Annotated in this window: 52 protein-coding genes, 9 tRNA genes and 6 rRNA genes (2 of these 67 cut by a window edge); 1 reads left to right on the top strand and 66 read right to left on the bottom strand. The window is 42.1% G+C overall.

All coding sequences use genetic code 11. The features are described 5' to 3' along the window. The 54 genes from ACZ5XR_RS27650 to metG all read right to left on the bottom strand — a co-directional run. Positions 1-1,239: ribosomal RNA gene (locus tag ACZ5XR_RS27650) — 16S ribosomal RNA — on the bottom strand (it extends 311 nt beyond the left edge of the window). Between the two features lie 177 nt (positions 1,240-1,416). After that, positions 1,417-1,492: transfer RNA gene (locus ACZ5XR_RS27645), tRNA-Ala, on the bottom strand. Positions 1,493-1,510: 18 nt separating this feature from the next. Continuing rightward, positions 1,511-1,587: transfer RNA gene (locus ACZ5XR_RS27640), tRNA-Pro, on the bottom strand. Between the two features lie 9 nt (positions 1,588-1,596). Next, positions 1,597-1,673 (bottom strand) — tRNA-Arg (locus ACZ5XR_RS27635). 35 nt (positions 1,674-1,708) lie between these two features. After that, positions 1,709-1,797: transfer RNA gene (locus ACZ5XR_RS27630), tRNA-Leu, on the bottom strand. A 5-nt stretch (positions 1,798-1,802) separates the two neighbouring features. After that, positions 1,803-1,877: transfer RNA gene (locus tag ACZ5XR_RS27625), tRNA-Gly, on the bottom strand. Between the two features lie 14 nt (positions 1,878-1,891). Further along, a tRNA-Leu gene (locus ACZ5XR_RS27620) sits at positions 1,892-1,976 on the bottom strand. A gap of 13 nt (positions 1,977-1,989) precedes the next feature. Further along, positions 1,990-2,065 (bottom strand) — tRNA-Lys (locus ACZ5XR_RS27615). A 99-nt stretch (positions 2,066-2,164) separates the two neighbouring features. Then, positions 2,165-2,240, bottom strand: a tRNA-Thr gene (locus ACZ5XR_RS27610). Between the two features lie 38 nt (positions 2,241-2,278). Further along, positions 2,279-2,354: transfer RNA gene (locus tag ACZ5XR_RS27605), tRNA-Val, on the bottom strand. Between the two features lie 9 nt (positions 2,355-2,363). Then, a 5S ribosomal RNA gene (gene rrf, locus ACZ5XR_RS27600) occupies positions 2,364-2,480 on the bottom strand. Positions 2,481-2,557: 77 nt separating this feature from the next. After that, positions 2,558-5,494, bottom strand: a 23S ribosomal RNA gene (locus tag ACZ5XR_RS27595). Between the two features lie 197 nt (positions 5,495-5,691). Next, positions 5,692-7,241 (bottom strand): 16S ribosomal RNA (locus tag ACZ5XR_RS27590). The 16S, 23S and 5S rRNA genes sit together here with 9 tRNA genes alongside, the layout of an rRNA operon. A gap of 354 nt (positions 7,242-7,595) precedes the next feature. Next, positions 7,596-9,080 (bottom strand): lysine--tRNA ligase, encoded by a 1,485-nt coding sequence (gene lysS, locus ACZ5XR_RS27585; protein WP_464499605.1) that lies wholly within the window; start codon positions 9,078-9,080, stop codon positions 7,596-7,598. Positions 9,081-9,247: 167 nt separating this feature from the next. Further along, on the bottom strand, positions 9,248-10,249 hold the full coding sequence (gene dusB, locus ACZ5XR_RS27580; protein ID WP_464499604.1) for a tRNA dihydrouridine synthase DusB: 1,002 nt from the start codon (positions 10,247-10,249) through the stop codon (positions 9,248-9,250). A gap of 22 nt (positions 10,250-10,271) precedes the next feature. Next, positions 10,272-10,481, bottom strand: a complete 210-nt coding sequence (locus tag ACZ5XR_RS27575; protein WP_464499603.1) for a helix-turn-helix domain-containing protein — start codon at positions 10,479-10,481, stop codon at positions 10,272-10,274. Beyond that, positions 10,433-10,960, bottom strand: a complete 528-nt coding sequence (gene folK, locus ACZ5XR_RS27570) for a 2-amino-4-hydroxy-6-hydroxymethyldihydropteridine diphosphokinase (RefSeq protein WP_464499602.1) — start codon at positions 10,958-10,960, stop codon at positions 10,433-10,435. Before folK ends, ACZ5XR_RS27575 begins: the two co-directional genes overlap by 49 nt. 2 nt (positions 10,961-10,962) lie before the next feature. Beyond that, on the bottom strand, positions 10,963-11,322 hold the full coding sequence (folB, locus tag ACZ5XR_RS27565) for a dihydroneopterin aldolase (RefSeq protein ID WP_464499601.1): 360 nt from the start codon (positions 11,320-11,322) through the stop codon (positions 10,963-10,965). Between the two features lies 1 nt (position 11,323). Further along, on the bottom strand, positions 11,324-12,160 hold the full coding sequence (gene folP, locus ACZ5XR_RS27560; protein ID WP_464499600.1) for a dihydropteroate synthase: 837 nt from the start codon (positions 12,158-12,160) through the stop codon (positions 11,324-11,326). A gap of 107 nt (positions 12,161-12,267) precedes the next feature. After that, positions 12,268-13,191, bottom strand: coding sequence for a cysteine synthase A (gene cysK / locus ACZ5XR_RS27555; protein ID WP_464499599.1), 924 nt, complete (start codon positions 13,189-13,191; stop codon positions 12,268-12,270). Between the two features lie 186 nt (positions 13,192-13,377). Next, positions 13,378-14,250, bottom strand: a complete 873-nt coding sequence (gene hslO, locus ACZ5XR_RS27550) for an Hsp33 family molecular chaperone HslO (protein WP_464499598.1) — start codon at positions 14,248-14,250, stop codon at positions 13,378-13,380. 14 nt (positions 14,251-14,264) lie between these two features. Next, positions 14,265-15,050: a type III pantothenate kinase gene (locus ACZ5XR_RS27545; RefSeq protein WP_464499597.1), complete on the bottom strand. Its 786-nt coding sequence runs from the start codon at positions 15,048-15,050 to the stop codon at positions 14,265-14,267. A 108-nt stretch (positions 15,051-15,158) separates the two neighbouring features. After that, positions 15,159-17,111: an ATP-dependent zinc metalloprotease FtsH gene (gene ftsH, locus ACZ5XR_RS27540; RefSeq protein ID WP_464499596.1), complete on the bottom strand. Its 1,953-nt coding sequence runs from the start codon at positions 17,109-17,111 to the stop codon at positions 15,159-15,161. 129 nt (positions 17,112-17,240) lie between these two features. Then, positions 17,241-17,786, bottom strand: coding sequence for a hypoxanthine phosphoribosyltransferase (gene hpt, locus ACZ5XR_RS27535; protein ID WP_464499595.1), 546 nt, complete (start codon positions 17,784-17,786; stop codon positions 17,241-17,243). 25 nt (positions 17,787-17,811) lie between these two features. Next, positions 17,812-19,197, bottom strand: coding sequence for a tRNA lysidine(34) synthetase TilS (gene tilS, locus ACZ5XR_RS27530; protein ID WP_464499594.1), 1,386 nt, complete (start codon positions 19,195-19,197; stop codon positions 17,812-17,814). A gap of 106 nt (positions 19,198-19,303) precedes the next feature. Beyond that, positions 19,304-20,296 carry a protein kinase domain-containing protein gene (locus ACZ5XR_RS27525; RefSeq protein WP_464502458.1) on the bottom strand — a complete coding sequence of 331 codons (993 nt, stop codon included), beginning with the start codon at positions 20,294-20,296 and terminating at the stop codon, positions 19,304-19,306. After that, the gene (locus ACZ5XR_RS27520; RefSeq protein WP_464499593.1) at positions 20,265-21,002 is read right to left on the bottom strand and encodes a vWA domain-containing protein; all 738 of its coding nucleotides are present in this window, start codon (positions 21,000-21,002) and stop codon (positions 20,265-20,267) included. Before ACZ5XR_RS27520 ends, ACZ5XR_RS27525 begins: the two co-directional genes overlap by 32 nt. Positions 21,003-21,097: 95 nt before the next feature. Further along, positions 21,098-23,572, bottom strand: coding sequence for a stage II sporulation protein E (gene spoIIE, locus ACZ5XR_RS27515; protein WP_464499592.1), 2,475 nt, complete (start codon positions 23,570-23,572; stop codon positions 21,098-21,100). Positions 23,573-23,847: 275 nt separating this feature from the next. Continuing rightward, complete coding sequence (locus tag ACZ5XR_RS27510; RefSeq protein WP_464499591.1) at positions 23,848-24,285, bottom strand: S1 domain-containing RNA-binding protein; 438 nt, start codon at positions 24,283-24,285, stop codon at positions 23,848-23,850. Positions 24,286-24,368: 83 nt separating this feature from the next. Beyond that, the gene (locus tag ACZ5XR_RS27505) at positions 24,369-24,764 is read right to left on the bottom strand and encodes an FtsB family cell division protein (RefSeq protein ID WP_464499590.1); all 396 of its coding nucleotides are present in this window, start codon (positions 24,762-24,764) and stop codon (positions 24,369-24,371) included. Positions 24,765-24,776: 12 nt separating this feature from the next. Continuing rightward, complete coding sequence (yabQ, locus tag ACZ5XR_RS27500) at positions 24,777-25,409, bottom strand: spore cortex biosynthesis protein YabQ (protein ID WP_464499589.1); 633 nt, start codon at positions 25,407-25,409, stop codon at positions 24,777-24,779. Beyond that, positions 25,406-25,708, bottom strand: a complete 303-nt coding sequence (gene yabP / locus ACZ5XR_RS27495; RefSeq protein ID WP_464499588.1) for a sporulation protein YabP — start codon at positions 25,706-25,708, stop codon at positions 25,406-25,408. The genes yabQ and yabP overlap by 4 nt, the downstream gene beginning before the upstream one ends. Before the next feature lie 74 nt (positions 25,709-25,782). Then, positions 25,783-26,049 carry an RNA-binding S4 domain-containing protein gene (locus ACZ5XR_RS27490; protein ID WP_464499587.1) on the bottom strand — a complete coding sequence of 89 codons (267 nt, stop codon included), beginning with the start codon at positions 26,047-26,049 and terminating at the stop codon, positions 25,783-25,785. Positions 26,050-26,064: 15 nt separating this feature from the next. Then, complete coding sequence (gene yabN, locus ACZ5XR_RS27485) at positions 26,065-27,531, bottom strand: bifunctional methyltransferase/pyrophosphohydrolase YabN (protein ID WP_464499586.1); 1,467 nt, start codon at positions 27,529-27,531, stop codon at positions 26,065-26,067. 5 nt (positions 27,532-27,536) lie between these two features. After that, entirely contained in the window at positions 27,537-29,138 is a 1,602-nt protein-coding gene (locus tag ACZ5XR_RS27480; protein WP_464499585.1) for a putative polysaccharide biosynthesis protein, read from the bottom strand. A gap of 87 nt (positions 29,139-29,225) precedes the next feature. Next, positions 29,226-29,762 (bottom strand): stage V sporulation protein T, encoded by a 537-nt coding sequence (gene spoVT, locus ACZ5XR_RS27475; protein ID WP_464499584.1) that lies wholly within the window; start codon positions 29,760-29,762, stop codon positions 29,226-29,228. A 177-nt stretch (positions 29,763-29,939) separates the two neighbouring features. After that, entirely contained in the window at positions 29,940-33,476 is a 3,537-nt protein-coding gene (gene mfd, locus ACZ5XR_RS27470; protein ID WP_464499583.1) for a transcription-repair coupling factor, read from the bottom strand. A gap of 95 nt (positions 33,477-33,571) precedes the next feature. Then, positions 33,572-33,802, bottom strand: coding sequence for an anti-sigma-F factor Fin family protein (locus tag ACZ5XR_RS27465; protein WP_464499582.1), 231 nt, complete (start codon positions 33,800-33,802; stop codon positions 33,572-33,574). Positions 33,803-33,950: 148 nt separating this feature from the next. Further along, the gene (gene pth / locus ACZ5XR_RS27460) at positions 33,951-34,511 is read right to left on the bottom strand and encodes an aminoacyl-tRNA hydrolase (RefSeq protein WP_464499581.1); all 561 of its coding nucleotides are present in this window, start codon (positions 34,509-34,511) and stop codon (positions 33,951-33,953) included. Between the two features lie 122 nt (positions 34,512-34,633). Continuing rightward, on the bottom strand, positions 34,634-35,269 hold the full coding sequence (locus tag ACZ5XR_RS27455) for a 50S ribosomal protein L25/general stress protein Ctc (RefSeq protein WP_464499580.1): 636 nt from the start codon (positions 35,267-35,269) through the stop codon (positions 34,634-34,636). 89 nt (positions 35,270-35,358) lie between these two features. After that, entirely contained in the window at positions 35,359-36,315 is a 957-nt protein-coding gene (locus ACZ5XR_RS27450; protein WP_464499579.1) for a ribose-phosphate diphosphokinase, read from the bottom strand. A gap of 24 nt (positions 36,316-36,339) precedes the next feature. After that, positions 36,340-37,713: a bifunctional UDP-N-acetylglucosamine diphosphorylase/glucosamine-1-phosphate N-acetyltransferase GlmU gene (gene glmU / locus ACZ5XR_RS27445; RefSeq protein WP_464499578.1), complete on the bottom strand. Its 1,374-nt coding sequence runs from the start codon at positions 37,711-37,713 to the stop codon at positions 36,340-36,342. Positions 37,714-37,898: 185 nt separating this feature from the next. Beyond that, entirely contained in the window at positions 37,899-38,189 is a 291-nt protein-coding gene (gene spoVG / locus ACZ5XR_RS27440) for a septation regulator SpoVG (RefSeq protein ID WP_003347151.1), read from the bottom strand. Positions 38,190-38,391: 202 nt separating this feature from the next. Next, the gene (ridA, locus tag ACZ5XR_RS27435) at positions 38,392-38,766 is read right to left on the bottom strand and encodes a 2-iminobutanoate/2-iminopropanoate deaminase (protein WP_464499577.1); all 375 of its coding nucleotides are present in this window, start codon (positions 38,764-38,766) and stop codon (positions 38,392-38,394) included. 12 nt (positions 38,767-38,778) lie between these two features. Next, positions 38,779-39,603: a pur operon repressor gene (purR, locus tag ACZ5XR_RS27430; RefSeq protein ID WP_464499576.1), complete on the bottom strand. Its 825-nt coding sequence runs from the start codon at positions 39,601-39,603 to the stop codon at positions 38,779-38,781. A 54-nt stretch (positions 39,604-39,657) separates the two neighbouring features. After that, a complete protein-coding gene (gene ispE, locus ACZ5XR_RS27425; protein ID WP_464499575.1) occupies positions 39,658-40,527 on the bottom strand; it encodes a 4-(cytidine 5'-diphospho)-2-C-methyl-D-erythritol kinase in 870 nt (289 codons plus the stop codon). 339 nt (positions 40,528-40,866) lie between these two features. Further along, positions 40,867-41,052 carry a small, acid-soluble spore protein, alpha/beta type gene (locus ACZ5XR_RS27420; protein ID WP_464499574.1) on the bottom strand — a complete coding sequence of 62 codons (186 nt, stop codon included), beginning with the start codon at positions 41,050-41,052 and terminating at the stop codon, positions 40,867-40,869. A gap of 131 nt (positions 41,053-41,183) precedes the next feature. After that, a complete protein-coding gene (gene veg, locus ACZ5XR_RS27415) occupies positions 41,184-41,447 on the bottom strand; it encodes a biofilm formation stimulator Veg (protein ID WP_464499573.1) in 264 nt (87 codons plus the stop codon). Positions 41,448-41,652: 205 nt separating this feature from the next. Then, positions 41,653-42,531 (bottom strand): sporulation peptidase YabG, encoded by an 879-nt coding sequence (gene yabG / locus ACZ5XR_RS27410; protein WP_464499572.1) that lies wholly within the window; start codon positions 42,529-42,531, stop codon positions 41,653-41,655. 605 nt (positions 42,532-43,136) lie between these two features. After that, entirely contained in the window at positions 43,137-44,015 is an 879-nt protein-coding gene (rsmA, locus tag ACZ5XR_RS27405) for a 16S rRNA (adenine(1518)-N(6)/adenine(1519)-N(6))-dimethyltransferase RsmA (protein ID WP_464499571.1), read from the bottom strand. After that, complete coding sequence (rnmV, locus tag ACZ5XR_RS27400) at positions 44,008-44,568, bottom strand: ribonuclease M5 (protein ID WP_464499570.1); 561 nt, start codon at positions 44,566-44,568, stop codon at positions 44,008-44,010. The genes rsmA and rnmV overlap by 8 nt, the downstream gene beginning before the upstream one ends. Before the next feature lie 210 nt (positions 44,569-44,778). Next, entirely contained in the window at positions 44,779-45,960 is a 1,182-nt protein-coding gene (locus ACZ5XR_RS27395) for a ubiquitin-like domain-containing protein (RefSeq protein WP_464499569.1), read from the bottom strand. A gap of 238 nt (positions 45,961-46,198) precedes the next feature. Further along, positions 46,199-46,966, bottom strand: coding sequence for a TatD family hydrolase (locus tag ACZ5XR_RS27390; RefSeq protein WP_464499568.1), 768 nt, complete (start codon positions 46,964-46,966; stop codon positions 46,199-46,201). Between the two features lie 100 nt (positions 46,967-47,066). Continuing rightward, complete coding sequence (gene metG, locus ACZ5XR_RS27385) at positions 47,067-49,025, bottom strand: methionine--tRNA ligase (RefSeq protein ID WP_464499567.1); 1,959 nt, start codon at positions 49,023-49,025, stop codon at positions 47,067-47,069. Positions 49,026-49,492: 467 nt separating this feature from the next. Here metG and ACZ5XR_RS27380 point away from each other — a divergent pair, with 467 nt between their 5' ends. After that, positions 49,493-49,783: an AbrB/MazE/SpoVT family DNA-binding domain-containing protein gene (locus ACZ5XR_RS27380; protein ID WP_464502457.1), complete on the top strand. Its 291-nt coding sequence runs from the start codon at positions 49,493-49,495 to the stop codon at positions 49,781-49,783. Between the two features lie 30 nt (positions 49,784-49,813). On the opposite strand, the gene rsmI is transcribed toward ACZ5XR_RS27380, so the two are convergent. The 12 genes from rsmI to ACZ5XR_RS27320 form a co-directional block, all read right to left on the bottom strand. Then, positions 49,814-50,689 carry a 16S rRNA (cytidine(1402)-2'-O)-methyltransferase gene (rsmI, locus tag ACZ5XR_RS27375; RefSeq protein WP_464499566.1) on the bottom strand — a complete coding sequence of 292 codons (876 nt, stop codon included), beginning with the start codon at positions 50,687-50,689 and terminating at the stop codon, positions 49,814-49,816. After that, positions 50,667-50,954 carry a GIY-YIG nuclease family protein gene (locus tag ACZ5XR_RS27370; RefSeq protein WP_464499565.1) on the bottom strand — a complete coding sequence of 96 codons (288 nt, stop codon included), beginning with the start codon at positions 50,952-50,954 and terminating at the stop codon, positions 50,667-50,669. The genes rsmI and ACZ5XR_RS27370 overlap by 23 nt, the downstream gene beginning before the upstream one ends. Beyond that, positions 50,944-51,681, bottom strand: a complete 738-nt coding sequence (locus ACZ5XR_RS27365) for a tRNA1(Val) (adenine(37)-N6)-methyltransferase (protein ID WP_464502456.1) — start codon at positions 51,679-51,681, stop codon at positions 50,944-50,946. The genes ACZ5XR_RS27370 and ACZ5XR_RS27365 overlap by 11 nt, the downstream gene beginning before the upstream one ends. Positions 51,682-51,738: 57 nt before the next feature. After that, positions 51,739-52,098 carry a DNA replication initiation control protein YabA gene (gene yabA, locus ACZ5XR_RS27360; protein WP_464499564.1) on the bottom strand — a complete coding sequence of 120 codons (360 nt, stop codon included), beginning with the start codon at positions 52,096-52,098 and terminating at the stop codon, positions 51,739-51,741. Positions 52,099-52,110: 12 nt separating this feature from the next. Beyond that, positions 52,111-52,938, bottom strand: coding sequence for a PSP1 domain-containing protein (locus ACZ5XR_RS27355; protein WP_464499563.1), 828 nt, complete (start codon positions 52,936-52,938; stop codon positions 52,111-52,113). After that, positions 52,931-53,938 (bottom strand): DNA polymerase III subunit delta', encoded by a 1,008-nt coding sequence (gene holB, locus ACZ5XR_RS27350; protein WP_464499562.1) that lies wholly within the window; start codon positions 53,936-53,938, stop codon positions 52,931-52,933. Before holB ends, ACZ5XR_RS27355 begins: the two co-directional genes overlap by 8 nt. 23 nt (positions 53,939-53,961) lie before the next feature. Then, positions 53,962-54,291: a cyclic-di-AMP receptor gene (locus tag ACZ5XR_RS27345; protein WP_464499561.1), complete on the bottom strand. Its 330-nt coding sequence runs from the start codon at positions 54,289-54,291 to the stop codon at positions 53,962-53,964. Positions 54,292-54,383: 92 nt separating this feature from the next. Beyond that, positions 54,384-55,019: a dTMP kinase gene (tmk, locus tag ACZ5XR_RS27340; RefSeq protein WP_464499560.1), complete on the bottom strand. Its 636-nt coding sequence runs from the start codon at positions 55,017-55,019 to the stop codon at positions 54,384-54,386. 18 nt (positions 55,020-55,037) lie between these two features. Further along, positions 55,038-56,465: an aminotransferase class I/II-fold pyridoxal phosphate-dependent enzyme gene (locus tag ACZ5XR_RS27335; protein ID WP_464499559.1), complete on the bottom strand. Its 1,428-nt coding sequence runs from the start codon at positions 56,463-56,465 to the stop codon at positions 55,038-55,040. 66 nt (positions 56,466-56,531) lie between these two features. Beyond that, positions 56,532-56,735, bottom strand: coding sequence for a sigma factor G inhibitor Gin (locus ACZ5XR_RS27330; RefSeq protein WP_464499558.1), 204 nt, complete (start codon positions 56,733-56,735; stop codon positions 56,532-56,534). Positions 56,736-56,988: 253 nt separating this feature from the next. Beyond that, positions 56,989-57,105, bottom strand: a 5S ribosomal RNA gene (rrf, locus tag ACZ5XR_RS27325). Positions 57,106-57,300: 195 nt separating this feature from the next. Continuing rightward, a 23S ribosomal RNA gene (locus tag ACZ5XR_RS27320) occupies positions 57,301-57,500 on the bottom strand; it runs 2,740 nt beyond the window's last position.

Genomic DNA, 57,500 nt, shown 5'->3' with positions numbered 1-57,500 from the left:
CGTGTGTAGCCCAGGTCATAAGGGGCATGATGATTTGACGTCATCCCCACCTTCCTCCGGTTTGTCACCGGCAGTCACCTTAGAGTGCCCAACTGAATGCTGGCAACTAAGATCAAGGGTTGCGCTCGTTGCGGGACTTAACCCAACATCTCACGACACGAGCTGACGACAACCATGCACCACCTGTCACTCTGTCCCCCGAAGGGGAAAGCCCTATCTCTAGGGTTGTCAGAGGATGTCAAGACCTGGTAAGGTTCTTCGCGTTGCTTCGAATTAAACCACATGCTCCACCGCTTGTGCGGGCCCCCGTCAATTCCTTTGAGTTTCAGCCTTGCGGCCGTACTCCCCAGGCGGAGTGCTTAATGCGTTAGCTGCAGCACTAAAGGGCGGAAACCCTCTAACACTTAGCACTCATCGTTTACGGCGTGGACTACCAGGGTATCTAATCCTGTTTGCTCCCCACGCTTTCGCGCCTCAGCGTCAGTTACAGACCAGAAAGCCGCCTTCGCCACTGGTGTTCCTCCACATCTCTACGCATTTCACCGCTACACGTGGAATTCCGCTTTCCTCTTCTGCACTCAAGTCCCCCAGTTTCCAATGACCCTCCACGGTTGAGCCGTGGGCTTTCACATCAGACTTAAAGGACCGCCTGCGCGCGCTTTACGCCCAATAATTCCGGACAACGCTTGCCACCTACGTATTACCGCGGCTGCTGGCACGTAGTTAGCCGTGGCTTTCTGGTTAGGTACCGTCAAGGTACCGGCAGTGACTCCGGTACTTGTTCTTCCCTAACAACAGAGCTTTACGACCCGAAGGCCTTCATCGCTCACGCGGCGTTGCTCCGTCAGACTTTCGTCCATTGCGGAAGATTCCCTACTGCTGCCTCCCGTAGGAGTCTGGGCCGTGTCTCAGTCCCAGTGTGGCCGATCACCCTCTCAGGTCGGCTACGCATCGTCGCCTTGGTGAGCCGTTACCTCACCAACTAGCTAATGCGCCGCGGGCCCATCTGTAAGTGACAGCCGAAACCGTCTTTCAGCTTTTCCTCATGAGAGGAAAAGGATTATCCGGTATTAGCACCGGTTTCCCGGTGTTATCCCAGTCTTACAGGCAGGTTGCCCACGTGTTACTCACCCGTCCGCCGCTAACCAACGGGAGCAAGCTCCCATTGATTCGCTCGACTTGCATGTATTAGGCACGCCGCCAGCGTTCGTCCTGAGCCAGGATCAAACTCTCCAAGAAAGTTGATTAGCTCAAAAATGTTACGTTGGCTCCGTTTCAAAAAGAAACGAATATTATTGTTTGTTTACACGTCTTGTTTGTTTAGTTTTCAAAGATCAATTTTTCTCTTATCGCTCAAAAGCGACTTTTTAATCTTATCAAGTTATTAACTTAAAGTCAATAACTTTTTTAAAAAGTTGGTGGAGTCTAGGGGGATCGAACCCCTGACCTCCTGCGTGCAAAGCAGGCGCTCTCCCAGCTGAGCTAAGACCCCAATATATAGTGAAGTAGATGGTCGGGAAGACAGGATTCGAACCTGCGACCCCTTGGTCCCAAACCAAGTGCTCTACCAAGCTGAGCTACTTCCCGTAATAATAATGGCGCGCCCGAAAGGAGTCGAACCCATAACCTTCTGATCCGTAGTCAGACGCTCTATCCAATTGAGCTACGGGCGCATTATTTATAAGTGATTTTGTTATCGAAAAAACACTGGTGCCGAGGACCGGAATCGAACCGGTACGGTAGTCACCTACCGCAGGATTTTAAGTCCTGTGCGTCTGCCAGTTCCGCCACCCCGGCAAAAATGGAGCGGAAGACGGGATTCGAACCCGCGACCCCCACCTTGGCAAGGTGGTGTTCTACCACTGAACTACTTCCGCATAATTGATTTAAATGGTGCGGGTGAAGGGAGTCGAACCCCCACGCCTTGCGGCGCCAGATCCTAAGTCTGGTGCGTCTGCCAATTCCGCCACACCCGCATATTCATTTAAATGGTGAGCCATGAAGGACTCGAACCTTCGACCCTCTGATTAAAAGTCAGATGCTCTACCAACTGAGCTAATGGCTCAAAAAAGTATTTCTAGAAAACAAACTCGTTTTTTTGCTTAAAATCCCTTCAGGATTTTGCGCATGCTTCCGCAGATGTGATTCAAAGAAGAAAGAAGCATGGTGCCGGCTAGAGGACTTGAACCCCCAACCTACTGATTACAAGTCAGTTGCTCTACCAATTGAGCTAAACCGGCATTATTTGAAGATTATTTTCACTATCGTGAAAAAATCATGGTGGAGGATGACGGGATCGAACCGCCGACCCTCTGCTTGTAAGGCAGATGCTCTCCCAGCTGAGCTAATCCTCCATTTATACAGCCTGGCAACGTCCTACTCTCACAGGGGGACAGCCCCCAACTACCATCGGCGCTGAGAAGCTTAACTTCCGTGTTCGGGATGGGAACGGGTGTGACCTTCTCGCCATTATTGCCAGACTATTTACTTGAGAGATCGTTCCCTCAAAACTAGATAATACAGAAGAAGTTTTCGTAAAAACGAGGTAATCTTAATATTGGTTAAGTCCTCGATCGATTAGTATCAGTCAGCTCCACATGTTGCCACGCTTCCACCTCTGACCTATCAACCTGATCATCTTTCAGGGATCTTACTAGCTTGACGCTATGGGAAATCTCATCTTGAGGGGGGCTTCATGCTTAGATGCTTTCAGCACTTATCCCGTCCGCACATAGCTACCCAGCGATGCCTTTGGCAAGACAACTGGTACACCAGCGGTGCGTCCATCCCGGTCCTCTCGTACTAAGGACAGCTCCTCTCAAATTTCCTGCGCCCACGACGGATAGGGACCGAACTGTCTCACGACGTTCTGAACCCAGCTCGCGTACCGCTTTAATGGGCGAACAGCCCAACCCTTGGGACCGACTACAGCCCCAGGATGCGATGAGCCGACATCGAGGTGCCAAACCTCCCCGTCGATGTGGACTCTTGGGGGAGATAAGCCTGTTATCCCCAGGGTAGCTTTTATCCGTTGAGCGATGGCCCTTCCATGCGGAACCACCGGATCACTAAGCCCGACTTTCGTCCCTGCTCGACTTGTAGGTCTCGCAGTCAAGCTCCCTTATGCCTTTACACTCTGCGAATGATTTCCAACCATTCTGAGGGAACCTTTGGGCGCCTCCGTTACTCTTTAGGAGGCGACCGCCCCAGTCAAACTGCCCACCTGACACTGTCTCCCACCCCGATGAGGGGTGCGGGTTAGAATTTCAATACAGCCAGGGTAGTATCCCACCGACGCCTCCACCGAAGCTGGCGCTCCGGTTTCTCAGGCTCCTACCTATCCTGTACAAGCTGTACCAAAATTCAATATCAGGCTACAGTAAAGCTCCATGGGGTCTTTCCGTCCTGTCGCGGGTAACCTGCATCTTCACAGGTACTATAATTTCACCGAGTCTCTCGTTGAGACAGTGCCCAGATCGTTACGCCTTTCGTGCGGGTCGGAACTTACCCGACAAGGAATTTCGCTACCTTAGGACCGTTATAGTTACGGCCGCCGTTTACTGGGGCTTCGATTCAGAGCTTCGCTTGCGCTAACCCCTCCTCTTAACCTTCCAGCACCGGGCAGGCGTCAGCCCCTATACTTCGCCTTGCGGCTTCGCAGAGACCTGTGTTTTTGCTAAACAGTCGCCTGGGCCTATTCACTGCGGCTCATCGAGGCTATTCACCTCAATGAGCACCCCTTCTCCCGAAGTTACGGGGTCATTTTGCCGAGTTCCTTAACGAGAGTTCTCTCGCTCACCTTAGGATTCTCTCCTCGCCTACCTGTGTCGGTTTGCGGTACGGGCACCTTTTATCTCGCTAGAGGCTTTTCTTGGCAGTGTGGAATCAGGAACTTCGGTACTATATTTCCCTCGGCATCACAGCTCAGCCTTCGCGGTGAACGGATTTTCCTATTCACCAGCCTAACTGCTTACACGCACATATCCAGCAGTGCGCTTACCCTATCCTCCTGCGTCCCCCCGTTGCTCAAACGATAAAGAGGTGGTACAGGAATATCAACCTGTTATCCATCGCCTACGCCTTTCGGCCTCGGCTTAGGTCCCGACTAACCCTGAGCGGACGAGCCTTCCTCAGGAAACCTTAGGCATTCGGTGGATGAGATTCTCACTCATCTTTCGCTACTCATACCGGCATTCTCACTTCTAAGCGCTCCACCAGTCCTTACAGTCTGGCTTCAACGCCCTTAGAACGCTCTCCTACCACTGACACCTAATGGTGTCAATCCACAGCTTCGGTGATACGTTTAGCCCCGGTACATTTTCGGCGCAGAGTCACTCGACCAGTGAGCTATTACGCACTCTTTAAATGGTGGCTGCTTCTAAGCCAACATCCTGGTTGTCTAAGCAACTCCACATCCTTTTCCACTTAACGTATACTTTGGGACCTTAGCTGGTGGTCTGGGCTGTTTCCCTTTTGACTACGGATCTTATCACTCGCAGTCTGACTCCCACGGATAAGTCTTTGGCATTCGGAGTTTGTCTGAATTCGGTAACCCGATGAGGGCCCCTAGTCCAAACAGTGCTCTACCTCCAAGACTCTAACAACGTGAGGCTAGCCCTAAAGCTATTTCGGAGAGAACCAGCTATCTCCAAGTTCGATTGGAATTTCTCCGCTACCCACACCTCATCCGCGCACTTTTCAACGTGCGTCGGTTCGGGCCTCCATCCAGTGTTACCTGGACTTCACCCTGGACATGGGTAGATCACCTGGTTTCGGGTCTACGACCACATACTCAAAACGCCCTATTCAGACTCGCTTTCGCTGCGGCTCCGTCTCTTCAACTTAACCTTGCATGGGATCGTAACTCGCCGGTTCATTCTACAAAAGGCACGCCATTACCCATTAACGGGCTTTGACTACTTGTAGGCACACGGTTTCAGGAACTATTTCACTCCCCTTCCGGGGTGCTTTTCACCTTTCCCTCACGGTACTGGTTCACTATCGGTCACTAGGGAGTATTTAGCCTTGGGAGATGGTCCTCCCTGCTTCCGACCGGATTTCACGTGTCCGGCCGTACTCAGGATCCACTCAGGAGGGAACGAAGTTTCAACTACAGGGCTTTTACCTTCTATGACGGACCTTTCCAGATCGCTTCATCTACCCCGTTCCTTTGTAACTCCATGTTGAGTGTCCTACAACCCCGAAAGGCAAGCCTTTCGGTTTGGGCTGTTCCCGTTTCGCTCGCCGCTACTCAGGGAATCGCGTTTGCTTTCTCTTCCTCCGGGTACTTAGATGTTTCAGTTCCCCGGGTCTGCCTTCAATATCCTATGTATTCAGATAAAGATACTGCTCCATTACGAACAGTGGGTTCCCCCATTCGGAAATCTCCGGATCAAAGCTTACTTACAGCTCCCCGAAGCATATCGGTGTTAGTCCCGTCCTTCATCGGCTCCTAGTGCCAAGGCATTCACCGTGCGCCCTTTCTAACTTAACCTAAAAGGTTTTACTCTAATTCAATAGAGAGAAAAACTAAAATGGCGATTAACTCGATGTTTTACTTGACTTCTTCATTACGATTATCTAGTTTTCAAAGAACGAATAAAAAAAGCTCTGAGAGAATTGCTCTCTCAAAACTAAACAAACAAAGAACGTGAAACTTGTCTGGCTCTTATGTCCAGCTTATATCCTTAGAAAGGAGGTGATCCAGCCGCACCTTCCGATACGGCTACCTTGTTACGACTTCACCCCAATCATCTGTCCCACCTTAGGCGGCTGGCTCCTTACGGTTACCCCACCGACTTCGGGTGTTACAAACTCTCGTGGTGTGACGGGCGGTGTGTACAAGGCCCGGGAACGTATTCACCGCGGCATGCTGATCCGCGATTACTAGCGATTCCGGCTTCATGTAGGCGAGTTGCAGCCTACAATCCGAACTGAGAATGGTTTTATGGGATTGGCTCAACCTCGCGGTTTTGCAGCCCTTTGTACCATCCATTGTAGCACGTGTGTAGCCCAGGTCATAAGGGGCATGATGATTTGACGTCATCCCCACCTTCCTCCGGTTTGTCACCGGCAGTCACCTTAGAGTGCCCAACTGAATGCTGGCAACTAAGATCAAGGGTTGCGCTCGTTGCGGGACTTAACCCAACATCTCACGACACGAGCTGACGACAACCATGCACCACCTGTCACTCTGTCCCCCGAAGGGGAAAGCCCTATCTCTAGGGTTGTCAGAGGATGTCAAGACCTGGTAAGGTTCTTCGCGTTGCTTCGAATTAAACCACATGCTCCACCGCTTGTGCGGGCCCCCGTCAATTCCTTTGAGTTTCAGCCTTGCGGCCGTACTCCCCAGGCGGAGTGCTTAATGCGTTAGCTGCAGCACTAAAGGGCGGAAACCCTCTAACACTTAGCACTCATCGTTTACGGCGTGGACTACCAGGGTATCTAATCCTGTTTGCTCCCCACGCTTTCGCGCCTCAGCGTCAGTTACAGACCAGAAAGCCGCCTTCGCCACTGGTGTTCCTCCACATCTCTACGCATTTCACCGCTACACGTGGAATTCCGCTTTCCTCTTCTGCACTCAAGTCCCCCAGTTTCCAATGACCCTCCACGGTTGAGCCGTGGGCTTTCACATCAGACTTAAAGGACCGCCTGCGCGCGCTTTACGCCCAATAATTCCGGACAACGCTTGCCACCTACGTATTACCGCGGCTGCTGGCACGTAGTTAGCCGTGGCTTTCTGGTTAGGTACCGTCAAGGTACCGGCAGTGACTCCGGTACTTGTTCTTCCCTAACAACAGAGCTTTACGACCCGAAGGCCTTCATCGCTCACGCGGCGTTGCTCCGTCAGACTTTCGTCCATTGCGGAAGATTCCCTACTGCTGCCTCCCGTAGGAGTCTGGGCCGTGTCTCAGTCCCAGTGTGGCCGATCACCCTCTCAGGTCGGCTACGCATCGTCGCCTTGGTGAGCCGTTACCTCACCAACTAGCTAATGCGCCGCGGGCCCATCTGTAAGTGACAGCCGAAACCGTCTTTCAGCTTTTCCTCATGAGAGGAAAAGGATTATCCGGTATTAGCACCGGTTTCCCGGTGTTATCCCAGTCTTACAGGCAGGTTGCCCACGTGTTACTCACCCGTCCGCCGCTAACCAACGGGAGCAAGCTCCCATTGATTCGCTCGACTTGCATGTATTAGGCACGCCGCCAGCGTTCGTCCTGAGCCAGGATCAAACTCTCCAAGAAAGTTGATTAGCTCAAAAATGTTACGTTGGCTCCGTTTCAAAAAGAAACGAATATTATTGTTTGTTTACACGTCTTGTTTGTTTAGTTTTCAAAGATCAATTTTTCTCTTATCGCCCAAAAGCGACTTTTTAATCTTACCAAGTTATTAACTGAAAGTCAACAACTTTTTTTATTTCTTTTTTCTTACTTCGTTGTTTTGCAACAACAGATAATAATATACCACCTTTATTATCAAGGCGCAATAGCTTTTTGATGTTTTTTTACAAATGTTTTGAAGTAATAATATTCGAAATCTTTCAGGTTTATTTTCAAACAAAAAAGGCGTCGGAATCCGACACCTTTTTTGTTTGATTATTAGCGATGGCGCATTAATGGGAATAATAGGACATCACGAATGGATGGAGAGTTAGTTAATAGCATGACTAAACGGTCAATGCCAATTCCTAATCCGCCTGTTGGAGGCATCCCGTACTCAAGGGCTTCAACGAAATCTTCATCCATTAAGTGTGCTTCATCGTTCCCTTGCTCTCTTTCCTTTAATTGAGCTTCGAAACGCTCCCGCTGATCAATTGGATCATTTAACTCCGTAAAGGCGTTTGCGTGCTCACGTGCAACAATGAACAACTCAAATCGGTCTGTAAATCTAGGGTCCTCATCATTTTTCTTCGCCAAAGGTGATATTTCAACCGGATGCCCATAAATAAAGGTAGGCTGAATCAATTTTTCTTCTACTTTTTGTTCAAAGAATTCGTTTACGATATGACCATAGAGCATATGCTCCGTAATTTCCACACCATGTTCTTTTGCATGCGTGCGCGCTTCTTCAACGCTCATCTGTTTCCAGAAATCTACACCGGTATATTCTTTTATCGCATCCACCATATGAAGCCTTTTCCATTCAGGTTTAAGGTCTACTTCATATTCTCCATATTGGACAGTAGTCGTTCCTAAAACTTCTTGAGCGATATGTGCAATTACATTCTCAGTCAAGCTCATGATATCACGATAGTCGGCATAAGCTTCGTAAAGTTCAATCATAGTAAATTCCGGATTATGACGTGTAGACACACCTTCATTACGGAAAACCCGGCCGATTTCATATACTTTTTCAAGACCACCGACAATCAGCCTTTTTAAGTGAAGTTCGATGGCGATTCGCATATATAATGGCATATCAAGGGCATTATGATGAGTGATAAATGGACGGGCAGAGGCTCCGCCAGCAATGGCATGCATCATTGGTGTTTCTACCTCTAAGTATCCATGATCATCCAAGTAACGGCGCATCGATTGAATAATCCGGCTGCGGGTGATAAAGGTTTTTTTGCTTTCTTCACTCATGATTAAGTCTAAATATCGTTGACGGTAGCGCTGTTCAACGTCTTTTAGTCCGTGGAATTTATCCGGCAGCGGTCTGAGTGCCTTCGTTAAAAACTCAAACTCTTGAACTTTAATAGATAACTCTCCGACTTTTGTTTTAAAGAGTGTTCCTGTAACGCCGATAATGTCGCCTAAATCAGCAGAATTAAAGATTTCATATTTTTCTTCGCCAATGGCGTCCTGTCTAACATAAATTTGAATTTGACCAGATAAATCTTGAATATGGGCAAAACCTGCTTTTCCTTTACCGCGCTTTGTCATGATTCTGCCGGCAATCGTAACAGATACATTTTCCGCTTCAAGGGCTTCTTTTTCTAAACCCTCGTATTGTTCGATTAATCCATTTGCGTTGTGCGTTCGGTCAAAACGCTTGCCAAAAGGATCCAGACCATTTTCACGCATAGTACTCATTTTTTCGCGTCTGACTCTCAGCTGGTCATTTAATTCTTCTTGACTCATGTATATCAACTCCAATTTATTAACTTTTATGTAAACCGGTCGGGATATCCCCTTTTTGCACATACTTTATTATTTTACACAATCTTAGGATTTCAGACATTAAAAAAATTCAAAAATAAAATAAAAACTGCCAGTAAGGACCCTGGCAGCTGCGTTGAAAGTTAAATTTATCCTACAATCATCTGAATTTCTTCCGTTGCTTCAACATCTAATACCAAGTTGTTTAATAAACTTACTAATTGATCACGTGTATTACACTCATTTATAGAGTTTCGCACCTTTCCGTTTCCGCGTACCCCTTTTAAATACCAAGCGGCATGCTTACGCATTTCACGGACAGCAATATTTTCATTTTTCAATGCGATTAATCGGTCTAAATGAAGAATACATACATCTATTTTCTCGCGGGCAGACGGTTCGCTCAGCAATTTTCCCGTTTCGAGATACTGAACGGTGCGGTAAATCATCCATGGATCGCCAAGAGCCGCTCTGCCGATCATGACTCCATCACAGCCGGTTTCTTCCATCATTCTCTTTGCATCCTGGGGCGTCACAACATCCCCGTTACCAATGAGCGGAATATTAATCGATTGTTTCACTTCCCGAATAATGTCCCAATTGGCTTTTCCTTCGTACATTTGAACGCGTGTACGGCCATGCAGGGAAACAGCTTTCCCGCCGGCACGTTCCACTGCCTGTGCGTTCTTGACCGCATAAATATGCTCGTCATCCCAGCCTATCCGCATTTTTACGGTAACCGGTTTTTCGACGGCATCCACAACGGCTGCAACCATTTCATAAATTTTATCAGGGTCAAGCAGCCATTTCGCACCGGCATCACATTTTGTTATTTTAGGTACCGGGCAGCCCATATTAATATCGATGATATCTGCATTGGTGTTTTTATCTACAAATACAGCCGCCTCAACTAAAGAATTCTTTTCCCCGCCAAAAATCTGCAGACTTAGCGGCTTTTCGCGTTCATCTATATAAAGCATGTTTAATGTTTTTTCATTCTTAAAAATGATTCCTTTATCGCTGACCATTTCCGCACAAACAAGACCCGCACCGAACTCTTTAACTGTTAATCGGAATGCAGAATTACAAACACCGGCCATCGGTGCTAAAACGACTGGATTCTTCATTTCGATATCGCCAATTTTCAACAAATCCTATTACCTCCTATTCTACCTAATCCTTAGCGGGTGCTAATTCATCTATACTTATATTTAAGGTTCGACTTATTTTCTTGAGTAAATCTCCTGCTGGCAGACGATTCCCCCGTTCAATCTCTCCTAATATTGATACTGAAACACCAAGTTCCTTCGAAAAGCTCTCCTGTGTGTACCCTTTTAGCTTCCGATAGGCTCGAATACGTCTTCCCCATTTTTCCGCTTCCATATTCGGACTCCTTCTTTATCAGGTAATTCATCTAATGATGTATGAAGTGGTTTTTCCATCCCAGGAATGGCCACGTCAGGCTGGATCTCCAAAAGCGGCACGACAACAAATGCCCGTTCATGCATCCGGGGATGAGGAACAATCAGCTTCTCCGTTTCAATATTTTCTTGGTTATAGAGAAGAATGTCAAGGTCTATTGTTCTTGGCCCCCACTTTATCTCCCTTTTTCTACCAAGTTCAAGTTCAATTTTTAAACAAACTTCTAAAAGTTCGAATGGGCTCCAATCAGTCTGTAACTCCACTACCATATTTAAAAATTGATCTTGATCTTCATATCCGACAGGATCTGTTTCATAGACGGATGAAGAATTTACCAAGTGAATTTCCGAGTAACGGGTCAAAAGCTGTAGTGCATCCATTAAATTATCATAACGGTTGCCCAGATTAGATCCAAGGGCAATAAATGCTGTATTTTCCACGATTATCTTCTCCTTGTAATTTCTACTGCTACAGACTGGTAATGCCCAGGAATCGGCGGGTCCGGTTTAATCAATTTTACCGTGACATCCACAATTAAAGGAAATTCCTTTAACACGGCACTCGCTATAGTTTCTGCAACAGCTTCGACCAGCTTAAATGGTTTACCTTCTACAATCGTTTGACAAACCTGAAAAAGCTCGCCGTAATTAACGGAGTCCTCCAACTGATCGGTTTCTCCGGCTTTTTTTAGGTCCAAGGAAACTGTTAAATCTACGATAAACCGCTGCCCAAGTCGATTTTCCTCTGCAAAAACGCCGTGATAGCCGTAAAATTCCATCTTGTTTATATAAATTTTATCCATGCTATTCACCTTTTCCGATCAAAGCATCCATCATTTTGGCCATCCGGCTTATTTCCTTAACATCATGTACCCGAACGATGTGGCACCCTTTTTGAATACCATAACAAACGGTTGCCCCTGTCCCTTCCATTCTCTCATGAACAGGGAGGTCCAGGACTTGTCCAATCATTTTTTTTCTGGACGTACCCAATAGAACCGGATATCCAATGGCTGTGAGTGTATCCAGCTCTCTCATCATAAGGATATTTTCTTCGTAATCCTTTGCAAAACCAATCCCGGGATCAAGGATAATATTCTCATCACGCACGCCTGCCTTTTTAACAATGGCAACACTTTCGAACAGATCATTCATTACATCCCGAATAAAATTCTGATAATCCTGGTCATGACGGTTATGCTGCAGAATAATTGGTACATTGTATTTTGCTGCAACTTGGGCCATTTTATCATCGGCCTTCGCCCCCCAAATATCATTGATGATAGATGCCCCCGCTTCAATAGCTTGCTTTGCTACTTCCGCCTTATATGTATCAATTGATATTGGCACAGAGACATGCTTTGAAACGGCCGTAATGATCGGTACCACTCTTTCAATCTCTTCCTCTGCAGAAATGGCTTCAAAACCCGGGCGAGTTGATTCACCGCCAATATCAATAATATCAGCGCCATTTGCAACCATTTCACTAGCATGCTGAATTGCTTTATCTAGATTATTAAATCTTCCGCCATCAGAGAATGAATCTGGTGTAACATTTAAAACTCCCATAATCATTGTTTTTTTGTTCAAATCTAATATGTATTCTCCACAATGAATTTGCTGCACGGATCTCCTGTTCATTCCTTGACCCTCCCTATTTTTCTCATTTCATCATACACGACTTTTCAATTTCATTGCAAAAAAATAAGGAGATGGCTAGGAACCATCCCCTTATTTTCCGTAAATTATTAATCTAACTGATAAAGAGGTGTACTTAAATAACGTTCACCGTTATCCGGGATGATGGCAAGTACCTTCTTACCTTTACCTAATTCCTTTGCTGCCTTTACGGCCGCAGCGATGGCCGCACCAGATGAGATCCCGCCAAGAATTCCCTCTTCCTTGGCCGCACGGCGGGAATATTCAAATGCCTCTTCCGTTGTAATTTGAATAACATCATCATAAATAGCTGTGTTTAATGTGTCCGGAATAAATCCAGCACCAAGTCCTTGAAGCTTATGAGGTCCTGGTTTCCCACCGGATAAAACAGCTGAATCTTTTGGTTCTACTGCGAAAATTTTGATGTTCGGATAATGTTCACGAAGTACACTTCCAGCCCCTGAAATGGTGCCGCCTGTTCCAATTCCGGAAACAAAACCATCTAATTGCTCCATTTGCGATACAATTTCCGGCCCTGTCGTTCTTCTGTGTACTTCCGGGTTTGCTTGATTTTTAAACTGCTGGGGCATAAAGTAGCCATGCTCTGTGGCAAGCGCTTCTGCCCTTGCAATGGCTCCTTTCATTCCTTCAGGACCAGGCGTTAATACTAATTCTGCACCGTAGGCACGAAGCAGGTTTCTTCTTTCTAAGCTCATCGTTTCAGGCATAACAAAAATCGCATGATAGCCTTTTGCAGCCGCAACCATCGCAAGTCCGATTCCGGTATTTCCGCTGGTTGGCTCAATAATGGTATCGACTCCCGGCTTGATTAGTCCCTTTTCTTCAGCAGCTTCAATCATTGCTAAACCAATACGGTCCTTGACACTGCTTCCCGGGTTGAAATATTCTAATTTCAAATAAACCTCTGCACTGTTTTCATCTACTAATCTGTTTAATTTCACAATAGGTGTTTGACCGATTAATTCGGCAATTGAATTTGCAACACGTACCATTATGGCCACCTCTTTCATGTATTCCGAGTATTTTTATTGGATTTATATAAAATGTACCAATTTACCTATGGTTTTGTCAATCGTTTTATTTGCCGAATTTTGCAAAAATAAATTTTTCCATTTAAAAAAGAGGATGACCCACCCTCTTTAATTTTACTCTTAAATCATATTTTGCAGCCATTTCTTTTATGACTTTTTTAATTCTTCCAATTCTTCTTTTGTAAAAAGATATTTTGAATTACAGAAGTGGCAATGGGCTTCCGCCTGGCCATCCTCTTCAATCATAGCGGTAATTTCGGAGGCTCCTAATCCTTTTATTGCATCAGCAAATCGTTCCTTTGAACAGGTACATTGAAATTTAACGGCCATCGTTTCAAGGATCTTTACTTGTTCTTTTCCGAAAAGTTCAAATAATATTTCTTCAGGGGTTAAACCCTTTTCAACCAACTTTGAGATTGGCGGAATCGTTTTAAGCCGCTCCTCTACCTTCGAAATGGTAGATTCTTCTGTACCAGGCATTAATTGAAAGATAAAGCCGCCTGCTGCCAGAATCGTATCATCCGGATTGACCAACACCCCTACGCCAACGGAGGAAGGCACTTGCTCTGATGTGGCAAAATAATACGTGAAATCTTCTCCCAGTTCTCCGGAAACAAGCGGAACCGAACCAGAGAAAAAGTCACGGAGTCCAATATCCTTGACGACGGTTAATGCTCCAGTGGTTCCCACTGCCCGACGTACATCCAGTTTGCCGTGCTCATTCGCTTCAAAATCAACGTGTGGGTTGGTTACATAGCCGCGGACCTCCCCTTTAGCGTTACTATCGACAAGAATAGGACCAAGCGGGCCATCTCCGACTATTTTGATCGTTAATTTTTCTTCCCCTTTGAGCATTGCTCCCATCATGACGCCTGCTGTTAGCGAGCGGCCAAGAGCGGCAGAAGCCGTGCGCCATGTTTGATGACGGCGCTGTGCTTCTGAAACAGTTTCCGTTGTTCTTACTGCATAAGCGCGGATTTGTCCATTAAAGGCAAGAGCCTTTACTAGGTAATCATTCATTGTCAAACTCCTTTCTAGCTGTTCGTTCTTATGGTGTCCATGTTTCGTTTATAGATAAGCTGAAGTCCCTTAAGTGTTAAATAGGGATCCACTATATCAATGAGCTTGGATTCCTCGGCAATTAAGCGGGAAAGCCCTCCGGTTGCAATGACGGTTGGTTTCTGCTCACTTTGATCCATCATTCGATTGACAATACCCTCTACCTGTCCCACATAGCCGTAAACAATTCCAGACTGCATCGCAGCGATGGTATTTTTTCCAATTACCCCTTCAGGTCGGGCAATTTCAATTCTTGGAAGCTTGGCTGCCTTTGAATATAGGGCCTCTGTTGAGATATTAATGCCGGGAGCAATCGCACCGCCCATATATTGACGTTGTTCATTAACATAACAATAAGTAGTTGCTGTACCAAAGTCGACAATGATCAGCGGGCTTCCATATTCATGGATGGCAGCAACAGCATTAACAATTCGGTCCGCTCCGACTTCCCTAGGATTTTCATATTTAATATTGAGACCTGTTTTAATTCCAGGACCAACAACCAGCGGCTTTAGATGGAAATACTTCTGACACATTCTTTCCAAAGCAAACATAATCGGCGGCACCACAGAAGAGATGATAATACCATCAATATCCGAGAAGGACAGACCTGAAGAATCAAACAAGGATTTGATGACCATTCCGAATTCATCCTCTGTTCGATTCCTGGACGTTTCAATACGCCAATGGTACTTTAATACCTCCCCTTGATATACACCTAGTACAATATTTGTATTTCCAACATCAAATACAAAAATCAAATCCATCACTCACTTTTCGTTTTTTCGTCATACTGCCAACATCATACCATAATTATTTTTCGAGTGAAAAAAAGAGCGCTTCAGCGAAGCGCCCTTTTATTAGATTATTTATACATTCTCAGGAGGAAGGTCTAAAAAGGAGGAATCATCTTTCCCGTCCGCTTCCTTTTTCTTGTTAATGTTTACTTTAACATCATCCACTTTTTTCACATCTACCTTTGCTAATTCAGCAGGATCTTCAGGTAAATGGCCATTATCCACTAAATACTTAATCTGTTCAGCATTAAGAGTTTCAACCTGTAAAAGTGTTTTGGCGATTAGATCTAATTTATCACGATTTTCTGTTAGGATCTTCTTCGCTCTTTCATAGGACTCTTTGATGATCCTTTGAATTTCCAAATCAATTTCAAAGGCAATGGCATCGGAATAATTTTGTTCATTATGAATGTCACGTCCCAAGAACACCTGTCCGCCTTGGCCTTGGCCAAACTGCAGTGGACCAAGCTTATCGCTCATTCCGAATTCCGTCACCATTCTTCTTGCAATTCCTGTTGCACGCTGGAAGTCGTTGCTCGCACCTGTACTTACTTCACCAAATACGATTTCCTCCGCCACACGTCCGCCAAGTAAACCGACAATTTTATCAAGTAATTCCTCTTTTGTGAGGAAGTAGCGATCCTCTTTCGGAAGCATAACCGCATATCCGCCTGCCTGACCGCGAGGAACAATAGTTACTTTGTGAACCATTTCTGCTTCATCGAGGACTATTCCAATAACGGTATGGCCGCCTTCATGGAAGGCAACAATTTTCCGCTCTTTCTCCGAAATAACCCGGCTCTTTTTCGCCGGTCCGGCAATTACACGGTCTGTTGCTTCATCAATATCTTCCATGTCAACTTTTTTCTTATTTTGGCGGGCCGCCACCAGTGCTGCCTCGTTTAATAAGTTTTCTAAGTCAGCCCCAGAGAAACCAGGTGTGCGCATCGCAATATTTTTTAAATTGACTGATTCATCTAACGGTTTGTTGCGGGCATGGACACGAAGAACAGCTTCACGTCCGTTAACATCCGGGCGGTCAACCGTGATTTGACGGTCAAAACGACCTGGACGTAATAACGCTGGGTCAAGAATATCAGGACGGTTGGTAGCCGCAATGATGATAATTCCTTCATTTGCACCGAATCCATCCATTTCTACAAGCAATTGGTTTAACGTTTGTTCACGCTCATCGTGTCCACCGCCAAGTCCGGCACCACGCTGGCGTCCAACTGCATCAATCTCGTCAATAAAAATGATACATGGAGCATTTTTCTTTGCATTTTCAAATAAATCACGGACACGGGATGCTCCGACCCCAACAAACATTTCCACAAAGTCAGAACCGCTGATTGAGAAAAACGGTACGCCAGCTTCTCCTGCTACAGCACGTGCAAGCAAGGTTTTACCGGTACCAGGAGGTCCAACAAGCAATACTCCTTTTGGAATACGGGCACCCAGCTCAGCAAACTTCCGTGGGTCTTTTAAAAACTCGACTACTTCAACTAATTCTTGTTTTTCTTCATCTGCACCAGCTACATCTCTAAAACGAACCTTTTTCTTGTCATCATTATAGAGTCTGGCTTTACTTTTACCAAAGTTCATGACACGGCTGCCGCCGCCTTGAGCTTGGTTTAATAAAAAGAAGAATAAAATAAAGATAATCACAAAAGGAATAATCGATGTAAAAAAGGTTACCCAGCCGCTTGTTTCCTTAGCCGGCAAGACATCGACTGTTGATTTCGCACTATCAATTCGATCTAGAATTTTCTGGCTGTTCGGAATATAGGTAAGGAAGTTTTCGCCTTTTTTTACAGAGCTCTGAAATTGACCACGAACTTCATAAACACCTCGTTCGGGCTGCATCGAAAACGACTTTACATCACCCTTTTCTAAATGGGTAACAAACTGATCGTACGTGATATTATTGGTGGTCTGATTGCTTCCGTTAAAGAAGCTGACAACACCGATTATGACTAAAAATATCAATAAATAAAAGATGGTATTACGGAAAATCCGATTCATCTCTTACCTCCTCCCACGGATAAACAAACTATATTAAATAGTATCATAGAAAATCATGCCAATTCAAGAAATTGCACTTATAGCAGTTGTTCAAACGATTAGGAATTACTCCGTCTATATAGGTATTGCTTAAAGACTGTCTCTATATACTTCAGGTTTTAAAACACCAATATATGGAAGGTTTCGGTATTTTTCGGCGTAATCCAACCCATAGCCCACTACAAACTCATCTGGAACGATAAAGCCGACATAATCCGCTTTTACCAGGCTCTTTCTTCCGGTTGGTTTATCAAGCAGTGTAACAATTTTGATTGATTTAGCTTTCCGGTATCGGAATAAATCAACCAAATAGCTGAGAGTCAAACCACTGTCGATAATATCCTCGATAATTAAAATATCTCTTCCTTCAACAGAAGTATCCAAATCCTTTAGAATTTTCACTTCCCCTGATGAAACAGTGGAGTTTCCATAGCTGGATACATCCATAAAGTCCATTTCCAAATAGCAATCCATTTTCTTCAATAAATCACCCATGAATAGCATAGCGCCTTTTAAGACACCAATTGCCAGCGGGAAACGGTCCTTATACTCTTCCGTTAATTGCGCTGCCAGCTCTTTCGTCTTTTCTTGAAGCTCTTCCTCAGAAATTAACACCTTTTCAATATCCTGTTTCATTTGTATTGTGCCCCCTAGAAGATCATTACTTTGAATATGTGAGTAGTATATATTGGTTTGCGGAGTAATCAATCCCAGCCAAGGCTGATTTTTTTAAACCTGGAAGCCAGATAATCGTACCATCTCCGTCTGTTATTACCGGCCACCCGTCCCTTTCATGAATCGGAACTTTATGATCAATAAAGATATCCTTTAATTTTTTTGTTCCCGCCATCCCCTTAAGGGACATCCGGTCACCCTTTTTTCTTGTTCTGACAGTGAGAGGGAAGGTAACCCTTTCACGACTAAACCAAATCGAACAATCATTGGTATCGGCCGGTTCCTTATCAAGTACATCCAATTGAATGACTCCGCCATTCGGTAAATGGAGGATTTCTGGCTCATGGATTTCAAAGCAATAGCTGAAACTGTCCACTTCTTCAAATTGAAAAGACAAATGATGGTAGGAACGAATAATTTTTAAACCATCAGGTAAATCCAGTTTTCCTGAAGGCTGCCGATGATGAATAATGGTAAAAATTTGATCAATATGTATTGCTGAAAGAGACGACGGCCTTTTTTTGTAAAGATAGTTTAATATTAGTTGAATACCTCTCCTTTGTAAAGGTAAAGGCATATCAAGAAAGCAGTTAATATCAATGGCAATTTTGCTTTCTTCTCTTTTTCTCATTACTGTATTCAATTCTTGGACAGTTAATTCCTCCAGAAAATCTTCATCACTTTGCATTTCTTCACTAAATCGTTGAAAATGCTCATGAACATGGGAATTCTCAGCCTTTAAAAAGGGCAGGACTTCTTTTCGAAATCGATTCCTGCTATAAATGTCTTTTTTGTTACTCGGGTCATATCTTGGATGGAGATGATGCAGCGCGCAGTAGTGTTCAATCTCTTCCTTTGTTATACTTAAAAACGGCCGGAAAATAAACCCATTATGAAATGGTCGAATAAACGGAATGCCAGCTCGTGCTTTTCCAGTGCTGCCTCTCGTAAAGCGCATCAGCATCGTTTCAACTTGATCATCACCGTGGTGACCAAGCGCCAAATAAGAAAACCCATACTTTTCCATTACCACCAAGAAAAACTCATACCTTGCTTCTCTTGCCGCAACTTGTGAACTCTTCCCCGTCTGTTCCATTATTTCAGGTACATTGATGCGTGCCATTTCAAAGGGAATTTCGTATCTTTCGCAAAATTGCTTTACATATAAAGCATCATCCAGTGATTCCTGGCCACGAAACATATGATCTACATGGGCCACCGCAATGGAAAGCGTTTCTTTCTCCCTTTTCCCCCATAAATAATGAAGCAGCGCAAGGGAATCTGGGCCGCCTGAAACACCCACAACAATTGATTTATTTTCCAATGTAAAGGAATGGCGTTTTAGAAGGGCCTCTACCTTTGATTCCACCATGTTAACTCTTCCTTATTTAAATTTGAATAACAATAGCTTACCACTACATTCAATGAACTATCAAAAACAAAGCCTCCGTTTGAATAACATTTATTACGAAACAGATTTAAAATAGTTTCAAAAATTTTAAAATAAATATCGCATAAAAAAGACTGAGGACGGCAGCAATGACCAATGTTTCGAGCCAACGCTTTTTTTTCTTTTTCTTCCGATATTGCAGCCGTGTTTTTGTTGAACCAACACTTTGCTTTATAGGAGAAGAATGATTTACTGGAGCCTGCACGTTTGAATTGTTTTTTTCTATCAATAAAGCCAATAAATCCTCTCTCATATGATGAGCACTTCTGTAAGCTCCCTGCAGTCCTTTTATGATTACTTTTTCTAATGGCATTAACTCTTGTCTTTGGCGAACAGCCTCCTTTAATTGGCTGATTCCTCCCGTTGTTTTATTAAAGCGGTTCGGATAAGCCGTATTAATGATGATCATCGTGAGGGCAAATAAGTCGTAAGTGGGTTCTGCTACCCTTGAGCCTAATCCCCAATAGCCCCGGTCATAAAATTCTGTAAATTCCTTTATGGCCCTGCCCTTTATGGTCGTGCCGCCGACATCAATGCAGCGAATTCTTGGAGGAGGTCCTGTTATGATAAGATTCTCAGGTTTTAAATCGCCGAAAACCCAGCCGTTTTGATGCAGCTTATCTAAATCACTTAGCAGCTGCAGCATTAAAACAACCGTCCATGATTTTCCTTTTTGGCCGATATAGGATAAAAGGTCCGGACCTTTTAAATATTCCATAACATAAAAGGAAATTTGCCGCTGATTCGTTTTCCAATCGTCAACATCAAGCAAAGAAGGCCCTAGGGCGGACCCTTGGACCTTTGCAAAAGATTTTAAAACATTTACCTCCGAGGTAATGGACATTCCATTATCGCTCATCTTCAATGCCACTTGGGTATTGTTATGATGCGCCAGGTAGACGACCCCGTTTGCTCCAAATCCTAGTTCCTTCACAATTGTATACTGATTAGAATGCCACTTGCCGATAATGACTGTACCAGGGCTTACCTTACATTGATTCTTCAAAGTAGGATTCATCATCACGAGAAAGCAGGCTCCTTAATGATTGTTTTTGATCAAAAGCGGCTAATGCCGTACGTAACGCCGGGCCGGTTGGTGTAATTCCCCCCGTTGAAAGCTGAGAAAAAATACTTGTCAAAGATTGTAGTTTTGGAGTCCAATCCAACAATTTTTCGACATCATTCTTTTTCCCGGGAAATACGTAAACTGAAAAATAGTTATCGCCTGTTCGGGCATTTAAGCTTAGAGAAAGGTCTAGAATGGCTTCCTTAACCGTTGGAAGCTTATGCTTCATACTTGCACTTGTGTCGACAAGAATCAACACTTCTAATTCGACAGTTTCTCCTAGTTCCTCAACCACCTCCATTACTTCGCCCCTCTTTTCAGGTGGAAGGTCTTCTATGGTCTGTGATTGTCCCAAAATTTGTTTCAGCTCCCGATTGATGACACCATGAAGGGTTTGGTTCATTGCCTTTCTAGTAACCATTTGTACTGTTTGAGCGAGACGCTCGGCATATACCACTTGACTGACGCCCCCGCCTGACATGGCAATCCCATCAATTTCAGTCATTCCCTTTTCATCAATTACATCATGCTCCATTACTCCTATAACATTAACCGTTATTCCCTGTTCTCGCGCAAGAGCAGCCATGGCAATTGGATCTTCACCTTGATTCGAACATCCATCCGTTATTAGCAGAATTTGTCGAATTTTCCCAGTATACATTCACATTCTCCCTCCACATCTCGAATTGTTACCATTTTCGACTGGAAGGAAGGGAAATATACATAATTCACGGATGGTTAGGACAAATTAACTATTTACGCCTTTTTCTTTAACTTTTGGACAGGGATACTCGCCCACTTTGGTGTGTTATGCTTTATTTTTGCTACCGTCACTGTCATATCGTCATCAATATAACCGGATCTTGAACGAATCACTTCTTCCATAATTAAATCCGATATTTCCTGCGGATCCTCTGTCTGGAGCTCCTGGATTTTTCGTTTCATCCACTGCTCGTAATTCTCAACATGCTTTGGCCCTTCGAAGACCCCATCGCTCATCATAATCAGCAAATCGCCGGCCTTTAATTGTTCACTTACCACATCCACTTCGAATTCCTCGAGCATACCAATTGGTAAATTACTGGCTTGAATTTTCATGACCTTATTTCCTCTTTTAATAAAGCTAGGGGTTGATCCAATCTTAAGAAATTTCGCCGAGGCATTTTGTAAGTCAATCATGGCCAAGTCCAGGGTTGAGAAAATTTCATCGGTTGTTCTCAGTGAGAGAATGGAATTAATCGATTTAATCGCAACTTTTTCGTCTATTCCCGACTGTAATATTTTTTGCAGGAGCTTAAGCGTCTCTTTACTTTCAACATGGGCTCTTTCGCCATTTCCCATTCCGTCACTGATGGCAATTGCGTATTTGCCTAAGCCGAGTTCGATTTCTGAATAGCTGTCGCCTGAAATGAAACCGCCATCCTTAGCCGCATGCGCGATACCGGTTTCGATGATAAACTTTTTTGACGACCTGAATGTCACATGACAGCAGCCATTTAAATAGGTCCCACATTCTTCCTTTCTAACGACAATGTTTTCTCCAAGAATATCGGATAACATGGGGGCAATTAGTTTTTCACATTCACCATGCCCATTGCAATACGGAACAGTCATTTCGATATCCACATTCCCCTGGTCGAGGCTGTAGATTTCCACTTGTTCTATTTGAATGCCGAACTCCTGAAGTGATTCCATAATTTGCTCTTCCTGCTTATGATGATTTTCCCGCTCACGCATGATTTCCTTTGCAAAATTATCCATCACCTCTGAAACACCTAATAATTGTTCAGCCACAAGCTTTCTACTTTCGTGAACCTGCTTCTTTAATTTTTGGTTGGCTTGATAGAAGGTGAGTTCTTGTCCAATTACGTCGAAAACCTTTTTTGAACGCGAACAATGCTTTTCCCAATCTCTCGTAAGTTTTGGAGATACTGATCCATCTTTTTGGTCCATTTCGTGAATAATTTCTTCCATATATTCATAGGTTGTACTAAAATTCCTTGCCCAGCATTGTTCCTTTTTAAAGCAGGTTTGGCATGTCCTTTCGGTAACATTGCTCATAAAATAATCCATTTCACGGATATCAGCATTTTCATCAGGCTCCGTATCAACTTGAGAAAAGCTTTTCGAAAGAGCATGAAAGACATTTGAAAATTGCGAGACTCGCTGTGCTGTCACATCACGCATTTTTCGCATATACTTTTGCTGTTCTGCCGTATATTCCGGTGTCCCTGGGATATATTTTGCTAATCTTGAGGTAAATGCTTGAGGAGTTAGTAGAAATAAAAGAATAGCCGCAGCAGATTCTAATAGAGTAAGTGATAGGGAACCGCCGCCTTCACCATACATACCAATTAAGAGAGTGGCAATAAACAAGCCGAGCGAGACTCCTATTTTCTTCCCTTCTTTTAATAGACCGCTCAATACGCCTGCGAAGGCTAGCAAACTCATGTTGCTAAAGCTGGAAACGCTCGCAAGGCTGAATATTAATCCAGTCACCACACCAACTGTGGAGCCTATCGTCGCTCCGGCAATGAAGGAAAACACAAGCACTAAATACCTGGACATAATATGTTCAACCGACAAATCGTAAATATGCCAGCCAATTGTACCGGTCATAATAGATGCCAGCATAATGATTAATCCGACAATTTCCTCTGTTTTTAACAATTGTCTGCGTTTATTTACAGTTAATAATGGAATGCTTTGTAAAAAAATCAATGTTAAAATATAGGATAAGCTAGCTTCCACGCCGGCCATCATCCCATCGTATAAAGTCAATTGCCCATTTAGTATGAACGATTCCGCCATTTTTCCAACAGCTAAAATGACGCCGACGAAAATAGGGATTGACCTTCTCCCCGTTTTTATCCGGTTTTCACTAAAACGGAAAACGATCAAAAACAGGACAACTACCGTAAAGGTAAAGGCAGAATTGATCAGTGAAAGGGTGGCTCCCCCAATAATAAGCCCAACCAGCGCAAGCGGAGACTTATCCCGTTTTATTAAAAAAACGGCCGCAAAAAAAGGTAGACTAAAAGGTGTAAGCTTCGAGATGATTAAGGCTCGTCCCAGCAAAAAGCCCACTATTAATAATAGAATTCCTTTTTTTATAAAAAAGGATTCCAAGTACATTTGGGTTTTCTTCAATCCCTTTCCCCAATCCCATTTTGACGACTGAAAGTTGACTTCACCGATCGGCTCTATTAAACTTGCGCTTGGCTTTTCCATAAAACATACTCACTCCCTATTATTTCAATCGTTGCGACTATTATAAAATTGATAGGGTTAAAAGTTTGTCAAAATAGTGAACAACAATGAATATTTCGTTCGACGGTTTTCACTAAATTCATCCAATTAATATTAACAAACTTGAATAATGTCGTAATTCGTAGTACGGAAAGTTTTTTTAATAAATACAAAAAAGACAAGTCTCATGACCTGTCTTTGTTTTAAGATAGTATGAATAAAATAGCCAACTATATTTTAAAAAAATGAGCAGCAAATTAGCCCCGTCTAGCTCCTCTTCCTCCACGCTTTGATTCCGTGTGGCGTTTTAAGGAAGATAAACGATCTTCGCTATCCTTTAAAAATTTAGCCATTTTTGATTCAAAGTTTTCTGGTCTAGCATTATTGCGATCGTTCGATCTGCCCTGACGAGGACGTTGTGAATTCGAGTGTGAATGGGATCTTTGTTGCGCTTCTGGCCGATCTTTTGCCTTTTTAATGGATAAACCGATTTTGCCATCTTTCTCAACATTGATGACTTTTACCTCAACCTGGTCGCCTACTTTTAGATGATCGTTGATATCTTTAACATAATTGTCCGCAACCTCGCTGATGTGAACGAGCCCTGTTGATCCATCTGGCAGCTCCAAAAACGCTCCGAAATTTGTAATCCCTGTTACCTTTCCCTGTAACTTGCTGCCTACTTCAATTGACATAAAAAGAATGTTCCTCCTTAAGAATATAAAAAATCAAACTTACTATATATTATACAGAAAGTAAAAAATCAGTGTCAATAAGACTAGTTACCGGTTGATTTTTCCTTTTTATCATCAGGGATATTAAATATGATTTCACCTTTATCGGAAAAAAAGAGCTCTTTTCTGGCCAATTTGCCAATGTAAGTATCATCATTCAAATTGACAATATTTTCTTTTAATGTATCGCGCTGTTTTTTTAAATCCGATAATTGTTGTTCCAGCTGCTTCTTTTGTGAAACTTTTGCATCGAGCATCTTTGCTTGAGATAAAATACTGGAAACCATGAAATAAGCCACGAAGACCGCAAAAGCTGAAAATAAAGAAAGCCGTCTCATCAATAACGTTCTCCTTCTAGCTGATGAAATTTCGGCAAATTCTTGTTGTTCAACATATGTTGTTTGGATTTTTGCTACATTTCTTTTGCGTTCCGCTCCCATCTCATAACCTCCTTACCCTTTAGGTTTTTTCCACTTTTTGGACCATTTAACAATAAAGTTCTTTATATTCTTAAAAATTCCTGCCGTTCTATTATATAACTTCTCGACGTATTTTTTAAGACTTTTCGGCAAAAGTTTCCAAAGTAATATCATTATTTTTTTCAATGGCAGATAAAGAATCTTCACTATAAATAATAGAACCTTAAAAATAAATTTGACAAGGGTAAATAGGCCCCTGCCAAGAAGGATGATCGTAAAAATGGTTAGTCGGATCAGGCTAACAACCGGTTTAAAAATGAGCAATAAAAATGTCTTTTTCAAAAATTGAAAAACAGCAATGACTACCGTTATCAATAATTCCAGCAGGCGGAGATATCCTTTTCTAAGCAAGCTTTGATATGCCGCAAAGCCGCAAACCAGGGCAATAAAAATATAAAAGCGAATCTCTCCATTATTGACTAAAAATAATATATAAAAGATCAACAATGCTTGAACAGCCCAAAACAATACATCATTTACAAATACAATGAACCGATTTCTTTTCGGCCGATTTAAAAATCGCTGATAGGTATCAAACATCACGCCAAATAGCGCGCCCATTCCTATCATCGACAGCATGGTGTAGAATTGTGTCGTGAGTGTCATCGGAACAACTTGCTAAAGAACCCTTTAGCTTTCTCCCCATGCTGTTCATCTAAATAGACTAAATCAAAAATCTTCCCTTTAATTGATACAATTCCTTTTTCCACATCGAGGTTTTTCATTTGCAGGTTTTGCCCCTTGATGGCTAAAAACCCCATCGAAGTCTCCAGTAGAAATTCCTCATTATCAAAGCTTTCGACCTGTTTAACACCTGTTATATCGAGGAGCTTTCTCCCCCGCATGATGACATCGTGATCGGGAACATTGCTTTTTGTTGTACCTGCTTCATAAAATTGATTCATCCTTCATCCCTCGCAATCAGTTGTACAACCCATTTTGTACATATTTATGTGAGGGATAGGGGATATAGAACAAGCTATTCTTGTGAAGTGAGTTTTTCTTCTTTTATAATGGTATACATTTCGGCAGCTTCATCTTTTCGCGTTGTCTCCTGGATGCGGTCAATTCTCGCTGTTACCCTTCGTTGTCCTAACCGAATGGTAAGTTCATCTCCTACTTTTACAGTTGAACTCGCCTTGGCTTCTTTTCCGTTGATTTCAATTCTTCCTTGATCAGAAACCTCTTTGGCAACCGTCCGCCTTTTAATTAATCTTGAAACCTTTAAAAATTTATCTAAGCGCATATTTTTCCCCCAATTCTATAATCCCTTTAATTTTGCTTCATCCCAAAAACGGTCAAGCTCTTCAAGTGTAAAAGCTTCAAATGGCTTTCCGCTTTCCTTTACCTTTTCTTCAACATAGTGAAAGCGGCGAATGAACTTTTCGTTCGTTTCAAATAAGGCCTCTTCCGGATGAATATCCAAAAACCTCGCAACATTCACAAAGGCAAACAGCAAATCGCCGAATTCCCTTTTCGCTAAAATCAATTGTTCCCCCGTACCGGTTAATTCATTTTCAAATTCTTGGAGTTCTTCTTTTACTTTCGCCAGTACCGGGGCCATTTCCTGCCAATCAAAGCCAACTTTAGCCGCTTTCTTCTGCAGTTCATAAGCCCTTAATAAATTAGGAAGGGACTTAGGTACTCCTTCAAGCAAGGAAGTTGCTGTTTTCCCTTTTTCCTGTTGTTTGATTTCCTGCCAATTTTGTACCACAGCATCGGCCGTTTCCGCCTTGACGTCACCAAAAACATGCGGGTGCCGTCGCACCATTTTAGCGGATAGTCCTTCAATCACATCATCAATGGAGAAAAATCCTTCATCCTCGCCAATTTGCGCATGTAGCAGCACTTGCAGCAGGACATCTCCAAGCTCTTCGATTAAATGGTCTATATCATCTTGGTCAATCGCTTCGAGTACTTCATACGTTTCCTCGATTAAATATTTTTTTAATGATTCGTGGGTTTGTTCCTTATCCCAAGGACAGCCGTTCGGTCCCCTTAAGATGGCGATAATTTCGCGCAGCTTTGCGAAATCCTTCCATAAAACGGTTTCCTCCTTTACAGGGGGAACATAAACCGATGTCAGGTTGTTAATCGTGACGTTGCGGTCTAACTCATGCAACGGAATTTTTTCAATACGCTCATCCCGGCTCCCTGCGGCGGTCACCACATAGACTTCGTAATCGTCGGGCAATTTTTCCATTAACGTTAATTTCACATTAGAAGCAACAAACTGATCGTACACTTGACCGATAAAAATATGCTGGCTGAGTTGAAGTTCATGAGCGAATAAAGAGGTCCCATCAAGTAATTGAAAGCCGTCAATAGGGTCAATTTTTAATGCCTGAATCAAGGCATCAAGAAAGCTTTGTCCCCCGCCGATGGCGATTTCCACTCCCTGTTTCGGACCCATTTCCAGCAGAAGCTGTACGGTCCGCTCCGCAACAAGAGGATGGCCTGGCACCGCATATGTAATGTTCTTTGTTTCAGCACTATGTAATAATGTCTTCGTAATTTCCTGGTATACTTCCTCAAATTGATCATGCTTTTCATAGACTGCATCAAAGGATGTATAACAAAACCCTTCCTTTTCCAGCTCTGCAACAACTGGATGCTCCTTCGTACGCAGATAAACAATTTCATTCCCCAGGAGCTTTTTATAAACGCCCAATGGCAGCTGTTCTAAATCTCCCGCTCCCAAACCCAAAATTTCAATTTTTTTACTCATACGCTTTACCCCCTATCCTTCCTAGGCAATAACCAGATTAATTTACTGCCAAATGGAAATAATGCCAGTTCCTCTAACCTAAACACCTTCCCGCGAATAACAATGAATAGAAATAGGACACCACCTAATAATACGGCCGGTAACGCCTGCAGTGCGGCCCGAAGTCGAGCAGGATGGACCACATGAAAGAAGCCGGCGGTAAGTACATCATATCCTTTTAAAACGATAATCATGACTACTGTTGCTGTTAAAACGACCGTTAAAAATCGAACGGTAAATAGAGAAAAGTTCATTTCCTTTTTACATTTCCATATAAGAAGGAGACTAATAATAAATAAAGTAATAATGGTTGCGACCGCTGCACCCATCGTTCCTAAAAGCGGAACTAAGAGAAGATTTAAGCCGAACTTAACGGGAAATGCGGTGAGGATTACGAATGCCGGAAACAAAAGAAAGCCCAAGCCCTGCAAAATAGCAACGAGTGTTGAAATAATCGAGGTGAACAAAATGACAAAACTCAGCACCCCTAAAACAGCGGATCCAAATCCATTTTCAAAAAGCATCGTATTGGTTGGGCGTATTATCGCACATAATCCTGCAGAGGCTCCTGCACCGATGACAAGACTGATTCTCATGGCGACACGGATCTTTTCCTGAAGGAATTCTGCACTCTCCTTCAGTCTTCCACTTGAAATAAGAGGAACGAGGGATAAGGACATCGAGGTGGCCGCAACGGTACCCAATTGGATCAGTGGCTGCCCGCGGTCGAATATGCCTTTTAAGCTTTTGGCCATATCCTGATTAACTCCTTTTGCAATGAGCAGGGAATAGAGATTCAGCGAATCGGCCATTTGAATAAAAATCAGCAGCATACCGCTTACACAAATCGTCAGCCCTTGAAAAATCAATGCCTTTAAAATCCATTTTGCATCGATAAAACGAAATTTAAATCCGCTCTCTCTTTTCCATTCTTTACCCATCCATAAAAAGGTAAACAAGATTAATGCTGAAACAATACTTCCGGTGATGGAGCCAAACATCGCTCCCCCGCCCACAAGGTATAACGAATAACCCTTTCTGGTAAAAAGATAGGCCATGATAACAATCGTCAACACACGAATGGATTGCTCACCCACTTGCGATATGGCGGTCGGAACCATGTTCCCTATTCCCTGATAATAGCCTCTCATGACAGAAACGGCAGGAAACAAAAGAAAGACTATGGAGACAACCCTTAATAGAATGGCCAGTTTAGTGTCATGCATCCATTGGGCAATTTGTCCCGAACCTGCATAAAGAATAAGAAAAAAAAGAAAACCAAAGATTTGTAAAAATATAAACGACCACAGCAAAAGGCTTTGTTTCTTTTCCTTGTCTCCGGTTTCATTCTGTTCGGCATACAGTTTTGAGATCACAACTGGAAAGCCGGTTGTTGCCAATACTACCGCAATGGCGTAAAACGGATAAACCTGTTGGTAAATATAGAACCCGACATCGCCAACGATATTTTGATAGGGGATGCGGTAAAAGGCACTTAATATTTTGGTAATGAGTGCCGCAATAGTTAAAATGAAAGCCCCACGGAAAAGAGCCTTAGATTGATACACGAGCCACACTTCCTCCAAAAACAAACTCGAGTGTATTATAGCACTAAAAAAGACAGCATACGCTGTCTCTTTTATTAATTGGTATAATTATTGCTCCATTTGTCTCGCAAGGAAACCCGCTGCGGTTTCAACCGCTTTCTGTTCTACTTCACCAAGTGTACCTTCTTTAGAAAAAATAATAACAGCTCCAATTGGATCGCCATTTGCAATAATGGGTCCAATGGTATAAGCAGAGATTGTTTCATCAATTCCCTCAGACAAGGCTACTTCACCCTGCTGAGTCATAAGTACTGAATTGCGATCTTCCATTGTTTTTTCAACTAAATCACTAATATTTTTATTTAAATAATCCTTCTTAGAACCGCCAGCAACAGCTATATATGCATCTCTATCACAAATTAGTACAGGATTTCCGAGGCTGTCGAAAAGGGCTTCAGCATATTCTTTGGCAAAGTCACCTAATTCACTGATGGGCGAATATTTTTTTAAGATGACTTCTCCGTCTCGATCCACAAAGATTTCTAATGGATCTCCTTCGCGAATTCTTAATGTTCTGCGAATTTCTTTCGGAATGACAACACGACCCAAATCATCGATTCGACGAACTATTCCAGTTGCTTTCATCCAATGTTGCCTCACTTTCATCTGATGATTTTACTAACTTGGTAATGATACCCCTTTATTAGGAATCATCACCAACTTTGAACTTAGTATCTTTCATCTGGAAAGTTCTATACACTTTCATAATATTTTTTCATATTCGAGAAAAATATAGAAATTCATTTTGAAAAAAATGGGGATTTATTTGACGGGATTTTCTTCACCTTTTTTCGCAAACTGAAGTCCTTTAATCATTTCAAAAGCCGCGTTCAGCCATTTGGCCGTTTCAATACCTTTCAATTGCAGGACCAATTTCAGCCGTTTCCCTTCCATCCCGGGATTAATCATCCTGCCAAACTTACTGCTGATTTGAAAAATTTTATGTCCATCAATTTCATTGCTGACCGTCTCATTCACATAAATCGTTACTTCCTGTTTAACCTGTTTGATTTGGTCTACACCATTTAGGAGGGCGTAAACCTTCATTTCAGCAATTTGGAATAGGTAGGCTACTTCTTCTGGATACTCACCGAAACGGTCAACCATTTCATCCTGCAGCTCTTCAATATCCTCTAAAGCTTCGATTCCTCTAAATCGTTTGTACATCTCAATCTTTTGATGACCGTCTTTAATATAGACATCTGGAATATAGGCATCAATGTCGAGGTCAATTTCGATCGTTTTTCTATTTTCAGCTGAAATGCCGCCTCTTTTCTCCTCAATAGCCTCTTTTAACATTTGCGAATATAAATCGAAACCGACAGAATCAATAAACCCGTGCTGCTGAGCGCCTAATAGATTTCCAGCGCCGCGAATGGATAAGTCGCGCATAGCTATTTTGAAGCCTGAACCAAGCTCGGTAAACTCCTTAATGGCTTGCAGACGCTTTTCAGCTACTTCCGTCAGCACTTTATCTTTTCGATGGGTAAAATAAGCGTAAGCCACGCGATTGGACCTGCCTACACGTCCCCGAAGCTGATAGAGCTGTGAAAGTCCCATACGATCAGCATCAAAGACGATCAAGGTGTTCACATTCGGGATATCGACCCCTGTTTCAATAATCGTTGTGCTGACAAGAACATCCGCTTCTCCTGATAAAAAGCTTAACATCACCGACTCCAGCTCATTTTCGGTCATCTGTCCATGAGCGAATGTTACCTTTGCATCCGGGACAAGCATGGAAATTTCCTCTGCTTTCCTTTCAATGTCTTCCACTCTGTTATATAGAAAGTATACTTGTCCGTCTCGGGCCAGTTCCCGTTCAATGGCTTCCCTGACAAGCGAACCATTGTATTCCATCACATAGGTTTGGACAGGAAAACGGTTCTCAGGCGGTGTTTCAATCACCGATAGATCCCGTACACCGAGCATGGACATGTGCAGCGTTCGTGGAATTGGTGTTGCGGTTAAGGTCAAGACATCCACATTCGTTTTTAACCTTTTAATCTTTTCTTTATGAGTAACTCCAAATCGTTGCTCTTCGTCAATAATTAACAATCCTAAATCGCGATAGATGACATCCTTTGAAAGTAAGCGATGGGTTCCAACGGCGATATCAACCGTTCCTGCCTTTAACCCCTTAATCGTCTCCGTTTGTTCCTTTTTGGAACGGAACCGGCTTAATAAACCGATATTAATCGGATAATCCTGAAAACGCTCCCGCAATGTTTCATAATGCTGCTGGGCTAAAATCGTTGTCGGTACGAGGAAAGCTACCTGTTTGCCGTCAGCGATCGCTTTAAAAGCCGCCCGGATGGCCACCTCTGTCTTCCCATAACCAACATCGCCACAAAGCAATCGATCCATTGGGCGGGCCTTTTCCATATCCTTTTTAATTTCATGGATAGAACGCAGCTGGTCTTCCGTTTCCTGGTAGGCAAAAGCCGTCTCAAATTCCCTTTGCATATCACCATCAGGAGCAAAGGCATAACCGACGGCCGCTTCCCGCTCCGCATAAAGCTTAATTAAATCATCGGCAATATCCTGTACGGACGATTGAACCTTCTTTTTAACCTTTTTCCAGTCAGTACCGCCCAATTTATAAATTTTGGGCTCCTTACCTTCTGAGCCGACATATTTCTGTACTAAGTCAATTTGCTCGACTGGGACATAAAGCTTATCTGTCCCTTGATAGCGGATATGTAGATAATCTTTATGAATGCCATTGATCACAAGTGTTTCAATTCCTAAATATTTACCGATCCCATGATTAACATGGACAACATAATCGCCAGCCCGCAGTTCAGAATAACTCTTTATTCTTTCTGCATTCGATAGTTTTTGTCGATTAGCAGACTTCTTGACTCTCTTATTAAATAACTCCTCTTCCGTGATGACAGCGATTCTTTGAATGGAAAGTTCAAAACCTGTTTGCAGATTCCCTCTCATGATTTGCACTTTACCTGGCATAAGCGGCTGGTTTTCTCCTAAAATTGATGCCTCAATTTCATAATCCTCGAGGACCCGTTCCAGTTTTTTTACACGTTCTGTGTCAGGTCCTAAAACCAGAATGGAAAAGTTGCCTTTTTTCCATCTTTCAACCTCCGTTTTTAACAAATGCATTTGTCCATGGAAATTCTGCATTTGCTTACAGGAGATATTAATAATGTTTTGCGGACTTGTATTGGCTACATGACGAAGGAATAAAGACAAATAAAGGATCGGAAAATTCCTTCTTTGCAGTAGTCCGTGCAAGTCAGGAGAAATTGGAACATCATGAATCATTTGGCCTTCGCTAAGCAGGGAGGTGTACCATTCTGCTTCCTCCTTCAAAAGCGATTCGTTCATCTCTTGAACACGGCTGATTTCGTCAATAAACACCATTCCGTTTTGGGGCAGATAGTCTAGTAAACTACTAGCTTTTTCGTAGGCAAATGACAGGTATTTAAAGACTTGGTCCGGTTTTTGGCCATTTTTAAGCTGTTCTAATTCATAACTAATATTTTGGGAGAGCTGCAGTTTCGCTTTATCATCCTTTAATTTCTTTAAGCTTTTGGCAAGCCCCTCTTCAAGCCTTCCAATAATACGGCTATAATCCTCTGCTTCAAGAAGGATTTCTGTTGCCGGGCCAATGAACACCTCCGTAATTTTTTCCTTGGAACGCTGATCTTCAAGGGAGAAGTAGCGTATTGAATCAATTTCAGTGTCAAACAATTCAATTCGAAGCGGATTTGCCTCGGTAAGGGGATAAATATCAATGATTCCCCCTCTTACACTAAATTCACCAGGGGTAGAAACCATTTCCGCACGGGCATAGCCCATTTTGACAAAGGTCGTTAATAGATGATCAACATCTATTTCTTCTCCTAACTTAAGAGAAAGCTGATAATTCTTCCACAAAGCTTTGGGCGGAATCATTTTTCTTAAACCCGAAATAGGCACGATTAAAATACCACGGTTATTTTTACTCCAGTGGTTTAAGGCTTCAATCCTTTGCGCTTTTAACTCCGGACTGGCAATGCTCATTTCTGCTGCGATTAATTCATTTGCCGGAAAAAGAAAGACTTCATTCTCCCCTAGTAGATTAACAATATCATCATAGAGCTTTTGTGCTTGTAATAGATTATGTGTGACAAAAAGGATCGGACGCTTCATTTGCTCATAGATTGACGCGGCAAAAACGGTCCTTGATGACCCTGACAATCCCGCAATAAGCTGTTCCTTCAGCCCTTCTTCCATTCCAGAGATCACGGAGCGTATGTCTTCCTGCTGAAGAAAGAGCGTTTTCAAATTGTTCAACCCTTTTCCTCCTCTCCATAAATAATTTTATAGAATTCAATTTGTTTCGAATAATAAAAACAGAAAAACGCTTTGGAGAACATCCAAAGCTCGCATTAATGGATTAGGAAATCGTATTGATGATATTCCGGGTTTCGTTCTAAGGCTTCCTGACAATCCTCACAAATGGAAGTGATATGGATATTTCCCGACGGATCGTACGCAACCATTTCTTGTCTTTCCAGATTGGTTAATTTATGAAGCCCAAGTGTTTCACTGTGAATCGATGTATTTTCAATTGAACCTATATTTGTCCCGCAATGCCGACAATGATAATGGATGGCCACGCCTGTCCCTCCCTAGTATACAATTCTTTAATAGTATTTACCTGCTAGAAGGAACTTATTCATGTCATTCAATTTACCACTATGTTGTTCGGTTCACCTTAGGTTTAGATAGCAATAGTGTATGATAGAAACACCGAAACAATAACACTTACTGATTAAATTCATTCATAACCTGCAAAAAAGGCTTCTCCAACCATGCCTGGCAGGCCCCCGCACTTTTTTTGACTGCATCCAGGATCTCATCTTGTTCCTCTTTACGAAAGCGCCCCAGAACATAATCAGGAACACTCATTCCGCTTTCGGGACGGTCTATTCCAATGCGGATTCTGTTAAATTGCTGCGTACCTAGATGAGCGACAGTGGACTTAATCCCATTATGCCCGCCCGGACTTCCTTTTTGACGGAGTCTGATTTTTCCCACCGGCAAATCAAGATCATCATAAATTACTAGAAAATCCTCGAGGGCGATATCATAATAATCCATGACAGCCCGAATCGATTCACCGGATAAATTCATATAGGTAAGCGGCTTTAAGAGCAGGATCTTTTCCCCTTTATAAAAACCCATTCCATACAGCCCTTTATGTTTGGATTGATTAAGCGGAATATTAAACCCTCTAGACAGCTCCTCAATGACCTCAAACCCAATATTATGTCTCGTCTGCTCATATTGTTTTCCCGGGTTTCCCAAGCCAACAATTAATTTCATTTTCTCCACCTCACCCTGCTTAGGCTTCCTTTTAAAAAGTTTCCAGAACATTCTTTCTCTCCCTTTTTGTAAGGAATACAAAACTGTAAAAGAGGATGACTCTTGAAGTCATCCTCTATTTTCTAGTCTCCAATAGGAGTTGTTTCTCTACCCTCTTCTTGATCAGGGTGACCGCCATCCTGCTGTTCTCCGGCATTAATCTCCTCTTCCTGTTTTGGAGGAAGAATAGACGCCACAACCTCGTCTGCTTCATGATTAATGGTAAATGACCCTTGGTAAAGGATATCGGCAATGGTGACGGTTTCGCCCACCTGCAAGTTTGTGACATCCACTTCAATCTGCTGCGGAATTTCCGCTGGTGTCGAAGTGATGGAGAGTTCATGAACAGGCTGCTGCAGGACACCGCCATCCTTCACACCTTGCGCATCACCAGTAAGGACTAATCTTACGTTTACATTTATTTTTGAAGCTTTATCAACCGCCAGAAAATCAACATGAATGATTTCTTTTTTGATGAAATCCTCTTGATAATCTGTTAGAACCACATCATGTTTATTGCCATCGACATCAAGAGAAATCACGCCATTTCTCCCCACTTGGCGAATCGTTTTAGTTAAATCAGCCGAACTGACAAAAACCGGCTTACTTTCAACCTTCGCACCATATATAACGGCTGGGATATTTCCGTTGTCTCTTATTTGCTTTAATGCCGAATGACGTAATTCTTTTCGTTCCTTTGCTTGTAAAACAGGACTCATGGATTTGTCACCTTCCTAATATAGTTCAATAGCTATCTATATAGAAATTGCCCTAAAACAGGAAGGTCTAAACATGAAAGCGGACAAAATTAATCAAAAAGCGTGCTGACCGATTGCTCTTCATGAACGCGAATAATGGCTTCTCCGATTAATGGAGCAACTGATAGATGAATAATTTTCTCAGTCTTTTTCTCTTCGGAAAGCTCAATGGAATTCGTTACGACCAATTCCTTAATTTTTGAGTTTTGAATGCGATCAATGGCCGGGCCGGATAATACCGGATGTGTACAGCAGGCATAAACTTCAGAAGCCCCATTCTCTACTAATGCGTTAGCTGCCAGTGTAATCGTTCCTGCCGTATCGATGATATCATCGATTAAAATGGCTACTTTTCCTTCAATGTTTCCGACAATGTTCATGACTTCCGCCACATTTGGTCTAGGTCGGCGTTTATCGATGATGGCGATCGGTGCTTTTAAGCGCTCAGCCATTTTTCTTGCACGTGTAACCCCGCCATGGTCTGGAGATACAATGACAATATCCCCGTTTAATTCTTTATTCTTAAAGTATTCAGCCAAAATTGGAACACCCATAAGATGGTCAATTGGAATATCAAAGAAGCCCTGAATTTGCGGTGCATGCAAGTCAAGACAGATGACGCGTGTCGCACCAGCCGTTTCAAGCAAATTTGCTACAAGCTTTGCGGTAATAGGCTCACGAGCACGGGCTTTACGGTCTTGGCGGGCATACCCGTAATACGGCATAACAATGTTAATCGTTTTGGCTGAAGCACGTTTTAATGCATCAATCATGATTAACAATTCCATAATATTTTCGTTAACGGGAGCACTTGTTGATTGAATAACGTACACGTCACATCCGCGAATACTTTCTTCAATATTGATTTGGATTTCACCGTCGCTAAATCTTGTTACAGAGCTTTTTCCGAGTTCAACACCGATAACTTTCGCAATTTCCTTCGCAAGGGAAACATTTGAATTTAAACTGAATACCTTTAAATTTGGGTCTAAATATTGATTTGACATGAATGGGGCCTCCAATTTTATCGCTTATTTCTTAAGATTAAGCCTTTTAACATAATTTTCCTTATTCTCTTGCTTTGCTCGAGCAATCGCTAACGCTTCCCCCGGTACATTTTTCGTAATCGTGGAACCGGCAGCAACATATGCTCCTTTTCCGACCGTGACAGGCGCAACAAGATTTGAATTACAACCGATGAAGACGTCGTCTTCAATTTTGGTTAAAAATTTATTTTTGCCGTCATAATTAACCGTAATCGAACCGCAGCCGATATTTACATCACTGCCAACCTCGGCATCTCCAATATAGCTGAGATGGGAGGCTTTACTTCCCTTTCCGAAAACAGCTTTTTTAATTTCAACGAAATTTCCAATTTTCACATCATCACTGATCGCTGAATCAGGTCGAATATGAGCAAAAGGACCGATGTTTACATGGGAACCAATCGAACTCCTAAAGGCAGCAGATTGACGAACCACTGTTTCATTTCCAATCTCGCAGCTATCAATTTCTGTGTTCGGGCCTATTTGGCAATCTGTGCCGATCACAGTGTCTCCCTTAATCATTGTACCCGGATAGATGACTGTGTCCTGTCCAATTTTTACATCTGATTCAATGTAAGTATTTGCAGGATCAATAATGGTTACTCCATTACGCATATGGAATTCATTCGTCCGCAACTTCATGATTCGTTCTGCTTCAGCCAAAGCCACCCGGTCATTGACACCGATCGTTTCTTCAAATTCGTCCGTTTGGTAAGCGGTGACAATTTGACCTTGTTTCCTCAATATTTCAATGACATCCGGTAAATAATACTCTCCTTGAACATTATCATTAGATACATTTGTTAAAGCTTCAAATAAGGCATAATTATCGAAACAATAAGTTCCTGTATTGATTTCCTTAATGCCTCGTTCAGCTTCTGATGCATCTTTATGTTCAACAATTTTTTCAACCAGCCCATTTTCATTTCGAATAATCCGGCCATATCCTGCAGGGTCCTCCACTCTTGCCGTGAGGACGGTAGCTTTAGCCGATAATTCTTCATGATGTTTAAAAAGGGCCTCCATTGTTTCTGCTTTGATTAACGGAGTATCCCCGCAAACCACAATGGTTATTCCTTGTTTTCCCGCAAGCATGTCCTCTGCCTGAATGACAGCATGTGCTGTTCCAAGCTGCTGTTCCTGCAGAGCATAGCGGATGCTGTCCCCTAATTGTGCTTTCACTTTTTCTGCCCCGTGGCCAATTATGGTGACAGTTTCTTGTATATCAAGCTTATTTATTTGATCAACAACATGTTGAACCATCGGTTTCCCGCAAACAGGGTGTAATACTTTATAAAGCTTTGATTTCATCCGCGTACCTTGCCCTGCAGCTAAAATCACAGCATAGCGATTAAGCATGTTCATGCCTCCAATTTACCTTTTTATCCATTAAAAATATTAACGTAAAAAGATGAGCATTTCAAGGAAGGAACGAGAAGTTTGTTTCAGAGGCAATTAGGAGTAAGTTTTTGAAGCGTTTTTGGCGGGGAAAAAAAATAAAAAAGAGCCTTACATAGAAGAAAGGCCCCAGTTGTTTAAGATTCTTAGGAAGCTCCGGCTTCTTCAAATTCCACTTCCAGTTCACCTAGACGGTGGTACTCTGCTAAAACAGCTTCCTGAATTTTACCGCGTGTTCCGGAATTGATTGGATGCGCAATATCACGAAATTCTCCATCTGGAGTACGTTTACTTGGCATTGCCACAAATAAACCGTTATTTCCGTCAATAACGCGGATATCATGAACGACAAATTCATTATCTAAAGTGATTGAAGCGATTGCCCTCATGCGTCCGTCAGTATTAACGCGGCGTAATCTTACGTCTGTTACTTCCATGTGCTCACACCCTTTTCTTCTAGATAAAAAGCTAGTTAAATAAATTCAACAGAGATTTCGGTTTTCCTTCTTAAATTTTAAAATTTTTTAGAATAATTAGGGCAAAAAAGTGAACATTTGTAAAAAACGGAAATTTCATACCATTTATTGACATTAATACTGTTGAAACAGTATTAAAATCGACAAAAAAACACCCGTAAAATTATTTTACGAGTGCAACGACTTCAATTTCGACTAACACATCTTTTGGCAAACGGGCTACTTCAACGCACGAACGGGCAGGTTTGTGAGAGGAGAAATATTCCCCATATACCTCATTGACCAATGCAAATTCATCCATATTTTTAATAAAGACTGTTGCTTTCACAACGGTTTCAAATGAAGCACCCGCTTCAGTCAAAACGGCATGTAGATTTCTAAAAACTTGATGGGTCTGTTCCTTAATATCCCCATCCACTAAAACTCCTTCTGCAGTTAAGGGAATTTGTCCGGAACTATAGAATAGATTATTCACAATAATTCCTTGTGAATATGGCCCGATGGCCGCTGGTGCTTGATTGGTTTGTACCGTTTTCATTGTGGATGCCTCCTAATGATCTTTTAAAAAATAGTTTCCTTCTTTGACATTAATCGTTTTTTCCTTAACATTCACATCGGATAATTGCACAAGTGATAAATACTCATCAACAAGGCGTTCCTCGATTCTTTCCGACTCCACCAAAACAGCGATTCCTGCCACTTGTGCCTCAAATTCCTCCAACAGACTGATCATCCCATTGACCGTACCGCCTGCCTTCATAAAATCATCGACAATCAATACCCGTGACCCATGTGCAAGACTCCGTTTCGATAGAACCATCGTTTGAATTCGCTTCGCTGAGCCTGAAACATAATTAATACTTACAGTTGGTCCCTCTGTAACTTTGCTGTCTCTCCTTACAATGACGACCGGCACATTTAATTGGCTGGCTACGGCGTAAGCAAGAGGGATTCCTTTTGTGGCAACGGTCATGACAATATCAATTTTCGTTTCAGCATAGGCTGAGGCAATGATTCTCCCTGCCTTTTGAACAATGGAGGGATTCCCTAAAATGTCTGTTAAGTATAAATAGCCCCCAGGTAAAAGCCGGTCAGGGGTTGCAATTAAATCACATAGCTCGTGTACAAACGGCCTAGCTTTCTCCTCACTAATTTTCACCAGAAATTTGACACCGCCTGCGGCTCCTGGAACCGTTTGAAGGGTTCCAACTCCCTGTTGTTCAAATGTTTCTTTTACGATGGCCAAATCTTCACTGATCGATGATTTAGCCGATTCATAACGATTCGCAAAAAAAGTGAGCGGCACGAGCTGCCTGGGATGATCTAGTAAATAGTTTGTCATATCTATTAAACGTTCACTGCGGCGAAACTTCATAACGACCCCCCAAAGGCGAATATTCTAATTCGAATATATCATTAATGTACGCAATTAATCAAGAAGATGCCGCTCCCCCAGCATTCTCACAGCAAAGACCTGATCGCAAAACCCTCTTAGACCATTATAGATACGATGCATTCTTGAATCATGCTGGACAAGGCCAAAAACGGTTGGCCCACTGCCGCTCATCAATACGGCATCTGCTCCAAAGCGCTTCATTTGTTCTTTGATTTGCGCTACCTCAGGATGAAGATTCAGCGTGACTTCCTCTAAAACGTTTCCTACATGGCTGCACACCTTTTGGTAATTATTTTCTTTAATGGCATCCATCATTGTCTGAATATCCGGATGCTTCATTCCATTGATATCAAGACGCCGATACACTTCAGCTGTAGAAACGCCAATAAAGGGTTTGGCAAGAATGACCCAGCAGGTCGGCGGAGCAGGAAGCTGGGTAATGAATTCGCCTCTTCCTTTTGCCAGTGCTGTTCCTCCATATACACAAAACGATACATCTGAGCCAATTTCCGAACCTAGCTCTGCTAATTCATCCAGGGATAAACCCAGATTCCATAGCTTGTTTAAACCTCTAAGGGTAGCGGCTGCATCACTGCTTCCACCGGCTAGACCAGCCGCAACGGGAATTGCCTTTTCAATCGAGATCACGACTCCCTTTTTCACTTGAAAACGGTCCTTTAAGAGCTGTGCTGCCTGATAGGCTAAATTACGCTGATCATCCGGAACATAGCGGTTTTGAGAAAGTATATGTATATGGTCTTGATGTAATAAAGTTAATTCGACACGATCGGCCAAATCAATTGTCGTCATAATCATTTCAACCTCATGGTATCCATCAGGCCGTTTGTGCAAAACATCTAATGACAAATTAATTTTGGCCGGTGCCTTTACTAAAAGCTTCACGCTCGTCCACCTACTTTTAAAAATTCCACAATTGCACATTTTGTCCTATTTTACCACAAAATAATAAAAGTAAGACGTCAGATAGGCCAATCCGATTAGAAAATGTTTAACAAATTAATGTTATTTCGAAAAATGGCTGTGTTAAAAGCGAAAATTGATTTTTTACAACTGTTGATTGGAGCGAAGCGACGTGGAGGCTTCTGGACCTCTCCGCGGAAAGCGATACCCTTCGTTTCAATCAAAAACCAAGTTTAATACAGCCAAATAAATAAAGGCCAAGGGCTGCTGCCCCCGGCCTTACCGTAGTGAATGATTTGTTTAAATTAAGAAGTTGTGAAGTTAATGACTAGGAGGTTTACCTGCCAGCTGTTGCTCTGCAAGTTCAATGGCCCGCTTGACCATATTTCCAGCATCTTTGGCGCGTATGCCGCCCCAGCCCTCTTTTTGAACGACATCGTAAAAACCAAGCTCTTTTGCAAGCTCTTCTTTAAAACGGTCGGACATGACACCTCTTCTTCTGCCCATCTAAACAACCCCTTTCTTCACTTACGGCATTATTAGTATGTAAAAAAAACGCAAGATTATTTATGTCAGTATAAATGAGGATAGCAAAAAGCAGTAAACAATGGTTTACCGCCTCAGGGTTGCTTTGTATACTAGCTTAATGCCAGGTGTCCTGATGTATCTTCGTAGAAGGTAATTTGCACAGTTTCCGTTAAAACATCCGCATAGCTGTAAGAAACACGCTCAAATGAGTTTTCATCTTGATCCAGCTCAATCACAAAAACAGAAGGGTAAGTTTCTGCTAAGACACCTGAACGTTCGATTGTTTTTCTACGTCCACCGTTCGCCTTAAGCAATAATCTTTTCCCTAAATTTGAATCGAGAGCCATTTTAATATCGGCTAAGGTTTTTGGCATTCGGTCCACCTCACTGTGTAAAGTATAACACACTGACATATTTAAGTCAAACAAAAACATAAATTATATCAGCACCACAAAAAGATTGTCAATATTTTTTCATCTACTTTTTTTGCTAAATTTCAACATTTTTATGGTTACCTTAACTTGGCTGGATTATGTGTAAAACGCACAAAAAAAGCCTTCATCAAATATAAGGCTTTTTTTATTCTTCCTGAACGGGGTTATACGGCATTCCGGTTCGCAAAACACCCTTTGTTTCAATTCCGCCGAGACCCTTTTCTCCTGTCAATGTATTGCGTAAAACATCCCATACATTAATTCTTTCCATAAACGGTGTAAAGCTTATTTTTGCAACGATATAAACCGGATCAAGGGCATGGATATTAATTCTTGAGGGAGAGCTGGCAAAATTGGCCCCGGCATGGATTAACGACTCAAAATGGGACTGACAGGCGCCAGCAAAAATGACAAGCTGATCCAGGTGGGGGATTTTCCTTCTTGCTTCTCTAACCGTCTGAACAAAATGTTTGGAATGACGATAGGCATTAATGTCCGTCATCTTCCCTTTTGCTTTGGAATAAGCATCATGGCCAGTGATGACGAGAATATCCGGACGGTAGTAATCAATTAATTGGCCAATTCTATCGGGCATTTCTTTTTCATTACAGTGTATCCCTACAACAGGAATGCCGATCTTTTCATAAAGGGTCATACACTTTTTTAAATAGGACGGATCGCCATCCAAATGAAGGACCTTCCCGGGCATTTGAAAATAATTCGATGGTTTTACATAACCACCGGTTGCTTCGTATTCCTGCCTATGTTTAATTAAATCAACATCCTGAGTAAAAAGGCGAAAGGACTGCTCTTCAAGTGTTCTATATTCCTGCGTCCACTTTACCCGCTCATTCGGGTTAATGACAATCAAATCGTTATATGGAGCATCTGCTACCAGGCGGAAATCCTCACCATAAAGAACGGCAACTTTCTGGCCATCTTTTTCTCGAATATCAGTAATTCGGAATAGAATATCACAGTTATACGACTTTCTTCCGACAATATCCATTAGCTTTATATCCACTACTGTCACTCCAATAAGACCAGCATAAGGCCTTCCAAATAAAGTTCCTGTCATAGGCTATGCAATTACTGGGGATTTTGTGAATAACCCCTTATGGATACAAGGGGAGCTATCTTGATTGAAAGCATTTATAATGTTTTTCCATACTTGTTTTTGAGGTTTTGGCCCTTCAAGGACACTACTACCCTTTTTTCTAACCATTCTGTCCTCAAGGTGCCTCCTCAAGGACACTTCCTCTCTTTTTTCGGGGCATTCTGTCCTCGAGGTGCCTCTTCAAGGACACTTCCTCTCTTTTTTCGGGGCATTCTGTCCTCGAGCGCCTCTTCAAGGACACTACTACTCTTTTTTCTGACCATTTTGTCCTCGAGGCGCCTCTTCAAGGACACTTCCTCTCTTTTTTCGGGGCATTCTGTCCTCGAGGTGCCTCTTCAAGGACACTTCCTCTCTTTTTCAGGAGCACTTTGTCCTCGAGGTGCTTCTTCAAGGACACTTCCTCTTCTTTTTCAGGACATTTTGTCCTCGAGACCCACAAAGGAACACTTCCTCTTCTTTTTCAAACATAGCTGTCTCTTTGGCACATTAAAAATAGACCCAATTACACGGGTCTAATGGAAATACGGATATAACTCATCACTTAACCGCCCAAATTCCTCTAAGGACAGCGTTTCTCCCCTTCTTGAAGGCTCGATCCCAGAGGCTTCTAATGCTTTCAAAATCTCTTCTTTTCGCTCTTTGCCGTTGGGGAGCTGGCTTGTTAAATTATTGAGTAATGTCTTCCTTCTTTGAGCAAAACTCGCCTTGGTAACTTGGAAAAAGAATGCTTCATCTTTCACAGAGACAGCAGGAGTCTCTCTTACTGTTAACCTAATAACAGCTGAATCAACATTCGGCTGCGGAACAAAAACGGTTTTCGGGACAATCATGACCGTTTCAGCCACTGTATAATATTGAATGGCAATCGAAAGAGAACCATAGTCTTTTGAACCCGGTTTCGCCGAGATTCGATCGGCCACTTCTTTTTGCAGCATCACCACGATCCCGCGGATAGGCAGCCGCTCCTCAAGGAGCTTCATGATAATTGGAGTCGTCACATAGTAAGGTAAATTAGCAACCACCATAATATCAGAGGTATCGGCAAATTTCTCCTCCATGACTTCTTTGACATTTGCCTTTAAAACATCCTGGTGAATAATACTGACATTTGAATAGGGTGATAGGGTATCATTTAAGATTGGCAGTAAACGTTGGTCAATCTCAAACGCTACAACCTTTTTGCTGGCTCGTGCCAGCTGCTCGGTCAAAGCCCCAATGCCTGGTCCAATCTCAATAGCACCCGTTTCTTCAGTCATCTCCGCGAATTCAACAATTTTCTTAAGGATATTCGTATCTATTAAAAAATTTTGCCCCAGGCTTTTCTTAAATGAAAAACCGTATTTCTCCAGAATCGATCTTGTTCTTAATGGGGTTGCAATATCTTTATTCATTTGGTCCTCCTGACTTCATCTTAAGAAGGGCATCGGCAAATTCCTTCCGGCTGATTTGAAACATCATTAAACGCTTATGCAGCTGTTTCCCATTGGTATACCCTATTTTTAGAAGCTTTCCAAGCAGTGTTCGCCGTTCCTTCGCCCCTTCTCCGCCTATCAATCCAGCGATTATTAAGTCTTCCTGTGTAATTTCTTCTGTAATCATTTCATGCATTACTTGCGCATCCTTCAGCGCTTTCCTAATCTCATCCGGATGGGCATGTTCTACGCCAAGGCCTTTGCCATTCTTGGCGATTGCAGCTTCTTTTGGTAAAAAGGCATGTTTACAGCCAGGTACCTTTTCAGCAATGGTTTTTCTGATCTTTTCGCCGGGAAAATCAGGGTCTGTAAAAATAATGACCCCCCTTTTCTCCTGAGCACGCTGAACCTTCTCAATCGTAGCCTGATTGACAGCAGAGCCATTCGTTTCAATGGTATCGGCATCAACCGCTCTTTTAATCGCTGTTGTATCATCCTTGCCTTCCACAACAATAAATTCCTTAATTCTCATTCTTTCCTCCGTTTTGCTGCCAGCTTTTCCTATGTAAAAATAAAAATAAAAAATTGAAAAAAACTTGAAACATTTTTGTAATGTCCATCGTCTATATTAACGAAAACACTCATACACTAAAGTATCAAAAATATCACGATTCGTTGTTTAGTATAAAGAAATTTTAAGAAAAAGCAAAATGCAGAGGGATACCCTCTGCATAAATAAAAATTAATCCAAGACTTTGATTTTTACTTTTCTTCTGCCCCAGCGGTAAGCGCTTGCGATATCGGGAACAAACACATCAATGGTATACCCTGTTATCGCACCACCAGTGTCAGCGGCTACCGCATAACCATAGCCTTCTACATACACCTTTGTTCCAAGCGGTATGATTCTTGGATCGACCGCGATCACTTTCACGCCAGGGTTTGCCCTAAGATTTATACCGGTTGCTGTATGACCGGAGCAGCCATTGCAATTAGCGGTATACGCCGTTGCACTTACGTAAAACTCTTGTCCTGTGTCCCTTTCGCCACGGGAAACCTGCAAGTTTAAATCCTTCGTTCCGACAGCCACAACTTGATCCTGTTTTTCTTTAACCTGCTGTTCGCTTTTTAGATTTCTCGATACTTCTTTGCCATTTTCCATGATCACTTCGTATTCTTTCCAAACAAGTCCTTGCTGACCTTTTTTGACAGTTTTCTCTTTGCCTTTTGCTAAACTTTGGTCCTTTTTAGTGATTACGGCAAATTGTACTGGTTCTTCCACTACATCGGTGACTTTTTCTACTCGAATAATGTTGATCACATCATTTTTATTAACTGCCTCTGTTAATGACGGTTCAACTCGGTCTAATTGATTTAGTTTAATGCCCTGTTGTTTTAAAAAGTCAGCGACCGTAGTCGAAGTGGACCAACATTGTTTCTTTTCTCCACCATCAACATATGTAAGATGATAAGCCTTATGTATATATATTTTCATCCTACTTTTTATTGCTTTTTGTGGACCAGGTGAAACTTGATCATGTTCGTTCAAAGTAATGTTTTGCTCTTTAAGGAGCCCAGCAACTGTATCGGCTGCGGACCAGATCGTTTTCTTCTCGTTGTCTTTGACAATTTGAACCTGTCTCGCTTGCCTCCAAACAATTTTCAGGTGATCCTTCACCCTTGTATTTGCTGCTGGAAACAAGTAATCTTGGGAGCGAAGCTTTACATTCAGTTCTGCAAATAATTCTCCAACGGTAACTGCATGCGTTTTAACATCCCTTTCTTCACCATTCATAGTCATTGCCACTGTTTTCTTTGAGCCTTCATTGATAAAAACTCCAAGTGATGTTGACAAAACTATAAAACTAGCAAAAGCGATGGCCCATTTCTGCTTCGCCGAAGATTTGGAAAACAGGTTTTTCATGTATTTGAATACGATGAAAAACGCCTCCTTTTCTCGGAGAGATTATAAAAATACCATGCTGTCGGCTGTCAACCCTTGCATATCCTGTAAACGTATTACTAATTATGCATAATGTTGGATGAAATGCAAAGGAAAACTTATCGACACGGTAATCCTATGTAGAAAAGGAGACGTGTAGAACTTTTTGTTTTGAGAAAATATTTGGACAAGTTTCATTTATCTTCGACAACATTCTTTGTCATTTAATAGCGAATAATTTTTTAGCATTTTGTGTCGTGATTTCGGCTACTTCCTCCAATGTGATCCCTTTTATTTCGGCAATTTTCTCAGCTATCAGTTTCACAAGACCCGGTTCATTTCTTTGACCACGATAAGGATGCGGGGCTAAATAGGGGCAATCAGTTTCAATTAAAAGTTTATCCAATGGAATTTCAGCCGCAACCTCTTTAGGCTTTTTCGCATTTTTGAAGGTCACGGGTCCGCCAAGGGAAATATAGAAGTTCATTTTGACACATTCCATGGCGATTTCTGAACTGCCGCTAAAGCAATGCATAATTCCGCCTACCTCCTCCGCCTTCTCTTCCTTTAAAATTTCTACAATATCTGCTGTCGCTTCCCGGTTATGGATCACAATAGGCAGCTTAACTTTTTTGGCAAGCCTAATCTGTTTGCGGAACACTTCCTTCTGTATATCCTTTGGAGACTTGTCCCAATGATAATCGAGACCCATTTCACCAATGGCTACAACCTTTGGATGTTTCGTTAATTCCTCTATCCAAAGTAAATCCTCTTCCTCCATATCAATCGCATCGACTGGATGCCAGCCGACACAGGCATAAATAAATTCAAATCGTTCCGCAAGATCCATTGCTTTTTCAATCGTCCGTCGATCAAAACCGACAACAACCATATGAGAAACGCCTTCAGCTTGAGCCCTTTCAATGACTTCCTCCAAGTCTTCCTTATATTGTTCATCATTTAAATGGACGTGTGTGTCAAATAACATCGAACAGACTCCTTTTCACGTTTGTATAAAAAAATAGAAATGTCCCGAAAATTGTTACACGTGGAACATTCCTATTTTTCAGTTTTACATTATTTTCGTTTTATTTCACCTTCGAACCATTCGGCAAGGTCTGGTCAACAGTCGCAAGTGAGAGCGAGCCATCTTTTGAACCAGCCAGTATCATGCCCTGTGACAATTCGCCGCGGAGTTTGACCGGTTTCAAATTGGTAATGCAGATTACCTTTCTTCCGACTAATTCCTCCGGCTTATAATATTGGGCAATCCCTGAGACAACCTGGCGTTTTTCGTATCCTAAATCAAGCTGCAGCTTTAAGAGTTTATCGGCTTTTTTAATTGGCTCAGCCTGAATAACCTCTGCAACCCGCAAATCAATTTTCATAAAATCATCAATGGCGATTTCCGCTAATTCTTCCGGCTTCTCTTCTACCTTCTGTTCCGCTGGTGGAGGTGCTGAACCCTGCATTTTCGTCTTGATAAATTCGACTTCATCAGCAATTTCCAATCTTGGGAAAAGAGGTGCATCCTTTTGAACCTTAGTTCCATGAGGGATTCCACCAAAGTCTTCAAGGCTTTCCCATGTTTTAAGCCCTTCATCCTGAATTCCTAATTGGGTAAAAATCCCGCCTGGTGTACGGGTTAAAAATGGCTGTAGCAGAATGGCGACTCTTCTGAGAGATTCAGCAAGATGAACCATTACACTGGCAAGCGCTTCTTTGTTTTCTTCCGCTTTAGCCAAAGTCCATGGCTGTGTTTCATCAATATATTTATTGGTTCTGCTGACCAATTGCCAAATGGAAGTTAATGCAACTGAAAATTCCATTTTCTCCATTGCTTCTTCATATTTCAAAACCGCATCCCGATTTGCCTGAAGCAATGATTCATCAAATTCGCCGATGGAACCGGCATAATCAGGGATTTCTCCTGCAAAATATTTTTCAATCATGGCAACCGTACGATTTAACAGATTGCCTAAATCATTGGCAAGGTCAAAGTTAATTCTTTCAACAAAGCCTTCCGGAGTGAAAACCCCATCTGCACCGAACGGTACTTCGCGTAACAAGTAATAACGAAGGGCATCAAGACCGTAGCGGTCAATTAATGTAACCGGATCGACAACATTTCCCTTCGATTTGGACATTTTTCCATCCTTCATTAATAACCAGCCATGAGCAAAGACCTTTTTAGGAAGAGGAAGGTCTAATGCCATTAACATGATTGGCCAATAAATTGTGTGGAAACGAACAATTTCTTTACCGACAAGGTGAACATCCGCAGGCCAATAATTTAAATACTTGCTATCGTTATCTGTTCCATACCCAAGTGCAGTTATATAGTTAGATAGGGCATCAATCCACACATAAATGACATGCTTCGGATCCCCCGGAACTTTAATTCCCCAGTCAAAAGTTGTTCTGGAAACAGCTAAATCCTCCAAGCCTGGTTTGATAAAGTTATTGACCATTTCATTCTTCCTGGACTCCGGTTGAATGAAATCAGGATTTTCCTCATAGTACTGCAATAGGCGGTCAACATACTTACTCATTCTAAAAAAGTATGATTCTTCTTTTACCTTTTCTACAGGTCTGCCGCAATCAGGGCAATTCCCATCGACCAGCTGCCGGTCTGTAAAAAACGATTCACATGGAGTACAGTACCAGCCTTCATATTGATCTAGATAAATATCACCTTGCTCAAGTAATCTGGCGAAGATTTTTTCAACAATTTGTTTATGACGCTCTTGTGTGGTTCTAATAAAATCATCATAAGAAATATCGAGTTTTTTCCATAACTCTTGAATTCCAACGACAATTCCATCAACATATTGCTGAGGGGTAATTCCTTGTTCTTCTGCCTTGCGCTGGATTTTTTGCCCGTGCTCATCGGTACCCGTTAAATACATGACATCATACCCGCGCATCCGTTTGTATCGCGCCATGGCATCCCCCGCCACTGTGGTATACGCATGCCCAATATGTAAATTTCCACTTGGATAATAAATGGGTGTCGTAAGGTAGAATGTTTTTAGCTTTTTCTCCATCTGAATCCCTCCTACAGGATTAAATTTCAAATCCTCGTAACCATTATAGCCTCTTTTTTAATCTCTTATATCATCAAAATATACCGAAAAACATTTCATTGTGCAACAAAGCCGTAATCTCCTATTCATCTAAATTTAATAAAACAATCATACCGTCAAAAAAATAGAATACTTTTCGAAGGCTATATTAGTGAACAAAGTAGGTTTTTGTAGAATTTTGTCGAATTGTGTAAGGGTAAAAATATGGCAGTGACTTACATCACAATAATATTAAAAAACGATTAAGAATGAATGAGGATTCAATTAACCCCATTAAATCAATGTTTATCAATTATATAAAAAATTCCCTTTATTTTCTTAAATAAAATAATTGACGAATATGGGAATGGCTGGTATTATAAAGTTGTAAAAAAAATGTCGAATAATGACGAAGAATAAATAGACAAATAACTAAATGAGGGGAGTTCATAAACATGAAATCTACTGGTATTGTTCGTAAAGTTGATGAATTAGGACGCGTAGTTATTCCAATTGAATTAAGACGTACTCTTGGTATTGCAGAAAAGGATGCACTTGAAATTTATGTTGATGACGAGCGCATTATCTTAAAGAAATACAAGCCAAATATGACTTGCCAAGTAACTGGTGAAGTTTCTGACGACAATATGGCTCTTGCCGGCGGCAAGCTAATCCTTAGCCGTGAAGGTGCAGAGCAGCTTCTAGAAGAAATCCAAAAATCATTTGAATTAGCGAAGTAATCAAAGAGGCTGACCTTAGGCAGCCTCTTTTTAATGTTCAATATGATAAGTTTGGTAAACTTCCCTTTTATTCAAGCTCCTGTCTTTGGCTGTTAGTTTAATGGCCTCTTTTGACGGAATGTTTTTAAGCGAGATATAGTGGTTAACATGCTCTTCTATCGTTAAGTGCTCCCACCAACTTTCCTCCTCCTCCAGATGGCCGCTTGCCCCTTCAACAATCACACAAAACTCTCCGCGCACCTCATCTTGATTTGCCCAATCCAATGCTTCCGTCAGGCTTCCTCTAATAAACTCTTCATACTTTTTGGTTAGCTCTCTGCACAAAGCCGTTTTTCTATCCCCAAGCACTTCAAGCATGATGGTCAAGGTCTCTTTCAAGCGGTGAGGCGATTCATAAAAAATGATCGTTGCTTCTTGTTTTTTCAATCCTTCTAATTCCAAACGCTTCTCTTTCCGGTTCCGGTCTAAAAACCCGTAAAAATAAAAGGGCTGGCAAACAAGTCCTGATGCAATTAACGAGGTGAGAGCAGCATTCGCACCAGGCAAAGGAACAACAGGCAATTTTTCTTGAACAGCTGCCGTGACGAGCTCATAGCCAGGGTCTGAGATCGCTGGCATTCCTGCATCGCTGACAAGAGCTACATTCATGCCCTCCTTAACCTTTTGGACAATTTTTTCGCCGCTCGATTCTTTATTATGTTCATGGTAGCTTACAACAGGCGTGGATATCTCAAAATAATTACAGAGCTTTTTCGTATTTCTCGTGTCCTCTGCTGCAATAAGGTCGGCTTCTTTTAAAATTCTGACTGCCCTAAAGCTCATATCCTCCAAATTTCCAATCGGTGTCGGCACAAGATATAAAATACCTTTATGTTCTTCATTTTCAAAACTTTTCTGCTGCCACATGATCATCACTCGTTTCCCTGATTAAAAACTCTATTTTGCTCTTCCTGGAAAGCCGCTTAAACCGGGCTTCCGCTTTTAATGCATCACTCTTATTATCAAAAGCTTTACTGAATGTTAAAGCAACCGGTCCTCTTCCCCTTGTGTATTTAGCCCCTTTTCCCTCATTATGAAGCTTCAATCGCCGTTCTAAATTATTCGTATAGCCGCCGTAATAACTGCCATCGCGGCAGGTCAGCACATAAAAGTAATGATGACTATTCTCCATATAAAATCCCTCTTATTTCAGGGGTATATTCATCGGCATCATTGTAAACATAGAGTGGAGGTAAGATTTTCAAATCGGGGCTGCCGTCTTTAATGGCTTCTATTAAAAACGTATTAGCCTCTTTCCCCTTTTTGGGGTGAACAAATTGCACGCGCTTTGGTTCGAGCCTGTATTGCCTCATTAATGTGATGATATCAATGAATCGGCCTGGACGATGAACAAATGCCACTTTTCCTCCCTGCTTCACTAATTGACTTGAAGCTTTGACAGCATCCTCCAGTGTACAAAGAATTTCATGGCGGGCAATAGCTAAATGTTCATTTTGATTAATCTCCTCTGTTGAGGGTGTGATGAAATACGGCGGATTGCAGGTCACGACATCATATTTTCCAAATCCGATTGTTTTTGGCAATGCCTTTATATCACCATGGACCATGTTAATCCGATTTTGAAGTTGATTATGTTCGATACTCCTTACCGCCATATCGTATAATCGCTCTTGTATTTCCACCCCGGTAATTTGCCCCTTTGTTCGTGCGCTTAGGAATAAAGGGATGACCCCGTTTCCGCTGCAAAGATCGATTAAATTCCCTTTTTGAATAGGCACATAGACAAATCTCGCCAATAGGACCGCATCAAGTGAAAAGGCAAAAACAGAAGGGCTTTGAATAATTCTCAAATCCTCCGCCAATAAATAATCCAGTCTTTCATCATCTTTTAAGTTGATCATATTGAAGATCTCCCAACTGATAAAAATAGCCTTCCCGCTAAAGGAAGGCCAAGCTTATTTCTTATTAAGAAAAGAGAGACAAAACAAACAATCGCCTTCCTTACGCAAGCTTCCAAAATGAAGATTACAAATATGAAATCCTTCATGGTAAAGACGGGCGAGGTTATCATACCCCTCACCAATATCAATGGACTTATCCATCGGGGTTGTCCCCTTTTTATTCGTTTCATCCTTCTTTTCTTTATCCGTGGTCACATCCAAACGGCGCCTTAGATGCTCATTTTCAAGTTTTAAATAATGATTTTCTTCTATTATTTCGGCTAAATGCTGCTTTAATTCTCCTAGTTGCTGGTAAAGCTGACCAATTTGTGTTTCCATATTACTTACTGAGTCGAAAATTTCCTTTTTATCCACGTGGCACACCTCTTAATCTGTGGATGGTATAGAAAAGGCACCCTCTTTAATGATCTCATCCAAAGTATACTCCAGGACTCTTTCTTGTTCTTTTAATTCCACTTGAAGAACCCGCTCTAATATATTTAATCCTACTACTTTTCCTTCACCATTGGGAGTTACAATGATTTCACCTAAATCAGGAAGCTGCTCCTTAGCTGATTCATATTCATCATTTTCATATTTTAAGCAGCACATGAGCCTGCCGCATAAACCGGATATTTTCGTAGGATTTAGAGATAGATTTTGATCCTTCGCCATTTTGATGGACACAGGGTCAAAATCCCCTAAGAATGTTGAACAGCATAGCATTCTTCCACAAGGGCCAATCCCGCCAAGCATTTTGGCTTCATCGCGGACACCGATTTGTCTTAGTTCAATCCGTGTGCGGAAAATGGCTGCCAAATCCTTCACAAGCTCACGAAAATCGACTCTGCCATCGGCTGTAAAGTAAAAAATCACTTTATTTCGGTCAAATGTATATTCAGCATCCACTAGTTTCATATCCAGCTGATGCTCGGTCACTTTTTCATTGCAAACCTCATAAGCTTCTTGTGCTGCTTGCTTATTCTCATCAACAATCATTCGATCCTTATGATCTGCAATTCGGACTACCTTTTTAAGTGGAAGAACAACATCGTGTTCTTCCACCTGTTTCCGGGCAATTACAGCCTTTCCATATTCGACACCGCGTACTGTTTCTACAATCACATAGTCGTCTTTCTGAACCAGAAGGTCTCCAGGATCAAAATAATAGATTTTTCCTGCCTTTTTAAATCGTACGCCTACAACATCATACAAATGAAGATCCCTCCTGCAATTTTAAAACCAGCTGTTCCATCATCAACTGAGGATTCATATTAGCCTGCAGCTTCCTTTTTGCCTCAAGGATAGCTGACATTTGTTCGGTTAAGCGCCGTCTTGATGTGTGCAAGGCAAATTGTTCTAACCGTTCACTCTCTGCCAAGAAAACAATTTGCTCATGCCTATCTATTTGTATATATAGTAAATCCTTAAAAATAAGAAGTAAAAGATCTAAACCACGATGAATCTGCTCTTTCTCTTTAAAGTGTAAAAACCAATCACCTTGAAGCGTAACCATTGCCTCCAACGGATTTCTTTTTAGCACTTCATACAATTTTAACACGATTTTTTGAGCTTGTGCAAACCAATCGTCGACATTTAATGCTAACGCCTCATCGAGACTATTGGTTAACTGGGCTAAAAGAGGTGCCCTTCTTGGTTCCACCCCATTTTCAATCAATTGTTTCGTCATCGCCTGGGGTGATAGTGGCTGAAATGATAAAACCTGGCATCGGGAAAGAATGGTAGGCAATATTTGCTGTGGCTGCTCTGTTAGTAAAAATGCCACTGTCCCAGTGCTTGGCTCTTCAAGAAACTTTAATAGACTATTTGAAGCGCTTACGCTCATTTTATCAGCATGGACCAATAAATAGACCTTTTTTAAGGATTCTACACCCTTTTTAGAAAACTCTGTCTGCAAGCTTCTAATTTGATCGACTTTTATCGATAACCCCTCGGGCTCCACAATATGAACATCTGGGTGGTTTCCATTGTTAATCCTTTTACAATTCGAACAAGCCTCGCATGGTTTAAACCCATCCACCAAGTCATGACAAAAGAGAGTCTTCGTAAATAAAAGGGCAATTTCCCTTTTGCCTGTCCCCCTCATACCTTCTAGTGAGTAGGCATGGGCAACCCTGTTTTTCCGTAAACTGTTCTTTAACATTTTCAAGACGGTTGGCTGCAGTTCTTCTAGTTGATCCCAAGTTTTTACCATGCTAATCACTCACTTACTATTTTTTAAAAATGCAAGAATTGTTCAATCGGAAGGACGAAAACGGTAGCACCGCCTACTTCTACTTCAACAGGATATGGGACATACGAATCGGCATTTCCACCCATTGGAGAAACAGGAGCAACCAGCTGATCTCGTGACCGGCAGTTTTCTTTTATGATTTGTAATGCCCGCTCCACACGAATGTCTTCGGTACCAATCATAAAAGTGGTATTCCCTGATTTTAAAAATCCACCTGTACTCGCTAGCTTTGTTGCCCTAAAATTATTTTCTACAAGTGCCCTCGATAACCGATTACTATCTTGATCCTGTACAACTGCGATGATAAGTTTCATTTCTCCCACCCTTTCTACTTTGTAATACCGTCAAATCTCTGTCTATATTATAACAGGAATTCATTAATAGGAATAAAGAAAACAAAAAAGCCTCAGTTTAAAGGCTTTTTTAATCCTAGTTTATCTGTTACTACTTTAAGCGTTTTCTGGTAAACCTCATCTATTGTCCCTGAAGCATCAATTTTTATAATTCTATCGGGAAAACGATCGATAATTTGATAGTATCCTTCCCTTACCTTTTGATGGAAATCAATTGCCTCCAAATCCAAACGATTAACCTCTCTGCCTTTATTTTTATTAATGCGCCCCAGTCCCAGTTCCGGTTCAATATCGAAATAGATGGTTAAATCAGGCATCATTTGTTCAATAGCAAACTGATTAATACTAAATACTTCATCAATACCAAGACCGCGGGCATATCCCTGGTAGGCGAGTGAACTATCGACAAACCGGTCACATAAAACCACGTTTCCAGCTTCCAGAGCCGGCTTAACCTTTTCAATGAGATGCTGCCTCCTCGCCGCTGCATAAAGCAGGGCTTCTGTACGGGGGTCCATCGCTGTATTCTCTTTATCCAGGATCACTCTTCTGATTTGTTCGGCAATATCAATGCCACCTGGTTCTCTTGTAAGCTGAACATTTTTTATCTCGTTTGCTACCATTTGAATGATTGTCGACTTTCCCGCTCCATCCGGGCCTTCGAATGTTATAAAAATTCCCTTTTTCATTTATAGTAAACCTCCAACTTATGCTGTTATAAACACCTTAATGCATCGCCCATCAAGAGATTCTCCGCCTTGAAAACGAGCTCCGGTCTCTATCAGTCTAATAAGGTGCTCAATCTTCTCTGCTGTTATCCTCTCCCCTTTTAATAGAAGGGGAATCCCTGGTGGATAGGGAATGACCATTTCTGCGGAAACCTGACCAATGGCTTCTAAAATAGGGATACTCCGCTCTTTGAGATTTCCCATCTCTTTATATGCGACGGCTAAACGGGAAATTTTTTGTTCATCCATCAAAACTTCTTCCACTTGGTGAATGGCCTGAACTCCATCTAACTGATTTTTAATTTCCTTTGCTGCTTTTTCAAACGGATATGGCTGTTCTTCTTTTAATAAAGGGAGGATAAACAATACATTTGACGGATCTGCTAGTTCCGTAAAGATCCCTGCTTTTTCTAGAATATCTTGAAGTTCAAAACCACTTAAATGAGACACCGATTGCATTGTTATCTTTAATGGATCACCTTGTTGATGAGGGTATTCTACTATTTTTATACTTTCAATTTCAGCAAGGAGCCTTTTAAAATGATCCATTTCCTTTATTGTGTAATTCAAATCCTCACGTTTGTATGTTGCCATATAATGCCGCGCAATATCTAATGAGGCCATTATTGGATAAGACGGGCTGCTTGATTGAAAAATGGTTAGGTATTCTTTCACACTTTTCTCATCAATCCTATCACTATTCATGTGCAGATAGGACCCCATTGTCATCGCAGGAAGTGTTTTATGCGCTGACTGCACAACAATGTCTGCTCCCAATTGAACGGCTGAAGGCGGAAAAGGATCCCCGAGAATAAAATGAGGTCCATGTGCCTCATCAACTAATACCGGAATGTTATGTATATGTGCCAGATTAATAATCGATTTTATGTCGTAAACCATTCCGTAATAATTAGGATAGGTTAAAATAACCGCTTTTGCTGCCGGATATAAATTTATTGCCCTTTCTACCGTTTGGCAGCTTACCCCGCTTGCAACTTTCCATTCTAAATCAAATTCAGGTTCAAGGAAAATGGGGTGCACCTTCGCTAACCTTAAAGCATTTAGAACAGATTTATGGCAATTCCTTTGAACAAGGACAACATCATCTTCATCACAGGCTGCCATAATCATGGCAAGATTGCCGACTGTCGATCCATTCACAAGGAAAAAGCTTTTTTTAACCTGATATAACTGTGCTAAAAGTAATTCCGCTTCTAAGATTGCGCCCTCTGGAGAGTGTAGATCATCAAGCCCTGTTAATTCTGTTGCATCAAGTTGTAAGAGTTGCTGAAAATAATCCTGGCTGATTTGTCCATATTTATGGCCTGGTACATGAAACGAAATAGGGCTCTTATTTATGTGATTGAATAAGGCTTGATATAATGGGATATCTAATTGACTTTTCATATGTGTTTACATCCTTCTTAGAGTCTCATTTATTTTAACAAAAAAATAAAGCCCTAATTGGACTTGTTATGAAAAAATTTCTGGGGTTGTTATTTTTTTTAGCTGTTTAAGGAAATATTTATATTTTGGATCCGTTGTTTCTGTATGAATCAAATCTTTTTCGCATTCTACACAAATAAATGAAGTGTATAGATGTATACCTTTTGGTTTAAATTGATCACAAATCACGCACTTCCGCTCAAATTGACTTTGTGCAAATAATGAACTCAATCCCTCCACCTCCATACACCTATTCTTCCCCTATTAACGAATTGTATACAATCTTTCGAATAGTCTATAATGCTATTTTATGTCGCAATGGGCTTTTGGGTGTATGTCTATTTATGTAATGCTTTGTACTTTTTTTGATTTAGTGGGGTTTTTGGGTAGAAATAAGGTACGTGTGCTTTGATATGGATTTTATGTGCCACTTCACTTCCACCCATACAAAAAAGACAACCCATTACAGGTTGTCTTCTTTATTGCCTGGCAACGTCCTACTCTCACAGGGGGACAGCCCCCAACTACCATCGGCGCTGAGAAGCTTAACTTCCGTGTTCGGGATGGGAACGGGTGTGACCTTCTCGCCATTATTGCCAGACTATTTACTTGAGAGATCGTTCCCTCAAAACTAGATAATACAGAAGAAGTTTTCGTAAAAACGAGGTAATCTGTCTAGCTTCGGCTCCTAACTTCTCGGCCGTTTGGATCCGTCCCTACAAATCCAAAAAGCAGGATTTGCAGTGCCGGCTCTCCAGCGTCTCTCGAAGTTGAACAGTCGCCTCCGCTTTTCTATTTGGTTAAGTCCTCGATCGATTAGTATCAGTCAGCTCCACATGTTGCCACGCTTCCACCTCTGACCTATCAACCTGATCATCTTTCAGGGATCTTACTAGCTTGACGCTATGGGAAATCTCATCTTGAGGGGGGCTTCATGCTTAGATGCTTTCAGCACTTATCCCGTCCGCACATAGCTACCCAGCGATGCCTTTGGCA

This window comes from Neobacillus sp. Fa239, from assembly GCF_055395235.1.
Note: the sequence above shows the minus strand (reverse complement) of the source record. Positions and strands in the feature narration are given on the sequence as shown.

Excerpts from the sequence above, each read along its gene's own strand:
- spoIIE (WP_464499592.1), bottom strand. The coding sequence starts at position 23,572 with ATGGAAAAGCCAAGCGCAAGTTTAATAGAGCCGATCGGTGAAGTCAAC.
- yabQ (WP_464499589.1), bottom strand. The coding sequence starts at position 25,409 with ATGACACTCACGACACAATTCTACACCATGCTGTCGATGATAGGAATG.
- ACZ5XR_RS27505 (WP_464499590.1), bottom strand. The coding sequence starts at position 24,764 with ATGGGAGCGGAACGCAAAAGAAATGTAGCAAAAATCCAAACAACATAT.
- lysS (WP_464499605.1), bottom strand. The coding sequence starts at position 9,080 with ATGAGTCAAGAAGAATTAAATGACCAGCTGAGAGTCAGACGCGAAAAA.
- spoVT (WP_464499584.1), bottom strand. The coding sequence starts at position 29,762 with ATGAAAGCAACTGGAATAGTTCGTCGAATCGATGATTTGGGTCGTGTT.
- veg (WP_464499573.1), bottom strand. The coding sequence starts at position 41,447 with ATGCCAAAAACCTTAGCCGATATTAAAATGGCTCTCGATTCAAATTTA.
- ridA (WP_464499577.1), bottom strand. The coding sequence starts at position 38,766 with ATGAAAACGGTACAAACCAATCAAGCACCAGCGGCCATCGGGCCATAT.
- ACZ5XR_RS27345 (WP_464499561.1), bottom strand. The coding sequence starts at position 54,291 with ATGAAACTTATCATCGCAGTTGTACAGGATCAAGATAGTAATCGGTTA.
- hslO (WP_464499598.1), bottom strand. The coding sequence starts at position 14,250 with ATGAATGATTACCTAGTAAAGGCTCTTGCCTTTAATGGACAAATCCGC.
- ACZ5XR_RS27390 (WP_464499568.1), bottom strand. The coding sequence starts at position 46,966 with ATGTTATTTGACACACACGTCCATTTAAATGATGAACAATATAAGGAA.
- ACZ5XR_RS27370 (WP_464499565.1), bottom strand. The coding sequence starts at position 50,954 with ATGGAGAATAGTCATCATTACTTTTATGTGCTGACCTGCCGCGATGGC.
- spoVG (WP_003347151.1), bottom strand. The coding sequence starts at position 38,189 with ATGGAAGTAACAGACGTAAGATTACGCCGCGTTAATACTGACGGACGC.
- rsmA (WP_464499571.1), bottom strand. The coding sequence starts at position 44,015 with ATGAATAAAGATATTGCAACCCCATTAAGAACAAGATCGATTCTGGAG.
- pth (WP_464499581.1), bottom strand. The coding sequence starts at position 34,511 with ATGAAATTAATTGTTGGCTTGGGAAACCCGGGAAAACAATATGAGCAG.
- ACZ5XR_RS27395 (WP_464499569.1), bottom strand. The coding sequence starts at position 45,960 with ATGAAAAACCTGTTTTCCAAATCTTCGGCGAAGCAGAAATGGGCCATC.
- folP (WP_464499600.1), bottom strand. The coding sequence starts at position 12,160 with ATGAACAGGAGATCCGTGCAGCAAATTCATTGTGGAGAATACATATTA.
- yabP (WP_464499588.1), bottom strand. The coding sequence starts at position 25,708 with ATGAATCAATTTTATGAAGCAGGTACAACAAAAAGCAATGTTCCCGAT.
- hpt (WP_464499595.1), bottom strand. The coding sequence starts at position 17,786 with ATGAAACAGGATATTGAAAAGGTGTTAATTTCTGAGGAAGAGCTTCAA.
- ACZ5XR_RS27490 (WP_464499587.1), bottom strand. The coding sequence starts at position 26,049 with ATGCGCTTAGATAAATTTTTAAAGGTTTCAAGATTAATTAAAAGGCGG.
- metG (WP_464499567.1), bottom strand. The coding sequence starts at position 49,025 with ATGGAGAAAAAGCTAAAAACATTCTACCTTACGACACCCATTTATTAT.
- ACZ5XR_RS27520 (WP_464499593.1), bottom strand. The coding sequence starts at position 21,002 with ATGTATACTGGGAAAATTCGACAAATTCTGCTAATAACGGATGGATGT.
- holB (WP_464499562.1), bottom strand. The coding sequence starts at position 53,938 with ATGGTAAAAACTTGGGATCAACTAGAAGAACTGCAGCCAACCGTCTTG.
- folB (WP_464499601.1), bottom strand. The coding sequence starts at position 11,322 with ATGGATAAAATTTATATAAACAAGATGGAATTTTACGGCTATCACGGC.
- ACZ5XR_RS27335 (WP_464499559.1), bottom strand. The coding sequence starts at position 56,465 with ATGAAAAGTCAATTAGATATCCCATTATATCAAGCCTTATTCAATCAC.
- rnmV (WP_464499570.1), bottom strand. The coding sequence starts at position 44,568 with ATGAGAATTAAGGAATTTATTGTTGTGGAAGGCAAGGATGATACAACA.
- yabN (WP_464499586.1), bottom strand. The coding sequence starts at position 27,531 with ATGAGTAAAAAAATTGAAATTTTGGGTTTGGGAGCGGGAGATTTAGAA.
- ACZ5XR_RS27575 (WP_464499603.1), bottom strand. The coding sequence starts at position 10,481 with ATGGAAGCGGAAAAATGGGGAAGACGTATTCGAGCCTATCGGAAGCTA.
- ACZ5XR_RS27525 (WP_464502458.1), bottom strand. The coding sequence starts at position 20,296 with ATGATGAATCCTACTTTGAAGAATCAATGTAAGGTAAGCCCTGGTACA.
- rsmI (WP_464499566.1), bottom strand. The coding sequence starts at position 50,689 with ATGTGGCAGCAGAAAAGTTTTGAAAATGAAGAACATAAAGGTATTTTA.
- tilS (WP_464499594.1), bottom strand. The coding sequence starts at position 19,197 with ATGGTGGAATCAAAGGTAGAGGCCCTTCTAAAACGCCATTCCTTTACA.
- purR (WP_464499576.1), bottom strand. The coding sequence starts at position 39,603 with ATGAAGTTTCGCCGCAGTGAACGTTTAATAGATATGACAAACTATTTA.
- ACZ5XR_RS27420 (WP_464499574.1), bottom strand. The coding sequence starts at position 41,052 with ATGGGCAGAAGAAGAGGTGTCATGTCCGACCGTTTTAAAGAAGAGCTT.
- ACZ5XR_RS27455 (WP_464499580.1), bottom strand. The coding sequence starts at position 35,269 with ATGAGTCCTGTTTTACAAGCAAAGGAACGAAAAGAATTACGTCATTCG.
- glmU (WP_464499578.1), bottom strand. The coding sequence starts at position 37,713 with ATGCTTAATCGCTATGCTGTGATTTTAGCTGCAGGGCAAGGTACGCGG.
- cysK (WP_464499599.1), bottom strand. The coding sequence starts at position 13,191 with ATGGTACGTGTTGCAAATTCAATTGCCGAATTAATCGGTCAAACACCT.
- tmk (WP_464499560.1), bottom strand. The coding sequence starts at position 55,019 with ATGAAAAAGGGAATTTTTATAACATTCGAAGGCCCGGATGGAGCGGGA.
- ftsH (WP_464499596.1), bottom strand. The coding sequence starts at position 17,111 with ATGAATCGGATTTTCCGTAATACCATCTTTTATTTATTGATATTTTTA.
- ACZ5XR_RS27450 (WP_464499579.1), bottom strand. The coding sequence starts at position 36,315 with ATGTCAAATCAATATTTAGACCCAAATTTAAAGGTATTCAGTTTAAAT.
- ACZ5XR_RS27510 (WP_464499591.1), bottom strand. The coding sequence starts at position 24,285 with ATGTCAATTGAAGTAGGCAGCAAGTTACAGGGAAAGGTAACAGGGATT.